At 61.9% G+C, this 57,671-nt stretch carries 50 protein-coding genes (1 of these 50 running past the window's edge); 15 read left to right on the forward strand and 35 right to left on the reverse strand.

Going from position 1 to position 57,671, the window contains the following annotated elements:
• Positions 1-12 precede the first annotated feature (12 nt).
• From ACLRGI_RS11860 to ACLRGI_RS11875, 4 genes are read right to left on the reverse strand one after another with little or no spacing between them, the layout of a single operon-like run.
• Positions 13-1,998, reverse strand: a complete 1,986-nt coding sequence (locus ACLRGI_RS11860; protein ID WP_419201848.1) for an ABC transporter ATP-binding protein/permease — start codon at positions 1,996-1,998, stop codon at positions 13-15.
• Complete coding sequence (locus ACLRGI_RS11865; RefSeq protein ID WP_419201849.1) at positions 1,995-3,173, reverse strand: peptidoglycan-binding protein; 1,179 nt, start codon at positions 3,171-3,173, stop codon at positions 1,995-1,997. The genes ACLRGI_RS11860 and ACLRGI_RS11865 overlap by 4 nt, the downstream gene beginning before the upstream one ends.
• Positions 3,160-4,038: a hypothetical protein gene (locus ACLRGI_RS11870; RefSeq protein ID WP_419201850.1), complete on the reverse strand. Its 879-nt coding sequence runs from the start codon at positions 4,036-4,038 to the stop codon at positions 3,160-3,162. The genes ACLRGI_RS11865 and ACLRGI_RS11870 overlap by 14 nt, the downstream gene beginning before the upstream one ends.
• Positions 4,039-4,073: 35 nt before the next feature.
• A complete protein-coding gene (locus ACLRGI_RS11875; protein WP_419201851.1) occupies positions 4,074-4,454 on the reverse strand; it encodes a hypothetical protein in 381 nt (126 codons plus the stop codon).
• Positions 4,455-4,669: 215 nt separating this feature from the next.
• On the opposite strand from ACLRGI_RS11875, the gene ACLRGI_RS11880 reads away from it, so the two are divergent.
• Positions 4,670-5,218 (forward strand): TOPRIM nucleotidyl transferase/hydrolase domain-containing protein, encoded by a 549-nt coding sequence (locus tag ACLRGI_RS11880; RefSeq protein WP_419201852.1) that lies wholly within the window; start codon positions 4,670-4,672, stop codon positions 5,216-5,218.
• A gap of 48 nt (positions 5,219-5,266) precedes the next feature.
• Here ACLRGI_RS11880 and ACLRGI_RS11885 read toward each other — a convergent pair whose 3' ends face one another.
• Entirely contained in the window at positions 5,267-6,229 is a 963-nt protein-coding gene (locus tag ACLRGI_RS11885) for a heme o synthase (protein WP_419201853.1), read from the reverse strand.
• Positions 6,230-6,658: 429 nt separating this feature from the next.
• Between ACLRGI_RS11885 and tkt the strand changes: the two genes are divergently transcribed.
• The 6 genes from tkt to pgl are packed head-to-tail and all read left to right on the forward strand — an operon-like array spanning position 6,659 to position 14,911.
• A complete protein-coding gene (tkt, locus tag ACLRGI_RS11890; protein WP_419201854.1) occupies positions 6,659-8,803 on the forward strand; it encodes a transketolase in 2,145 nt (714 codons plus the stop codon).
• Between the two features lie 33 nt (positions 8,804-8,836).
• Positions 8,837-9,955, forward strand: a complete 1,119-nt coding sequence (tal, locus tag ACLRGI_RS11895; protein WP_419201855.1) for a transaldolase — start codon at positions 8,837-8,839, stop codon at positions 9,953-9,955.
• 6 nt (positions 9,956-9,961) lie between these two features.
• Positions 9,962-11,593 (forward strand): glucose-6-phosphate isomerase, encoded by a 1,632-nt coding sequence (locus ACLRGI_RS11900; protein ID WP_419201856.1) that lies wholly within the window; start codon positions 9,962-9,964, stop codon positions 11,591-11,593.
• A 15-nt stretch (positions 11,594-11,608) separates the two neighbouring features.
• Positions 11,609-13,165, forward strand: coding sequence for a glucose-6-phosphate dehydrogenase (zwf, locus tag ACLRGI_RS11905; protein ID WP_419201857.1), 1,557 nt, complete (start codon positions 11,609-11,611; stop codon positions 13,163-13,165).
• A complete protein-coding gene (locus ACLRGI_RS11910) occupies positions 13,162-14,103 on the forward strand; it encodes a glucose-6-phosphate dehydrogenase assembly protein OpcA (RefSeq protein WP_419201858.1) in 942 nt (313 codons plus the stop codon). Before zwf ends, ACLRGI_RS11910 begins: the two co-directional genes overlap by 4 nt.
• Positions 14,093-14,911: a 6-phosphogluconolactonase gene (pgl, locus tag ACLRGI_RS11915; RefSeq protein ID WP_419201859.1), complete on the forward strand. Its 819-nt coding sequence runs from the start codon at positions 14,093-14,095 to the stop codon at positions 14,909-14,911. The genes ACLRGI_RS11910 and pgl overlap by 11 nt, the downstream gene beginning before the upstream one ends.
• Here pgl and ACLRGI_RS11920 read toward each other — a convergent pair.
• From ACLRGI_RS11920 to ACLRGI_RS11995, 16 genes are all read right to left on the reverse strand, one after another.
• On the reverse strand, positions 14,864-15,259 hold the full coding sequence (locus ACLRGI_RS11920; protein ID WP_419201860.1) for an RNA polymerase-binding protein RbpA: 396 nt from the start codon (positions 15,257-15,259) through the stop codon (positions 14,864-14,866). The genes pgl and ACLRGI_RS11920 overlap by 48 nt on opposite strands.
• A gap of 184 nt (positions 15,260-15,443) precedes the next feature.
• Positions 15,444-15,701 (reverse strand): preprotein translocase subunit SecG, encoded by a 258-nt coding sequence (gene secG, locus ACLRGI_RS11925; RefSeq protein WP_017198454.1) that lies wholly within the window; start codon positions 15,699-15,701, stop codon positions 15,444-15,446.
• 36 nt (positions 15,702-15,737) lie between these two features.
• Positions 15,738-16,553 carry a triose-phosphate isomerase gene (gene tpiA, locus ACLRGI_RS11930; RefSeq protein WP_419201861.1) on the reverse strand — a complete coding sequence of 272 codons (816 nt, stop codon included), beginning with the start codon at positions 16,551-16,553 and terminating at the stop codon, positions 15,738-15,740.
• Positions 16,554-16,627: 74 nt separating this feature from the next.
• Entirely contained in the window at positions 16,628-17,854 is a 1,227-nt protein-coding gene (locus ACLRGI_RS11935; protein ID WP_419201862.1) for a phosphoglycerate kinase, read from the reverse strand.
• Positions 17,855-17,863: 9 nt separating this feature from the next.
• On the reverse strand, positions 17,864-18,874 hold the full coding sequence (gene gap / locus ACLRGI_RS11940; protein WP_419201863.1) for a type I glyceraldehyde-3-phosphate dehydrogenase: 1,011 nt from the start codon (positions 18,872-18,874) through the stop codon (positions 17,864-17,866).
• A 271-nt stretch (positions 18,875-19,145) separates the two neighbouring features.
• On the reverse strand, positions 19,146-19,769 hold the full coding sequence (locus tag ACLRGI_RS11945) for a superoxide dismutase (RefSeq protein ID WP_419201864.1): 624 nt from the start codon (positions 19,767-19,769) through the stop codon (positions 19,146-19,148).
• A 174-nt stretch (positions 19,770-19,943) separates the two neighbouring features.
• Complete coding sequence (gene whiA / locus ACLRGI_RS11950) at positions 19,944-20,924, reverse strand: DNA-binding protein WhiA (protein ID WP_017198459.1); 981 nt, start codon at positions 20,922-20,924, stop codon at positions 19,944-19,946.
• A gap of 9 nt (positions 20,925-20,933) precedes the next feature.
• Positions 20,934-21,950 (reverse strand): gluconeogenesis factor YvcK family protein, encoded by a 1,017-nt coding sequence (locus ACLRGI_RS11955; RefSeq protein ID WP_419201865.1) that lies wholly within the window; start codon positions 21,948-21,950, stop codon positions 20,934-20,936.
• Positions 21,950-22,873 carry an RNase adapter RapZ gene (rapZ, locus tag ACLRGI_RS11960; protein ID WP_024821013.1) on the reverse strand — a complete coding sequence of 308 codons (924 nt, stop codon included), beginning with the start codon at positions 22,871-22,873 and terminating at the stop codon, positions 21,950-21,952. The genes ACLRGI_RS11955 and rapZ overlap by 1 nt, the downstream gene beginning before the upstream one ends.
• Positions 22,874-23,004: 131 nt before the next feature.
• Entirely contained in the window at positions 23,005-25,035 is a 2,031-nt protein-coding gene (gene uvrC / locus ACLRGI_RS11965) for an excinuclease ABC subunit UvrC (RefSeq protein WP_419201866.1), read from the reverse strand.
• Positions 25,036-25,094: 59 nt separating this feature from the next.
• Positions 25,095-25,763 (reverse strand): lysophospholipid acyltransferase family protein, encoded by a 669-nt coding sequence (locus ACLRGI_RS11970; RefSeq protein ID WP_419201867.1) that lies wholly within the window; start codon positions 25,761-25,763, stop codon positions 25,095-25,097.
• Positions 25,750-26,466: an HAD hydrolase-like protein gene (locus ACLRGI_RS11975; RefSeq protein WP_419201868.1), complete on the reverse strand. Its 717-nt coding sequence runs from the start codon at positions 26,464-26,466 to the stop codon at positions 25,750-25,752. Before ACLRGI_RS11975 ends, ACLRGI_RS11970 begins: the two co-directional genes overlap by 14 nt.
• A gap of 112 nt (positions 26,467-26,578) precedes the next feature.
• On the reverse strand, positions 26,579-29,506 hold the full coding sequence (gene uvrA, locus ACLRGI_RS11980; RefSeq protein WP_419201869.1) for an excinuclease ABC subunit UvrA: 2,928 nt from the start codon (positions 29,504-29,506) through the stop codon (positions 26,579-26,581).
• 65 nt (positions 29,507-29,571) lie between these two features.
• Positions 29,572-29,952 (reverse strand): GntR family transcriptional regulator, encoded by a 381-nt coding sequence (locus ACLRGI_RS11985; protein ID WP_419201870.1) that lies wholly within the window; start codon positions 29,950-29,952, stop codon positions 29,572-29,574.
• The gene (locus ACLRGI_RS11990; protein WP_419201871.1) at positions 29,949-30,125 is read right to left on the reverse strand and encodes a hypothetical protein; all 177 of its coding nucleotides are present in this window, start codon (positions 30,123-30,125) and stop codon (positions 29,949-29,951) included. Before ACLRGI_RS11990 ends, ACLRGI_RS11985 begins: the two co-directional genes overlap by 4 nt.
• Positions 30,122-30,916, reverse strand: a complete 795-nt coding sequence (locus tag ACLRGI_RS11995) for a trans-aconitate 2-methyltransferase (protein ID WP_419201872.1) — start codon at positions 30,914-30,916, stop codon at positions 30,122-30,124. Before ACLRGI_RS11995 ends, ACLRGI_RS11990 begins: the two co-directional genes overlap by 4 nt.
• Positions 30,917-30,986: 70 nt before the next feature.
• Between ACLRGI_RS11995 and ACLRGI_RS12000 the strand changes: the two genes are divergently transcribed.
• The 3 genes from ACLRGI_RS12000 (at position 30,987) to ACLRGI_RS12010 (ending at position 35,861) form a co-directional block, all read left to right on the forward strand.
• A complete protein-coding gene (locus ACLRGI_RS12000) occupies positions 30,987-33,521 on the forward strand; it encodes a DEAD/DEAH box helicase (RefSeq protein WP_419201873.1) in 2,535 nt (844 codons plus the stop codon).
• A gap of 491 nt (positions 33,522-34,012) precedes the next feature.
• Positions 34,013-34,525 carry a GNAT family N-acetyltransferase gene (locus tag ACLRGI_RS12005; protein WP_419201913.1) on the forward strand — a complete coding sequence of 171 codons (513 nt, stop codon included), beginning with the start codon at positions 34,013-34,015 and terminating at the stop codon, positions 34,523-34,525.
• A complete protein-coding gene (locus tag ACLRGI_RS12010; RefSeq protein ID WP_419201874.1) occupies positions 34,518-35,861 on the forward strand; it encodes an alpha/beta fold hydrolase in 1,344 nt (447 codons plus the stop codon). The genes ACLRGI_RS12005 and ACLRGI_RS12010 overlap by 8 nt, the downstream gene beginning before the upstream one ends.
• On the opposite strand, the gene ACLRGI_RS12015 is transcribed toward ACLRGI_RS12010, so the two are convergent.
• The 4 genes from ACLRGI_RS12015 to coaE all read right to left on the reverse strand — a co-directional run bounded on the left by ACLRGI_RS12015 (position 35,858) and on the right by coaE (position 41,805).
• Positions 35,858-37,210: an MFS transporter gene (locus ACLRGI_RS12015; RefSeq protein ID WP_419201875.1), complete on the reverse strand. Its 1,353-nt coding sequence runs from the start codon at positions 37,208-37,210 to the stop codon at positions 35,858-35,860. The two genes, ACLRGI_RS12010 and ACLRGI_RS12015, sit on opposite strands and share 4 nt — an antisense overlap.
• A gap of 30 nt (positions 37,211-37,240) precedes the next feature.
• The gene (locus ACLRGI_RS12020) at positions 37,241-38,269 is read right to left on the reverse strand and encodes a TerC family protein (RefSeq protein WP_419201876.1); all 1,029 of its coding nucleotides are present in this window, start codon (positions 38,267-38,269) and stop codon (positions 37,241-37,243) included.
• Between the two features lie 168 nt (positions 38,270-38,437).
• Positions 38,438-40,537, reverse strand: coding sequence for an excinuclease ABC subunit UvrB (uvrB, locus tag ACLRGI_RS12025; RefSeq protein ID WP_419201877.1), 2,100 nt, complete (start codon positions 40,535-40,537; stop codon positions 38,438-38,440).
• Between the two features lie 29 nt (positions 40,538-40,566).
• Positions 40,567-41,805 carry a dephospho-CoA kinase gene (gene coaE / locus ACLRGI_RS12030; RefSeq protein ID WP_419201878.1) on the reverse strand — a complete coding sequence of 413 codons (1,239 nt, stop codon included), beginning with the start codon at positions 41,803-41,805 and terminating at the stop codon, positions 40,567-40,569.
• Between the two features lie 22 nt (positions 41,806-41,827).
• Here coaE and ACLRGI_RS12035 point away from each other — a divergent pair, with 22 nt between their 5' ends.
• On the forward strand, positions 41,828-42,517 hold the full coding sequence (locus ACLRGI_RS12035; protein WP_419201879.1) for an IMPACT family protein: 690 nt from the start codon (positions 41,828-41,830) through the stop codon (positions 42,515-42,517).
• Between the two features lie 96 nt (positions 42,518-42,613).
• Here the strand turns inward: ACLRGI_RS12035 and rpsA are convergent, their stop codons facing one another.
• From rpsA to polA, 4 genes are all read right to left on the reverse strand, one after another.
• Positions 42,614-44,089: a 30S ribosomal protein S1 gene (rpsA, locus tag ACLRGI_RS12040; RefSeq protein WP_011774756.1), complete on the reverse strand. Its 1,476-nt coding sequence runs from the start codon at positions 44,087-44,089 to the stop codon at positions 42,614-42,616.
• Positions 44,090-44,273: 184 nt separating this feature from the next.
• The gene (locus tag ACLRGI_RS12045) at positions 44,274-45,086 is read right to left on the reverse strand and encodes a polysaccharide deacetylase family protein (RefSeq protein ID WP_419201880.1); all 813 of its coding nucleotides are present in this window, start codon (positions 45,084-45,086) and stop codon (positions 44,274-44,276) included.
• Positions 45,087-45,324: 238 nt separating this feature from the next.
• A complete protein-coding gene (locus ACLRGI_RS12050; protein ID WP_419201881.1) occupies positions 45,325-46,638 on the reverse strand; it encodes a GNAT family N-acetyltransferase in 1,314 nt (437 codons plus the stop codon).
• A gap of 85 nt (positions 46,639-46,723) precedes the next feature.
• On the reverse strand, positions 46,724-49,366 hold the full coding sequence (gene polA / locus ACLRGI_RS12055) for a DNA polymerase I (RefSeq protein ID WP_419201914.1): 2,643 nt from the start codon (positions 49,364-49,366) through the stop codon (positions 46,724-46,726).
• A gap of 160 nt (positions 49,367-49,526) precedes the next feature.
• On the opposite strand from polA, the gene ACLRGI_RS12060 reads away from it, so the two are divergent.
• Positions 49,527-49,991 (forward strand): hotdog fold thioesterase, encoded by a 465-nt coding sequence (locus ACLRGI_RS12060; RefSeq protein WP_419201882.1) that lies wholly within the window; start codon positions 49,527-49,529, stop codon positions 49,989-49,991.
• Positions 49,992-50,002: 11 nt separating this feature from the next.
• Here ACLRGI_RS12060 and ACLRGI_RS12065 read toward each other — a convergent pair whose 3' ends face one another.
• From ACLRGI_RS12065 to ACLRGI_RS12085, 5 genes are all read right to left on the reverse strand, one after another.
• Positions 50,003-50,554 (reverse strand): dihydrofolate reductase family protein, encoded by a 552-nt coding sequence (locus ACLRGI_RS12065; protein ID WP_419201883.1) that lies wholly within the window; start codon positions 50,552-50,554, stop codon positions 50,003-50,005.
• Between the two features lie 27 nt (positions 50,555-50,581).
• On the reverse strand, positions 50,582-51,754 hold the full coding sequence (locus ACLRGI_RS12070) for a hypothetical protein (protein ID WP_419201884.1): 1,173 nt from the start codon (positions 51,752-51,754) through the stop codon (positions 50,582-50,584).
• A gap of 96 nt (positions 51,755-51,850) precedes the next feature.
• Positions 51,851-52,072, reverse strand: a complete 222-nt coding sequence (locus ACLRGI_RS12075) for a hypothetical protein (protein ID WP_419201885.1) — start codon at positions 52,070-52,072, stop codon at positions 51,851-51,853.
• On the reverse strand, positions 52,069-53,271 hold the full coding sequence (locus ACLRGI_RS12080) for an inorganic phosphate transporter (protein ID WP_419201886.1): 1,203 nt from the start codon (positions 53,269-53,271) through the stop codon (positions 52,069-52,071). Before ACLRGI_RS12080 ends, ACLRGI_RS12075 begins: the two co-directional genes overlap by 4 nt.
• Positions 53,272-53,451: 180 nt before the next feature.
• A complete protein-coding gene (locus tag ACLRGI_RS12085; RefSeq protein ID WP_419201887.1) occupies positions 53,452-53,970 on the reverse strand; it encodes an HAD domain-containing protein in 519 nt (172 codons plus the stop codon).
• Between the two features lie 139 nt (positions 53,971-54,109).
• On the opposite strand from ACLRGI_RS12085, the gene kynA reads away from it, so the two are divergent.
• The 3 genes from kynA to ACLRGI_RS12100 are packed head-to-tail and all read left to right on the forward strand — an operon-like array spanning position 54,110 to position 57,121.
• A complete protein-coding gene (gene kynA, locus ACLRGI_RS12090) occupies positions 54,110-54,979 on the forward strand; it encodes a tryptophan 2,3-dioxygenase (protein WP_419201888.1) in 870 nt (289 codons plus the stop codon).
• Between the two features lie 44 nt (positions 54,980-55,023).
• Positions 55,024-56,262 (forward strand): kynureninase, encoded by a 1,239-nt coding sequence (locus ACLRGI_RS12095; RefSeq protein ID WP_419201889.1) that lies wholly within the window; start codon positions 55,024-55,026, stop codon positions 56,260-56,262.
• A gap of 7 nt (positions 56,263-56,269) precedes the next feature.
• Positions 56,270-57,121, forward strand: coding sequence for a PaaX family transcriptional regulator (locus ACLRGI_RS12100; protein ID WP_419201890.1), 852 nt, complete (start codon positions 56,270-56,272; stop codon positions 57,119-57,121).
• 52 nt (positions 57,122-57,173) lie between these two features.
• Here ACLRGI_RS12100 and ACLRGI_RS12105 read toward each other — a convergent pair whose 3' ends face one another.
• A protein-coding gene (locus ACLRGI_RS12105) for an MFS transporter (protein WP_419201891.1) crosses the window boundary here: on the reverse strand, positions 57,174-57,671 show its 3' portion. It continues 873 nt past the right edge of the window; the window shows 498 of its 1,371 coding nt (coding positions 874-1,371); its start codon lies beyond the right edge, outside the window; its stop codon occupies positions 57,174-57,176.

Genomic DNA, 57,671 nt, shown 5'->3' on the forward strand with positions numbered 1-57,671 from the left:
GGACTTAATCATCTAGGCCCGGATTAGTTGCGCCGGGTTGGAACGCATGGCCAGCAGGGCCGGATAAACAGCCGACAACGTGCCGCTGGCAAGTCCCGCCCCAATGCCCCACAGCGACGCGTACCAGGGGAGCACAGCGGCCCAACCTTCACTGGATGCGTAGGCCAGCACAGCACCCATGCCCACAGCTGCGCCTGCAGCACCGCCCAATACGCCCACCACGGCGCCTTCAGTAAGGAACATCGAGACCAGCACCCCTCGCCGCATGCCCAAGGCAAGCCGCAGTGCAATCTCACTGGAGCGCGCCAACACGCCCAGATACATGGTGGTTCCGGCGCTGAGGCAGGCCATGGCGAGCAGGATACTGGAGACAATGGCTACCAGCCTGCCGAGGTCCGTGTTGATCCCTTGTTTGAGCTCCCGAAGGTCTGCGACCGTCTGCACCTCTACGGTCCCCGGTTCAGCAGGGTTCAGGGCTTTCGGCAGCGCCTCGGCAATGGCTGCAGGCATCCCCGGATGCGTTTGAAGGACCAGGCTGGCAGCCACTTTGCCGGTCAAGGAGTAGGACCCGACTCCCACCATCACCGCTGACGGCAGCACCGGGTCACGGCCCGGCTCATCAATCATCCCCACCACCGGAACCGGCTGGCCATACAGCCACACAACGACGCCGGGACCTGGCTTTGCGATGCCCAGCTCCTTGGCGGCATCCCGGCCCAGGATAGCGACGGGCCCTCCGAAGGAGTGGTCGAGCAAGGCTGCATCACCGTAGGACACAACTGCCCCTTGGATTCGAAGGTAGGCGGAGTCCACGATCCGGACGGCCCCGTTGAACGACGGTTGGCCAGGAAAGGTTGCTGGCCGAAAGGTGGATGGCTGCACCACTGACGATGAGATTTCGGCGATGACTCCGGCGTCGTGCACTCCGGAGAGCCTCATGGATGCTTGGAGATCACGGTTGACAGCTTCCCACGAGGCATATCCATCTTCGCGCGTCACCCGGACTTCGTCGTTCGCGGCCGCGTCGATCCGGGCAGACACCTTGACAGAGGCGCTCTCGCTCAGCCCGATTGCCGCAACCAACCCTCCGCTGCCAAGGAGAAAAGCGAGGATCAGGAGGAGTGCCTTAGCCGGACGAACGGTCAGCCCGGAGAACGCGTCGGCAACAGCATCTGCGGCCCCATGACGCAGGCTCGGAGCGAAGGCACGGTTGCTTTCGCGAACTTGAGTTGTTGTTGCTGGAATGCCGGCCTCGGCCCTGCTATCGTCGGCGAGGCCCCTGCTGTATCCGGTGTCCTCGATGATGGCTCCATCGCGCATCGTGATGATGCGGTCAGCGGCTCCCGCAACCTCGGGGTCGTGGGTCACCATGGCCACAGTGGTTCCGGCATCACTGAGCTCGCGGAGATGTTGGATGACGATCTTGCCGTTCGCGGTGTCCAGGCTGCCTGTGGGTTCGTCTGCGAGGACAACCGTCGGCGCTCCCATCACTGCCCTTGCGATAGCCAGACGTTGACGCTCTCCCCCGGACAACAGCGACGCCGGGGTTGCTGCCCGATGCCCGAGTCCGAACCTTTTCAGTGCAGGCATGACGAGTTGCTTCTGGTCCTTCATCCCTATACCCCGTACACGCAGCCCCAGCACGGCGTTGCGTGCCGCGGCGTCCCGGCCCACCATATGTGATTCCTGGAAGACGAACCCGAAAACATCGGCCCGCAGGGCTGCCCTCTGTCTCTCGCCGAGATCTGCGACTCTCACTCCCCTGATGGAATAGGAGCCCCCGGTTGGTGTGTCCAAGAGGCCGAGGACGTTGAGCAGCGTGGACTTTCCCGAACCGGAGGGGCCCACAATGGCAACGAACTCCCCTTCGTGGATATCAAGGTCCACGTCCACCAGCGCCTTCATCCCGGGAAAGCCGCGGTTAACGCCCCGCAGGCTGAGGAGGGGCAGGCGCTGCGCGTATCCGGACGATTCCCGGGATGGCAGGAGCGCCTTCATTGGAGTTTCACTTGATCCCCAACAGCCAGACCGTCCACGTCCGCGATCGCCGCCCACCCATCCACCTGCGCGGTGACCTTCACCTCCAAGCGGCGGGGCCCGCTGTTCCGTTCGATGAGCTCGCTGTTCCCTTCGATGAGTAGGTACGGTATCCCGCCGTCCTGGCGAATCGCTATGAGTGGGACTGCCAGTGACTCCGCAACTGCGCTGCCTGCGGTCATGGTGACTGATTGGCCTGCCGCAAATCCCTGGGTGCCCGGCGGTAAAGCTACGGTGATGTCCTTTCCAGGGATTTCGTTCTTGCTTTGGTCACCCTCCAGGAAGGCGCTGACCTGTACCACCGTGGTGTCCAGGACCGTTGAACCGGCTCTCACCGTTACGGGCGCACCCACCACGAAACTCTCGGATTGGACAACGTCTGCACGGGCGATAAAGGTGTCATCAGCCACCCTGACCCGGGCCACGATCCCGTCTTCGGCCAAGATGGAACCGGCGCCCGCGATGGAAGCTACAGTCCCGGTGTCACCAGGGATCTGGACAAATTCCCGCCAGCGAAACATGGCGTCCGGTGAGTTCTTTGGTGCTGTATTGGCAGTTGTCTCCTGAGGGAGTGGAGCGGGGGCTTTGAACCCCGAGGCTTTGTACCACGATGCCAGTGCCTGCTGAGTGGCCGGGTCAAAGGTACCTGTTGTGGTGCAGGCATAACCGAAGGACGCCAAGACCCCTTGGAGGGCTTTGACATCCGGACCCGAGTCGCTGGGGTTGATGTCACGATACAACGGCACGCTGCTGGGCAACACCAGCAGTGGCCTGCCTGAGACGACCGCCAGCAATTCACCGGGAACCACGGGACTCCCAACCTCTTTTGCCGCCTCGGTCACCACGAGTCTGTCGACACCTGCGGCGGGGCTCGCCCGAAGTGCAGACTCGGCACCTGGAACAACTTTCCCGGAAAGAACCACCTGTTTGACCACCGCACGGCGCTCCACCGCTGCCGAAACAGGAACCGCAACGGCAAGGGACGGAACGGGCGCCGTCCCCGCCGCGGTGGACGCACCCACCCAGTAGGCTCCGCCCAAAGCTGCCAGCACAGCGAGCGATGCGGCCGGAAGCAGCCACCACCGCGGGACGCGCCTCATGCCCCGCCGAATCAGCTGCGACTCAGAGTCTTGCATCAGCCACGCCATGGTCCCGAAGTATTTGTTTGGCTCGTTCGACGGCGGCTGACTTCTCTTCTGCCAAGGAGTTGAGCTCAGCCTGATGGTCCTTCATCTGCGCGGCCTGGTACTCGGCGAGAATGTCATAAGGTTTCCTGGCACCACCGCTTGCGTCCTTGCAGTCAACGTCCAGTAGGGCAACCCGAATCTCGTCTTCCTTGGAGCCGCCCGACGTCAGATTCCACGAATCCGGCTCAGCGACCTTGAGGCCTTTGCCGGACACGCAATCCTCCCAAGCCTGCCGGAAAGCCAAGTACTCGGAATCGCGTTCGGTCAGTGCCACTGCGTTACGCGTGATTTGGTTCTGGATGGAAGTGTCACCGAGCAGGCCCTCCAGAAGTTCAGGCAAGCCGGCCCTCCCCACGGAGTTGGTGCACTTCGTTTCCGCCGCCTGATGCTCAGCGCTGAGGACGGGGCGCTCGGGTTGTTCGTCCATCACACCAGGAATTTTCCGGATTTCGGGCATGGCGCCGTTCTTCGCAGCCAACTTCCGCGACCATTGTCCATATCTACCGTCCTGCAGGGCCCTGCCTCCGCCTCCCCAAGGAGCCACCTCAAAGCCGGCCTTCTTTACGCAGTCAAATATGAGGGACGCGACTGCCGAATTGACCAGGACGTTTTCCCGGTCGGAGTACCAATAGGCACTCATGGGCAGGACCACCTCGCCGGTGATTTCATTGAGGGACGCCCGGGCATTCGCGCCGGCGCTCCGATCAATGGCAGGCACGCTGAGACCGGGAGCAGGCCCGTCTGGCCGGTCAGGAGCACTGGAGCACGCCGTGCCGACGATCGTCGCGAGGATCGCGAGCACGGCCAGTGCCACTGAGTGCAGCTTTTTAGTCTTGAACGACAAGAGAATTAGCCCCAGACGCTCGTGATTTCATCGTCCCAGTTCCGGGTAGGCGACATGTAAATGCCCCGCAGATCGTTTGACGCATTGCCGGCCCGAAAGATCACACTGTTACCAACGAAATTGTTGTCAACATAGAGGTAGACATACGGCGAAGCTGGATCTGAGGCCGGTCCGACTACTAAGGAGCTCCCCTTGTCATTGGCGTCGACACCCACGTTGTAGGTGACCCAACCGAAGGACCTGGAGGTGCCGGTGAACCAGTAATTGTCGTAAAGGCATACTCGTGCGGTGGAGCAGGCAGGCGCCGCCTCGGCTGCAGTGACTCCCCCCAAAACCGAAGCTGAAGCAACTGCCAGCACTCCGGCGGTGCGCAAGATGTTTTTCATGGATATCCCCTAGGTTCGTGCAGGCGGAACAGCTCTGTTCCATCACGAACCCTAGGGGTTTGAGGCCTACACCTAGACGAGTTTTCACGAATTAGGTGGCGTTCCGGCAAGAATTAGGTGCCCGAAACCTCCAAACTAGGTGCTGCTGGGTGGCTTCTAGGTGCAGACTCGAGGGGGCCCAATGCCGCGCCACTCTCGTCAGCCAAACTGGTCATGTGCAGAAAACGGCGGTGTTCGTGGAAGGCGAGAGCGACCATCTAGCGGTGAAAGCGATGGCCCGGCGCCTTGGTCATGACCTGCAAAAGCAACGCGTTTCGGTCGTTCCGATGGGCGGGGCCACCAACATTGTCCATTTCCTTGACCGCTACGGTCCGACAGGGGAAAACCACCGTTTGCCGGGCCTCTGCGATTCCGGAGAGTTCTGGGTCACCGCCCGCGCCTTCAGTAGGGCCTGTATCGGCTCTGCTTCGTTGAACGACCTGGGGTTCCAGGTCTGTGACACTGATTTGGAGGGCGAACTTGTGCGTTGCCTGGGCGTTGATGTGGTGATCGAAATGATCGCCAATCAAGGGGAGCTTGCCTCATTTGAGCTTCTCCAGCGCCAGCCCTCGTTGCGGGACCTACCTGTTGAAACGCAGCTGCGGCGATTCTTCGGTGGCCGGAGCGGCAACAAGATCCGTTACGCGCCCTTGCTGGTCTCTGCACTACTGTCCGGCAATGCTGCTCCCCCGCTGGCTCGACTGGTTGCATCTTTTGGTAGGTGAGCGAGCGTTGGGATTATGCCCGACGGAGGTGAGCGAGCGTTGGGACTGCTAGGCGCCGACGATCGCTGAACCGATGAACGGGTCAACCGCCAAGGCGATGAACAGTAAGGTCAGGTAGCTGATAGAGCCGTGGAACACCTTCATGGCGCCCTTGTTGGAGACATCGCCACCTTGTGCGCGCTTGTACAAGGCGTGACTCTCGTAGAGGAACCAAGCTCCGGCAGCAACAGCGACGATCGTGTAAACCCAGCCCGCCCCGCCCACCGGGACCATCAGCAGCGAGCAGGCAACCATGGCCCAGGCGTAGAGGACCACCTGCACGGAAACCACCTTTGCACCGGCAATGGCGCCGAGCATGGGCACCTTGGCGTTGCGGTAGTCCTCGCCGTAACGCATGGAAAGCGGCCAGTAGTGAGGAGGCGTCCAGAGGAAAATCACCATGAAGAGGACGATAGCGGGCCACTCAACAGTGTTGGTCACAGCAGCCCATGCGATCAGCACTGGGAAGCATCCGGCAGCGCCACCCCAAACGATGTTCTGGGCGGTGCGGCGCTTCAGGATCATGGTGTAGATAACTACGTAGAAGACGATCGCGCCGAGGCCCAGCCAAGCGGAAAGCGGGTTGGCGCCGAACCACAGGATGGCGATGGAGGCAGCGCCCAGGATCCACGCAAAGATCAGGGCCTCGCGCGGGGTGACCTCGCCGGTAACCAGTGGACGCTTCTCTGTGCGGTGCATCAGTTTGTCGATGTCGCGATCGATGTAGCAGTTGAATACGCCTGCGCTGCCGGCCGCGAACGCGCCGCCAACGAGGGTTGCCAGGATCAGGCCTATGGACGGAAAGCCGCGCTGGGCAAAGATCATGGTGGGAAGCGTGCTGACCAGGAGCAGCTCGATGACGCGGGGTTTCGTCAGAGCCAGATACGCCTTGAACTTACGGGATATTCCGATGCTTCCCCGGGCCGGGGACGCGTTAAGGGGCGTATCAGTTGTGCTCACGGCGGCAGTCACTCTGTTCTATGCTCTGGGTTTCTCGCAGCGGTTGCCGCCCCGGTTGTCGAATAGCGAACACGGGCGCACGAACCGCTGCTGGCCTCCAAATATCATACCGTGGCCGAAAGAGGCCCGATGTCCGCAAAATACGTCATTGTTTCCGAATCTTCACCTCTCCGCCGTGCCATCGTGATTCATATAAGGGAATTTCTGTCCAGTTAGTGGGATTCCCTGAGTTCCATGACACGTTTAGGGCTAAGCTGTTGAGCAGATCAGCACACGTTGACCGTCCGGGAAACCGTATTCTCGGATATCCGTGCGTCTGGATGAGAGATCAACGTTTCAATGGTGAACGGCTGGTAGACACATTGCAGCGGGCGCCATCCTGTGCTTCCTGCGTGCCGTGTCCATACGCCTGCCGTCAGCACAGAGAGGGGCTCGGTTTTCGTGCCACATTTGGAAGAGCAAGAACTGTCATGGACCGATCTGGACAAGAAGGCTGTTGACACTGTTCGCGTGTTGGCCGCTGACGCCGTGGAGAAGGTCGGTAACGGCCACCCTGGTACGGCGATGAGCCTGGCACCGGCAGCGTACCTGCTGTTCCAGAAGCTGATGCGCCATGACCCGAAGAACCCGGACTGGATCGGCCGCGACCGGTTTGTCCTGTCTCCCGGTCACACGTCGCTGACCCTTTACATCCAGTTGTTCCTCTCCGGGTACGGCCTGGAGCTGAAGGACCTTGAGGCACTGCGTACGTGGGGTTCGTTGACCCCGGGCCACCCCGAGTACAAGCACACCGCCGGTGTGGAAATCACCACCGGCCCGCTGGGCCAAGGGCTGGCTTCTGCTGTTGGTTTCGCTTACTCCCAGCGTCGCCAACGCGGATTGTTCGACGCCGATGCTCCCGCCGGCGAATCGCCGTTCGACCACACCATCTGGGTGATCGCCTCCGACGGCGACCTTCAGGAAGGTGTCACGTCCGAGGCTTCCTCGCTCGCCGGACACCAGGAACTGGGCAACCTCGTAGTGATCTACGACGAGAACCACATCTCCATCGAAGACGACACCGACGTGGCGTTCACCGAGGACGTCCTGAAGCGTTACGAGGCCTACGGCTGGCACACCCAGCGCGTTGACTGGACCCGCCCCAGCGAAGACAATCCGACCGGCGACTACGTCGAAGACGTTCAGGAACTCTACGCAGCCCTGCTCGCTGCGAAGGCTGAGACGAACAAGCCGTCCATTATCTCGCTGCGTACCATCATCGGTTACCCTGCCCCGAAGAAGCAGAACACCGGCAAGATCCACGGCTCCGCCCTGGGCGCCGAGGAAGTCGCTGCACTGAAGAGCGTGCTCGGGTTCGATCCGGCCAAGTCCTTCGATGTTGACGAAGACGTTCTGGCACATGCCCGCAAGGTTTTGGACCGCGGTGCCGAGTCCCGCACTGCCTGGCAGAGCTCGTTCGAGGCATGGCAGTCCGCCAACCCCGACGCCGCTGCCCTGCTGGAACGCGTTGAAGCCAAGAAACTGCCCGTGGGCATCGATGCCGCACTGCCGGTGTTCGAGGCCGGCAAGGACGTTTCCACCCGCGCGGCTTCGGGCAAGGTCCTGAACGCAATCGGCCCGGTCCTTCCTGAGCTTTGGGGCGGTTCTGCCGACCTCGCGGAGTCCAACAACACCACTATTGAGGGTTCGCCGTCGTTCATCCCGACGTCGCGTTCCACGGATGCCTGGAAGGGCAACCCGTATGGTCGTGTGCTGCACTTCGGTATCCGTGAGCACGCTGCCGCGTCGATCGTGAACGGCATTTCCCTGCACGGCCGCACCCGTGCTTTCTCGGGCACGTTCCTGATCTTCTCCGACTACCAACGCCCGGCGATCCGCCTCGGCGCGCTGATGGGTGTCCCGTCGCTGTACGTCTGGACGCACGACTCCATCGGCCTGGGCGAAGACGGACCCACCCACCAGCCGGTGGAGCAGCTCGCCTCGCTGCGCGCCATCCCGGGCCTGGACGTTGTCCGCCCCGGCGACGCGAACGAGGTCTCCGCTGCATGGAAGGCCATGCTGGAGAACCATGAGAACCCGGCAGGCATTGTCCTGACCCGTCAGAACATCCCCACCTACGCCCGCGGCGAAGGCGAAGCAAACGGCGACACGTTCGGTTCCACCGCAGGTGTTGCCAAGGGCGGCTACGTGCTGGCCGAAGCCTCCAAGAACGGCGAAACCGTGGACGCGCAGGTCATCCTGATCGGCACCGGCTCCGAGGTCCAGCTTGCCGTGCAGGCCCGCGAAGCCCTCCAGGCTGAAGGCATCGCTGCACGTGTTGTGTCCATGCCGTGTGTTGAGTGGTTCAACAAGCAGGACGAGGCCTACCGCGAGTCGGTACTCCCGGCCTCCGTGAAGGCCCGCGTTTCGGTTGAGGCCGGCTTGGCACTGGGCTGGCGCGAATTCGTCGGCGACGCCGGTCGTTCCATCTCCCTGGAGCACTTCGGCGCCTCGGCTGACTACAAGCGGCTCTTCAACGAATTCGGCATTACTGCCGAAGCCGTTGCCGCCGCCGCCAAAGACTCCCTCGCAGACTCCAACGCATAACAGTCTGCTTCCCTCTCACAAGGAGAAAAACACATGTCTACAACTCCCACACAGCAGCTCTCCGACGCCGGCGTCTCCATCTGGCTTGATGACCTTTCCCGCAACCGCTTGGAGACGGGCACCCTGCAGAAGCTCATCGACGAGAAGAACGTGGTTGGTGTGACCACCAACCCGTCGATCTTCCACGCCGCCATCACTGCCGGCACGGATTACGACGCCACCATCGCAGCCCAGGCCGCGGCCGGTGCCAGCGTCGAAGAGACCATCTTCGAAATCACCACCACGGACGTTGCTGACGCCTGCGATCTCTTCGCGCCGATCGCCGCCGCCACCAACGGTGTGGACGGCCGCGTCTCCATCGAGGTGGACCCCCGCCTCGCGTGGGACACCGCAGGCACCATCGCCGAGGCAAAGCACCTCTACGCCAAGGTCAACAAGGACAACGTCCACATCAAGATCCCGGCAACCCTTGAAGGCCTCGAAGCCATCACGGCAACTCTGGCCGAGGGCATCAGCGTCAACGTGACCCTGATCTTCTCCCTGGAGCGCTACCGCGCGGTCATCAACGCTTTCCAGTCCGGCCTTGAGCAGGCCAAGGACAACGGCCACGACCTTTCCAAGATCCACTCCGTAGCATCGTTCTTCGTCTCCCGCGTGGACTCTGAGATCGACAAGCGCCTTGACGCCATCGGGACCGATGAGGCCAAGGCACTCAAGGGCAAAGCGGGTGTCGCGAACGCACGCCTGGCCTACCAGGTCTACGAAGAGCTCTTCTCCACCGAGCGCTGGGCAGTGCTGGCCAAAGCCGGCGCCCTCCCCCAGCGTCCCCTGTGGGCCTCCACCGGCGTCAAGGATCCTGCCTACCCGGACACCCTCTACGTGACCGAACTCGTGGCTGCAGGCGTGGTCAACACCATGCCGGAGAAGACGCTCGACGCTACGTTCGACCACGGCGTAGTCACCGGTGACACCATCACCGGTACCTACGACGAAGCAAACGAGACGCTCAACGCCCTCGAAGCCCTCGGCGTCTCCTACAACGACGTCGTGACCCTCCTTGAAACCGAAGGCCTTGAGAAGTTCGTGGGCTCCTGGAAGGAACTCCTCGCCGACGTCGAAGGCGCACTCGCCACTGCACGAAAGGCTTCCTAACCCACCATGAGCACAATCAGCTACGACGCCAGCGGCGCCGCGCAAGAGGCAATCGCCCGGCACATTGACAGCCTGGTAGAGGATAAGATCGCAACCCGGATTTTTGCCAAGGACCACACCTTGTGGGGTCCGCAAGCGGAGTCCGAGTCGGCGATCCGTCTCGGGTGGGTAGACGCTGCCACCGTGTCTCAGGCCTTGGTTGGGGACATTCTGGAACTTCGTGATGCCCTACGCGCCGAAGGAGTGTCCCGCATTGCCCTGTGTGGCATGGGTGGATCTTCGTTGGCTCCCGAGGTCATTGCCGGCACCGCCGGCGTCGAGCTGACTGTGCTGGACAGCACTGATCCTGAGCAGGTCGGTGCTGCCTTGGCGGACCGGCTGGCGGAGACGGCTATCGTCGTTTCCTCCAAGTCGGGCTCCACCGTTGAGACCGACTCCCAGCGTCGCGTGTTCGAGAAGGCGTTCAATGACGCCGGCATCGACGCCAAGAGCAGGATTATCATCGTCACGGACCCGGGTTCGCCCCTGGACAAGGCTTCCCGCGAGGCCGGCTACCGCGCCGTGTTCAACGCCGACCCCAACGTCGGTGGCCGTTTCTCGGCACTGACCGCTTTTGGCCTGGTGCCCAGTGGACTGGCCGGCGTAGACATCCAGGCGTTCCTGGACGAGGCAGAGGAAGCTGCTGAGGTCCTCAACGACGACTCGGCAGGCAACATCGGCCTGGCCCTGGGCATTGCGCTGGGTGGTACCAGCCCGCTGCGCAACAAGATCGTCATCGCCGAGGACGGATCAGGAATTGTCGGTTTCGCCGACTGGGCCGAACAACTCATCGCGGAATCCACGGGCAAGCTGGGCACGGGTGTCCTGCCGGTTGTCGCCGGCCCGGATTCCCCGGAAGCGCTGAACGGTGCCGAGGACGTCCTGGTGGTTCGACTGGTGGACGCAGATGCCGATGTCGAGCTTCGGGACAACGAGGTCGCCATTGCAGGTGGTCTGCCTTCCCAAATGTTCGTCTGGGAGTTCGCCACCGCGGTGGCTGGACGCCTATTGGGCATCAACCCGTTCGACCAGCCCGACGTCGAGGCGGCCAAGGTTGCGGCCCGGGGTTTGCTGGACGCACGTCCGGAACCCACCCCCGCAGCCTTCACCGACGGTGCTGTGGAAGTTCGCGGCGGCGACTGGCTGGGCTCCGCGTCCTCCGTGTCGGAAGCTGTGCAGGCACTCCTTGCCCAGCTCGGCACGGATGGGTACTTGAGTGTTCAGGCCTACCTTGACCGTATTTCGCACGCACCCCTTGAAGGCATCCGCGATGAACTCGCAGCCGTCAGTGGTCGTCCCGTGACGTTCGGTTGGGGTCCCCGCTTCCTCCACTCCACGGGCCAGTTCCACAAGGGCGGACCGGCCATCGGTGTCTTCCTGCAGGTCACTGCCGCGTCATCCACCGATCTCGATATCCCGGAGCGTCCCTTCACCTTCGGTCAGCTCATTGCTGCCCAGGCCTCGGGTGACGCCCAGGTACTGGAAGGCCATGGCCGGCCCGTGTTGCGTCTGCACCTCACCGAGCGCGCTGCCGGTGTGGCCCAACTCCAGGAAGTCGTCGCTGCGCTGGCCACCCAAGCCAGTGCACTCGAAAGCTAAGGCACAGAACCAAACATGCCAGAAACTGAAAACGGCAGGAAGAACGCCGGTCTCCGGAACCCTTTGCGGGATCCGCGGGACCGGCGCCTGAACCGCATCGCCGGGCCGTCGTCGTTGGTGTTCTTCGGAGTCACCGGCGACCTCGCCCGTAAGAAGCTCATGCCGGCGGTCTATGACCTCGCCAACCGCGGCCTTTTGCCTCCCAGTTTTGCGTTGGTGGGCTTCGGCCGCCGCGAGTGGGACAACGCCGACTTCGCCGCTGAGGTCAAGGAAAACGTCAAGGCTTATGCCCGGACCAAATTCGATGAAGCGGTATGGGAGCAGCTCGCTTCCGGTATCCGTTTTGTCCAGGGCGAATTCGACGACGACGACGCTTTCGAGCGCCTCGGCGACGTCCTGGATGAACTGGACGAGACCCGCGGCACGCGCGGTAACCATGGCTTCTACTTGTCCATTCCGCCCAAGGCCTTTGAACAGGTTTGCCGCCAGCTCTCCAAGCATGGTTTGGCGCAGGCCAAGCCGGGGCAGTGGCGGCGTGTGGTGATCGAGAAGCCGTTCGGGCACGACCTCGAGTCCGCCCGGCAGCTGAACGACATTGTGGAGTCGGTGTTCCCCCCGGATGCGGTGTTCAGGATCGACCATTACCTGGGGAAGGAGACGGTGCAGAACATCCTGGCGTTGCGTTTCGCGAACCAGTTGTTCGAACCGCTCTGGAATGCCAACTACGTGGACCACGTCCAGATCACCATGGCCGAGGACATCGGCACCGGTGGGCGTGCAGGCTACTACGACGGCGTCGGTGCGGCCCGTGACGTCATCCAGAACCACTTGCTGCAGCTGCTCGCGTTGACGGCGATGGAAGAGCCGATCTCCTTCAACGCCGATGACCTGCGGGCTGAGAAGGAAAAAGTCCTCGCGGCGGTCAAATTGCCCGACGACCTTTCCACCCACTCGGCGCGTGGTCAGTTCACCGGTGGTTGGCAGGGTGGGGAGGAAGTCCTGGGATACCTGGACGAGGACGGCATCCCCGCTGACTCGAAGACCGAGACATACGCCGCGATCCGGGTGGACATCAACACCCGCCGCTGGAACGGTGTGCCGTTCTACCTGCGCGCAGGCAAGCGACTGGGCCGCCGCGTGACCGAAATCGCCGTGGTGTTCAAGCGGGCCCCCAACCTGCTGTTCCGTGACCACGGTGAGGACGACTTCGGCCAGAACGCAGTGGTCATCCGGGTGCAGCCCGACGAAGGTGCCACGATCCGTTTCGGTTCCAAGGTTCCGGGCACGCAGATGGAAGTCCGCGATGTCACCATGGACTTCGGCTACGGCCACTCCTTTACCGAATCCAGCCCCGAAGCATACGAGCGGCTCATCCTCGACGTGCTCTTGGGTGAACCTCCCCTCTTCCCGCGACACCAGGAAGTCGAGCTGTCCTGGAAGATCCTTGACCCGTTCGAGGAATACTGGGCCGGCTTGGATGAACAACCGCAACCCTATGCACCGGGCAGTTGGGGACCGGCCTCGGCCGACGCCCTGCTGGCCCGTGACGGACGAACCTGGAGAAGGCCATGATCGTAGATCTTCCCGACACCACCACCTCCAAGATCTCCAAGAAGATCATGTCCCTGCGCGAGCAAGGCGGCGTTATCGCCTTGGGCCGTGTCCTGACCCTGGTGGTGGTGACCAAGTCCGGGCAGGAAGAAGAGGCCATCGAGGCAGCCAATGAAGCCAGCCGGGAACACCCTTGCCGGATCATTGTCCTGGCTGATGCCGGCGTAGAGGGCCCGGACCGGCTCGATGCCCAGATCCGTGTGGGTGGCGACGCCGGAGCCTCCGAGGTCATTGTCTTGCGCGGACACGGGCACATGGCCCACGAGAGTGAATCCCTCGTAGCGGCCCTGCTGCTCCCGGACGCTCCGATCGTGGCCTGGTGGCCCCACGGCGCTCCGGAAAGCGCCTGTGAGACCTCCATCGGCCGGATTGCCCACCGGCGCATCACGGACTCGGCCAACGAACCGGACCCGCGCCTCGCTTTGGAGAACATCCGCGCCACCTACAAAGCCGGCGACACCGACCTCGCGTGGACCCGCCTGACGAACTGGCGCATGCAACTCGCCGCCGTTTTCGATCAAGTGGACGGCGACCCGGTCTCAGCAGTGGCCGTGGAGGGCGCCTCGGACTCCCCGAGTACGCTCCTGCTGGCTGCCTGGCTCAGCATGGCCCTCCAGGCCCCTGTCACGATCGTTGCCGATCCGGCGGGGACAGGTATCCGCAGGGTACGCCTCACGCGCGCCAGCGGCGACGTCCAGCTCTTCCGTCCGGGCTTGTCCGTGGCCGAGCTCACCCAACCGGGCCAGCCGGCGCAGCGCATCACCCTCCCCCGTAGAAGCCTCAAGGATTGCCTCGCTGAGGAACTCCGACGGCTGGATCCGGACGAAGTATTCGGAGAAGTGATTACGATGGGACTTCCACTTACCAGCCAGAGGAGAGTCCAGACCAGTGCACGCTGAGCCAAGAGTAAGCATCCACCCCGACTCCAAAGTGTTGATGGCCGCCATCGCCGCGCGGCTCATCACCAAGCTTGTGGATGTCCAGGACAAGCATGGCGAAGCCACGGTGGTCCTCACCGGCGGGACCGTTGGCATTGGAACCCTGAAGGCTGTGGCAGACTCCGCTGCGGCACCTGCCGTCGACTGGTCAAGGGTGAATTTCTGGTGGGGCGACGAGCGGTTTGTCGCCTCAGACAGCGATGACAGGAACACCCGTCAAGCACACCAGGCTTTGCTTTCCCACTTGGCCGTAGATCCGGTCCGGGTTCACGAACCCGGCTCCGCCGATCAGTATGCCACCGCGGACGAGGCAGCAGCAGCATACGCTGATGAGCTCAAGGCGGCCGCCGAGGCCGAGCACGCAGCTGACACGTCGGACAACAGGCCTGAGAGGCCCGGGATCCTGCCGCGCTTTGACATCCTGCTCCTCGGTGTCGGACCCGATGCGCATGTTGCATCGCTCTTCCCCGAGCAGGCCGGAATCCGTGAGAAGTCACGCACGGTAGTGGGCGTCGAGAACTCACCCAAACCGCCGTCGTCGCGTATTTCCTTGACACTTCCGGCCATCAACACCGCCCAGGAAATCTGGATGGTTGTTGCCGGCGAAGACAAGGCCGGTGCCGTGGGCTTGGCCTTGGCCGGCGCCAACCCCGTCCAGGTCCCGGCAGCGGGACCGGTGGGTCGGGCGAGGACACTGTGGCTTATTGACGAGAACGCGGCGTCACGAGTCCCCCAGCAGTTGGTCCGGAAGGACCCTGCGGGCGCGTAACCTATCGAGCGCTCCAGCCAGGACCCCTTCGGCTTCCTGGCTGGAGCGTCTTTCTTTAACGTAGTCCAGGTGCGATTTGAAGATTTCGTCTTCAGGTCTTGGTGGGGCCGGATGGGTGGGATCCCGTGTAGCGGGCGAACCACACTTGGGACAATCCCATGTTCTGGGAATCTGCTCGTCGGGCAGCTTAAGAAAGACAAGCCGCGTCTCATGCCCTTTGGCGCACCAAAAGGGGACACGAATACGAGGCAGCTGTTCTCCGGCGCCGTGGTCGCTCTGATGTTGTGGAGCTGAACCTTGGGGTACACCTACGCGGGTGCCGCGATAACCAGACGTGCCATGAACCATTTTCGAACCCCTCGCGACTCGGTGGCGGGCCGTCACGGCCAACAGGAGTCAGTCTAGTGCGAAGGGCTCGACGGCGGCAGTACCGTTGGGTGCCACGGGCAAAGAAAAACTCGGGCAAAGAAAAAGGGGAAGCTCCGTCATGGAACCTCCCCTTTTTCGGGAACAACTATTTTTCCGGGAACACCTAGGAATCGCCACCCGAAGTAAATCGCATGATCAGGCCCAGGCCGATGATCACGACGCCCCAGGTGATGCCAAGAATGATGGTGAAGCGGTTCAGGTTACGCTCGGCTACGCCGGACGAACTTAATCCGGAGCTCATTCCGCCACCGAACATGTCGGACAAACCGCCGCCACGTCCCTTGTGCAAGAGGATGAGCAGCGTCAGCAGAAGGCTGGTGATGCCCAGCAGGATCTGCAGAATGACTTGAAGAACGTCCACGACGGCCTTTCGAAGAAGCGGATAACGGGAGCCGGACTAGTCTGTGACGAGGTGGCTCTCGAACCTGACAATGTTAGCAAACTCGGCGGGGTCCAGGCTGGCGCCACCCACAAGCAACCCGTCAACGTCGCTTTCAGCCATGATGGCGGCGGCATTGTTGGCCTTTACGGAGCCTCCGTAAAGAAGGCGTGTCTTCGCTGCAACTGTCTCGTCGAAGAGTTCTGCAAGCTCGGCACGGATTGCTGCACACATTTCCTGTGCGTCTTCCGGGCCGGCTACTTCGCCGGTGCCGATGGCCCAAACGGGCTCGTACGCCACAACCAGTTCAGCAGCCTGCTCGGCGGTGAGTCCTCCGACACCGGCGCGCAACTGTGCCAGGGTGTGGTCCACGTGAGTACCGGCCTGACGGATTTCCAGGCCCTCGCCTACGCAGAGTACGGGAGTGACTCCGTGCCGGAAGGCAGCCTTGACCTTGGCGTTCAAAACGTCATCGGACTCGTTGTGAATGGTGCGGCGTTCACTATGGCCTACCAGCACGTAGGCGCAGCCCAGCTTGCTGAGGAACTGGCCTGAGATGTCGCCGGTGTAGGCGCCGGAGTCGAACTGGGAAAGGTCCTGGCCGCCGTAGACAACTTCCAGTTCGTCCCCCTGAACCAGGGTCTGGACACCGCGAAGGTCGGTAAAGGGCGGAAACACTGCCACCTCGGCGCGGCTGTAGTCGTGCTTGGCATCGGACAATGTCCAAGCCAGCTTCTGCAGCAGGGTGATGCCTTGGACGTGGTCCATGTTCATCTTCCAGTTGCCGGCGATGAAGGGTTTGCGGACGAAGTTGCCGTTGGCAGAGGTAGTCACATGAACTCCAAAGAATGCGTTGAGATATGGAACGACCGGCAGGGCGGGGTAACGCCCTGCCGGTCGGTTGATGCTTAGCGGTCCAGAACGCTCAGACCGGGAAGTTCCTTGCCTTCAAGGTATTCCAAGCTGGCGCCGCCACCGGTGGAGATGTGGCCGAACTGCGAATCCTTGAAGCCGAGGGTACGAACGGCTGCGGCTGAATCGCCACCACCGACAACGGTGAACGCAACCGTATCCGTCAGTGCCTGTGCAATGGCGCGGGTGCCACTGGAGAAGGCCTCGAATTCGAAGACACCCATCGGGCCGTTCCAGAACACGGTCTTAGCTCCCTCGATCTGGGCCGCAAATGCCGATGCCGATTCCGGGCCGATGTCCAGGCCAATGCCGGAAGCGCCGAAAGTGCTCTCCTCAATGGCGTCAGCCTTGACGACCTCATGCTCAGCATCCGCTGCGAAACGGCTGGCAACCACGACGTCTGTGGGGATCACGAACGAGGTTCCGGCATCGGATGCGCGCTTGAGGTAGTCCTGGACGACCGGAATCTGGTCTTCCTCAAGGAGGCTGCCCGCAACCTTGTGCCCGGCTGCTGCCAGGAAGGTGAAGAGCATGCCGCCGCCTACAAGGATGGTGTCAGCCTTGCCCAACAGGTTGTCAATGACTGCCAGCTTGTCTGAGACCTTGGAGCCGCCTAGAACCACGACGTAGGGACGCTGCGTATCCGTTGTGAGCTTCCGAAGAACCTCTACTTCGGTGTGTACCAGGTCCCCCAAATAGGACGGCAGGCGTGTGGCGACATCGAAGACACTGGCGTGCTTCCGGTGGACAGCGCCGAAGGCGTCATCCACGAATGCCCCGTTGTTACCCGTGAGGGCAACCAGCTCGTCAGCGAAAGCCCCGCGCTCGGCGTCGTCCTTGCTGGTCTCCCGCGCATCGAAGCGAACATTTTCCAAGACGAGGACTTCGCCATCCCCGAGTCCGGCTGAGAGCTCCTTGGCGGAGTCCCCCACAGTGTCCTTGGCCAACTGGACCTTGAAGTCCGCGAGCTCCGCCAGGCGGGCCGCAGCAGGCTTCAGCGAGTACTTGTCCTCGGGGGTGCCTTTGGGGCGTCCGAGGTGGGCGGTTACGAGCACACGGGCACCGGCGTCCGAGAGCTTCTTGAGGACCGGAAGAGAGGCCTTGATGCGGCCGTCGTCGGTCACTGCAGAGCCGTCGAGCGGCACATTCAGGTCACTTCTGACCAGAATGTACCGCCCGCGGACACCTTCAGCGATGAGTTCGTTGAGGGTGTGAGATGTCATGTGTCTACCCTAGCCCAGCTTGGATGCGACAAGCTCCGTGAGGTCTACGAGGCGGTTGGAGTAACCCCACTCGTTGTCATACCAGGAAACAACCTTGACCTGGTTGCCGATGACCTTGGTAAGGCCGGAATCGAAGATGGAGGACGCAGGGTCTCCTACGATGTCCGAGGAAACGATGGGAGCATCCGTGTAGCTAAGGATTCCGGCGAACTGCTCGGATTCAGCGGCAGCCTTGACGGCAGCGTTGACTTCCTCGACCGTGACCTCGCGGGAAACAGTAACGGTGAGGTCCGTGGCGGAACCTGTGGGGACGGGAACGCGGATGGCGTAACCATCCAGCTTGCCCTTCAGTTCCGGGAGGACCAGGCCGATTGCCTTGGCAGCACCGGTGGACGTGGGGACCATGTTGATGGCAGCAGCACGGGCACGGCGGAGGTCGCCGTGGGGACCATCCTGCAGGTTCTGGTCGGCGGTGTAGGCGTGGACCGTGGTCATCAGGCCACGCTCGATGCCGAAAGCGTCATTGACAACCTTGGCCAGCGGGCCGAGGCAGTTGGTGGTGCAGGACGCGTTGGAGATGATGTTGTGTGCTGCGGGATCGTAGAGATCCTGGTTGACGCCCATGACGATGGTGATGTCTTCATCGCTGGCAGGTGCCGAAATGAGGACCTTCTTGGCGCCGGCATCAATGTGCTTCTGAGCCGCTGCTGCCTTGGTGAAGAAACCTGTGGACTCGATAACGATGTCCACGCCCAGCTCGCCCCAGGGGAGGTTGGCGGGATCGCGCTCGGCCAGAACGGTGATGGACTTGCCATCGACTACCAGGTTGCCATCCACAACCTCCACCGACTGGGTGAGGCGGCCACCGACGGAGTCGTACTTCAGGAGGTGGGCGAGGGTCTCAGGGCTGGTGAGGTCGTTGACTGCCACGATCTCAAGGTCTGCGCCCTGGGCCAGTGCTGCGCGGAAGTAGTTACGGCCGATGCGGCCGAAGCCGTTGATACCAATACGGGTGGTCACTATGTGTCAATCTCCTTGGTGCTCTTGCAAGCACGCCTAGTGAGTCGGATCAAATATTTCCAACTAACAGACCCCGCACGTCTTTGGGCAGAGGTGATTATCAGATCGGAGGGCGACCAGCCACGTTGCTGAAGGCTAACCGCCTTCCGTGATCCATCTTACGTTTAACTAAGCCTGCCCCCGCAACTGCGGAGGCAGGCTTTCCAGCATTTGGCCCCAATTCACGCCAAAAGTGACTTTTGTTACACCGGCGTGAACCAGGGCTCACCAGCTAGAGGACGATGAGGCCCGTCGCGTTGGCGCGGGCAGCTTCGAAGCGCTTGGCGACATCTGCCCAGTTGACGATGTTCCAGAACGCCTTGACGTAGTCAGCCTTGACGTTGACGTAGTCCAGGTAGAAGGCGTGCTCCCACATGTCCAGCATCAGCAAAGGCGTGGTACCCACTGCAACGTTGCCCTGCTGATCGTAGAGCTGCTCGATGAGGAGGTTTCCACCGATGGGCTCGTAGGCCAGGAAAGCCCAACCGGAACCCTGCAAGGCCAACGCGGCGGCGCTGAACTGGGCGCGGAAAGCATCAAAGGAACCGAAAGCGTCATCGATGGCAGCAGCCAGTTCGCCTTCGGGCTTGTCGCCACCGTCCGGGGAGATGTTGTTCCAGAACACGGAGTGGTTGATGTGCCCGCCGGTGTGGAACGCGAGGTCCTTGGAGAGGCGGTTGATGTTGGCGAAATCATTCTTCTCGCGCGCTTCGGCCAGCTGGGAGAGGGCGTTGTTGGCGCCTGCAACATATGCCGCGTGGTGCTTGCTGTGGTGCAGCTCCATGATCTTTGCCGAAATGTGCGGCTCGAGTGCTGCGTAGTCGTAGCCGAGCTCGGGCAGAACGTACTCTGTCACGAAATCCTCCAATGTAATGGACTCACGTCCGGGTTGGTAACTCTCGTTATTTCATCCGGCCAGCGGACCGGCCGGAAATCCTTGGCGAAGAAGACTGCTCTTGCCTCCACCGGGAACAACCCGCGGTGGCGTCGCAGTATTTCCTCCACACTTTCTCGATTCTATGGGTGTGCGCTACTCGTCCATCATTTCCGGAGTCACATTTGCCTCAGTCCCCGGGATGCCCAGATCCAAGGCACGTTTGTCCGCCATGGCCAGGAGCCGGCGGATACGGCCGGCTATGGCGTCCTTGGTCATCGGCGGATCGGCAAGTCGGCCAAGCTCATCCAGGCTTGCCTGCTTGTGCGCCACCCGGAGCTCTCCGGCGTACTTCAGGTGGTCCGGGACGTCGTCTCCCAGGATCTCCAACGCACGGTCCACCCTGGCGCCAGCTGCTACTGCAGCTTGGGCTGAGCGACGAAGGTTGGCGTCGTCAAAATTGGCAAGCCTGTTGGCGGTGGCCCGGACTTCCTTTCGCATGCGCCGTTCTTCCCACACCATCAGGGCGTCATGTGCGCCCATACGGGTCAGGAGGGCAGCGATGGTGTCCCCGTCCCGGATTACCACGCGGTCTACGCCGCGGACTTCCCGCGCCTTGGCCTGGATGCCGAGGCGGCGGGCTGCACCGACCAAGGCCAAGGCAGATTCAGGACCGGGGCAGGTCACCTCAAGGGAAGACGATCGGCCTGGTTCAGTCAATGAGCCATGGGCGAGGAAGGCGCCCCTCCACACTGCCTCGGCATCGGCAGCCGAACCGTTGACGACGGCGGACGGAAGACCCCTGACAGGACGTCCACGGCCGTCCAGCAAGCCTGTTTGACGCGCCAGCGCCTCCCCGTCCCGCACGACGCGGACAACATAGCGGCTCCCCCGGCGCAGACCGCCTCCGGAAACCACAATGATTTCGCTTTGGTGGCCGTAAACCTCGGCGATCGCCGCGCGGAGACGACGGGCCGTGGAAGCGAGGTCAACTTCAGCCTCAATGACAATCCGTCCGGAGATAATGTGCAAGCCGCCTGCAAAACGCAGCATTGCCGAAACCTCCGCCTTGCGGACCGAAGATTTCTTGATGTCCAGCCGGGACAGTTCGTCCTTGACCGACGCAGTAAGTGCCATCGCGTATTCCTAACTGTTCCCGAAAATATCGTGGTACGCCGCTGCCAACAGCAGTGGATCATGGACGGGGCGGCGCCTCGACGCCCCTACTCTACCCAACACCACTTCGGCGCCGATCATCGCGGCCGCCTTCTCAAAGGCCTTGAGATCCTGCACGGCTGCGGGATCCGCGAGGACGACGTCGACGGTGAACTCAGGTGCGTAGCGGCGCAGGACATCCAAATGGTCTGCTGCCGTCATGCCGGACGTTTCCTTTGTTTCCACGTCCAGGTTCATTGTGAGGCAACGCTTCGCAGCGGTATCGCCGAGGGCGCGCCGCAACTCGGGCAGCAGCAGGTGGGGCAGAACCGAGGTGTACCAGGAGCCGGGACCCAGAATGACCCAATCAGCAAGCTCAATCGCGGTGAGTGCCTCGGTGCAGGCAGGAGCGGCTTCGGGCAGGAGCGTGACTTCTTCCAGCTTTCCAGCCACCGCACATTTCGCCTGCCCCCGGACTGTCCTGAGCTCATGCCCGCCATCGGGCAACTCCACGCGTGCCTTGCCCTCGATGGTGAGGGGAACGCTGGACATGGGGAGCACCTGTCCCCGGGCGCCCAGCAATGCTCCAGCCCACTTCAAGCCGGCCACCGTGTCTCCCAAGAGCTCCCAAAGCGTGACGATGAGCAGGTTCCCCATGGCATGGTTGTCCAGTGAGCCGCCCTTCGCGGAACCGGCTTCGAAGCGATGCTGCATGACGTCGCGCCAGGTACGGCCCCAGTCAGTGTCGTCACAAAGGGCGCTCAGGGCCATCCGCAGGTCCCCGGGCGGGAGGACGCCGTACTCGTCGCGCAGACGCCCGGAGCTGCCGCCGTCGTCCGCTACCGTGACGATTGCCGTGAGCTCGGAAGTGAGCAGACGCAGCGCGGACAGCGATGCAGCCAGACCATGGCCACCTCCCAGGGCGACCACCGAGGGACTCTTCTTCTGCTGGCTGCCGGCAACTCCTTTGGGCGGAATAAGGGGCAGCGGGCCAGTCAGGACTCCCACTACTCGCGTCCCAGGTCGCGGTGGGTGGTGGTTACAGTGACGCGTGGGTACTGGGCCAGGCGCTTGGAAAGTTCCATGGTGACTGCTACGGAACGGTGCTTACCGCCGGTGCAACCCACCGCCAGTGTGGCGTAGTGCTTGTTTTCCTGGCGGTAGCCATCCAAGACAGGTTCCAAGGCCCGCACATAGCGATCCACGAATTCCTGCACACCCTCCGCGCCGAGGACGTAGTCGCTGACGTCCTGGTCCAAGCCGGTGTGGGGCCGAAGCTGGGGTACCCAGTGCGGGTTGGGGATGAAGCGGGCGTCGGCCACGAAGTTCGCGTCCACGGGAAGCCCGTATTTGAACCCGAAGCTCATGACGTTCAGGCGAAGTGTCACCGGCCCGGTATCGCTGAACAGTTCCGTGATGGCCGTTGCCAGGCCATGGACATTGAAATCGGACGTGTCCAGAACGACGTCGGCATGCTCGCGCAGCTCACGAAGGACCTCGCGTTCGATGCCGATACCGTCAAGGATCCTTCCGCCGCCCTGCAAGGGATGCGGGCGGCGACCCTGCTCGAAACGGCGGACCAAAACGTCGTCGTTAGCGTCCAGGAAGAGAACGCGGAAGGTGATGCCGCTCGCGCTCAGCGCACCCAAGGCTGTCTGGATGTCAGTGAAGAGGTCCTTGCTGCGAACGTCCACCACCACGGCCAGCTTGGGAATGGACTTCGGCGCATGGGACACAATCTCCGCCAAGGTGCCCAGCATTTGGGGAGGAAGGTTGTCCACCACGTACCAGCCGTGATCCTCCAAGGCATCGGAGGCGGTGCTGCGTCCGGCACCCGACATGCCGGTAACCACCAACAGCTCTGCCTCAGGCGGCTTCACGGGCGTCAGGCCGTCCTGCTCCGTGCCGGACCCTGCCGTAGCCTCATCCATCAATTGTCCCCGTTTCGTAGGAAGTGGTCATTCAAAAGCTCGTGGTTGCCGCCTGGGACGACGTGGCACACGTGGCCGGAGTCAGGCGCCCGGCAGCGCACTTATGCGGACCGGACAAGTTCTTACCCTAGCTAAGATTCAAGGATTTCGCCGGTGGTCATGTTTACCGCCGGCGCCGCTTCACCGGTGTCTGCCGCGGAACCAAGGTGTTGGACCACGGCCGCAGCCAGTGCCGGGCCGATCCCCTTGGCGGAGGTGAGCTCCTCTACGGATGCCGCCTTGATCTTCTTGAGCGAGCCAAAATGTGCCACGAGCGCCTTGCGTTTCGCTTCACCCAGGCCGGGCACTCCGTCCAGCACGGAAACCGTCATGGCCTTGCCACGCTTCTGCCGATGGAAGGTGATGGCAAAACGGTGAGCCTCGTCACGGATTCGCTGCAGTAGGTACAGCCCCTGGGAGGTCCTCGGCAGGATCACGGGGAAGTCGCTGTCGGGCAGCCAAACCTCCTCGAGCCGCTTAGCGAGGCCTACCACGTAAACGTCATCGATGCCGAGATCCGAGAGGGCGCGGGCCGCCGCATTGACTTGCGGTTGCCCACCGTCAACAACCACCAGGTTGGGCGGGTAGGCGAACTTGGCCTTGGGAGCGGGAACCTCGGGGTACGACGGCGGCACCTCCGCGCCGCCCACTTGACTCTTGGCCTGGGCGCCGGCCCGCGTCGGGTTGACGATCTCGCCGGAAACGATGGGGACCTGGGCAGCTTTGTCCGTCAGGTAATGCCTGAACCGACGCGTCAGGACGTCGTGCATGGCGGCAGTATCGTCCGCTGCGGCCGCGCCCGTAATGGAGAATTTCCGGTAGTCGGACTTCTTGGGCAGCCCGTCTTCTACCACCACCATGGAAGCGACCACGTTTGTCCCTTGTACGTGGGAAATATCGAAGCACTCGATCCGTAGCAGGGGAACCGGAATGTCCAGGGCCTCCTGCAGTTCCTGGAGGGCCAGGGACCTGACCGTAATGTCACCTGCACGGCGCGTCTTGTGGAGCTTCAGCGCTTGCTCGGCATTCTCGCGCACGGTGGACATCAGGGCCGCTTTGTCACCGCGCTGTGGCACGCGGATTTCCACCCGGGCTCCGCGCAAGCCTCCCAGCCATTCGGATAGCTCAGCATGGTTGCTGGGGTTCTCCGGCACCAGGACTTCGCGTGGGATTCGGCCCTGAACTTCGCTGTCCTCCCCATAGACCTGCTGCAACAAGTGTTCGATGAGTTCCGGCGTCGTAGCATCCTCCACCTTCTCCACCACCCAGCCACGCTGGCCACGGACGCGGCCGCCGCGCACGTGGAACACCTGGACGGAGGCTTCGAGTTCGTCCTCGTGGAGAGCGAAGACGTCCGCGTCGGTGTCCTCGGCCAGGACTACGGCGTTGCGTTCAAAGACCTTCCGGAGCGCAATGATGTCGTCCCGCAGTCCTGCCGCGCGCTCGTAGTCCAGTTCTGCGACAGCGGCAGCCATCTCCTTTTCCAGTCGGCTGATGAAACGCTTGGCCTCGCCGCCCATGAAGGAACAGAAGTCTTCTGCAAGGCCACGATGCTCCTCCGGAGTGACGCGTCCCACGCAGGGTGCCGAGCACTTGTCGATATACCCCAGGAGACAGGGGCGTCCGCTTGATTCAGCACGCTTGAAGACGCCTGCGCTGCAACTCCGGACGGGGAATACCCGCAGGAGTGTGTCCATGGTTTCCCTGATGGCGCCGGCGGTGTAAGGACCGAAGTACCGGGTGCCTTTGCGGCGTTCACCACGCATGACCTGGACCCTGGGGTACTTCTCGCCCATGGTGACGGCGAGGTAGGGATAGGTCTTGTCGTCCCGGAACACGACGTTGAACCGCGGCTTGAATTCCTTGATCCACGTGTATTCCAACTGAAGCGATTCCAGCTCGCTGCCTACCACGGTCCATTCAACGCTGCTGGCCGCATGGACCATTGCATGGGTCTTGGGGAGGAGGCCTGCGGGGTTGACGAAGTAGGAATTCAGTCGGGAACGGAGGTTCTTGGCCTTGCCAACATAAATGACCCGGCCATGGGGGTCACGGAAACGATAGACGCCCGGCGTGGTGGGAATTTCACCCGTTTGGGGCCGGTAACTTGCTGGATCTGCCACGTTTCCAGTCTAGTGAACCGGAACGACACTCATTGCCACGGTGCAGCAGCACAGAGGCTTCAGTCGACTGATTTGCTTTGGTTATAGCTGGTGGACCGCTCCTGGCCGCTAAGCAGGGCAATGGCATCCATGATCTTATCTGTGACTTCGCGGCGGGCAGGCAGGGAATGGTCAGGACCTGTCTTGTCAAAGTAGAGGGGTTCGCCCACCTTCATGGTGAAGTGCTGCGGGCGGACGGCGTTTTTGTCCGCAGGCTGCAACTGCCCCGTGCCGATCAGTCCTACCGGGATCACAGGAGCACCCGTGGTCAAAGCGAGCCATCCCACGCCGGTCCTGCCGCGGTACAGAATGCCGTCCCGTGACCGGGTGCCTTCAGGGTAAATGCCGATGCCCTTACCGGATTCCAGGATGTCCAGCAGGGTCTTGAGCGCCTGGACGCTGGCCGCCTGTTCACCACGCTCCACCGGAATTGAACCCACTGCCTCGAAGAATGACTTCATCACGGCACCTTTTACGCCTTTGGTGGTGAAGTATTCCGCTTTGGCAAAAAAGGCGACAGGGCGGGGCATGAGTGCTTGGACAATGACGCTGTCCAGGAAGGAGAGGTGGTTGGGGGCCACGATGAACGGCCCATCCTTGGGAACGTTCTCCAAGCCAATGACCGTGGGACGGCACGTGGAGGAAATCAGGCCACGGGTTGTCCATCGGATCGCATCAAAGACTGCCATCGTTTTGTACCTCGCTCAGGGCTGCCGTGCGGACAGCGTCAAGTTCTTCAATCTTTGTGCGCAGCTCGGCGGCAGTGTTTACGACGGCGACGGCTCCGGCTTGCTCAAGTTCACCTTCCGGCGCGAAGCCCCAGCTGACGCCGATGCAATCCAATCCGTTGGCAAGCGCACCCATGACATCCTGGTGCCTGTCCCCCACCATGACGGCCGATTGCGAGTGGAGGTCGGCCAGTGCCGCGCCAACGATCTCAACCTTGCCGGGTGCCGTATTGGCTCCCAGGGACTCGTCGTCGGCAGCACCGCGGATCGAGACAAAGAAGTGGGCAATTTTATGGTGCTCAAGCACGAGTCGCGCAATTGACTGCGGCTTCTGCGTGGCTACCGCCACGGGCCGGCCGGTCTCAGCGAAGAATTCGAGGAGATCGAAGATCCCGGGGTACAACTTGCTTTGGCCAATACCGGTTTCTTTGTAGTGCCGCCGGTACCGCTCAATGGTTTCATCCACCAATCCGGTGGGGACACCGGCCAAATGCAGCAAGGAATCGCTGAGTTTGGGCCCCACCATGGAATTCAGCACAGCTTGTTCGGGAACAGGAAGCTCCATTTCCCGGAGGGCGGCAGAGATGCCTCCCGTGATACCACCGGCAGGATCGACAAGGGTGCCGTCCAGATCGAATATTACGGGCACCTTTGTTTGAGTCACCGGGTTAGTTTCTCACGAGTAGCGGCATGCCTGAAACTCGCATGCCGCTACTGGAATACTTCCAAGGCCTTGGAGATATTCCTCTGGCGGCCTCGTGGCCGCCCGTGAGCAACTAGCCGAGAATCTCGGCCAGGAATGTTGCTGTGTGGCTATCCGTGGATTTTGCCACCTGTTCCGGCGTACCTGTGGCAACAATCTTTCCTCCACCTGAACCACCATTGGGACCGAGATCCACAATCCAGTCCGCGGACTTGATGACATCCAGGTTGTGCTCAATGGTGATCACGGTGTTGCCCTTGTCCACCAAGCCCTGAAGAACCATGAGCAGTTTGCGGATGTCCTCAAAGTGCAGGCCCGTGGTGGGCTCGTCAAGGACATAGATGCTGCGACCGTTGGAACGCTTTTGCAGTTCGGCAGCCAGCTTTACGCGCTGGGCCTCACCGCCGGAAAGAGTGGTTGCCGGCTGGCCGAGCCGGACATAGCCAAGGCCCACATCCACCAAGGTGTTCAAATGCCGTGCGATCGGGGTGAAGGCAGCGAAGAACTCCGCACCTTCCTCGATGGGCATGTTGAGGACGTCGGCAATGGTCTTGCCCTTGTAGTGAACTTCCAGGGTCTCCCGGTTGTACCTGGCGCCGTGGCACACTTCGCAAGGAACATAGACATCCGGCAGGAAGTTCATCTCGATCTTCAACGTACCGTCGCCTGAACAAGCCTCGCAGCGACCGCCCTTGACGTTGAACGAGAACCGTCCCGGCTGGTATCCACGAACCTTGGCTTCGGTGGTCTCAGCGAAGAGCTTGCGGATGTTGTCAAAGACACCGGTGTACGTAGCCGGGTTGGACCGGGGTGTGCGGCCGATGGGGCTTTGGTCAACGTGGACCACCTTGTCCAGGTGCTCCAGGCCGGCCACCGCGCGGTGGCGTCCTGCGACCTGCTTGGCGCCGTTGAGCTTGTTGGCAAGGACCTTGTACAGGATCTCGTTCACGAGCGTGGACTTGCCGGACCCGCTAACGCCAGTAACCGCCGTGAAGAGTCCCAAAGGGAAGGTTGCGTCAACGTTGTTGAGGTTGTTCTCCCTTGCACCGACTACCTTGAGTTCACGCTTTTTGTCGTACTTGCGTCGTTTGGTGGGGACATCAATCTTGCGGCGTCCGGACAAGTAGTCACCCGTCAGCGAGTCTGTATTCGCGAGGAGTTCCTTGTACGTTCCTGAGTGAACAACCTGGCCGCCGTGTTCGCCGGCGCCCGGTCCGATGTCAACCACCCAGTCGGCTTCGTGGATGGTGTCTTCATCATGCTCCACCACGATCAGGGTGTTACCGAGGTCGCGGAGGCGGGTGAGCGTTTCGATCAGCCTCCGGTTGTCACGCTGGTGCAAGCCAATGGATGGCTCATCCAGAACGTACAGGACGCCCACCAGGCCGGAGCCGATCTGGGTGGCCAGCCGGATGCGTTGTGCCTCACCGCCGGACAAGGTTCCGGAGGGACGCTCAAGGTTGAGATACTCCAGGCCAACATCCAGGAGGAAGGTCAGGCGGGCCTGGATTTCCTTCAGTACTTGATTGGCGATCTGGGCTTCCCTGTTGGTCAGCGTAAGGCTGCCCAGGAATTCCGCGCACTCACGCATCGGCAGGGCAGCGACCTCGGCGATGGACTTGCCGTTGATGAGCACGGACAGTGACGCCGGGTTGAGACGCGCACCGTTGCACTCGGGGCAGGGAATTTGGCGCATGTACTCTTCGTACCGGTCACGTGCCCAGTCGGAATCAGTTTCCCCGTGCTTACGGTGGACGTACTGGATGGCACCTTCAAAGCCAGTGCTGTACTTACGTTCGCGACCAAAACGGTTCTTGTACTGCACAACAACCTTGTGGTCCTTGCCGTGCAGCACAGTATTGCGCACGTCCTTGGGCAGTTTCTCCCACGAGGTCTTCATGGAGAAACCAAGTTCGTGCGCCAGGCCCTCAAGGAGCCGGTTCCAATACTCGGTCGTCGCTGTGCCGAGAGCCCATGGCGCAATGGCGCCCTCACCGAGGGAGAGTTCCGGATTAGGAACGATCAACTCTTCATCCACCTCCAAACGGGTGCCGATGCCACTGCAAGCAGAGCAGGCGCCGAAGGGGTTGTTGAACGAGAAGGATCGCGGTTCAATCTCATCGATGGCCAGGGGGTGCTCGTTGGGGCACGCCAGGTTTTCCGAGAAAGCACGGATGCGCTCGGGATCTTCGGCGTCCAGGTCGACAAACTCCACCAGCACGCGGCCTTCGGCGAGGCCAAGGGCCGTCTCCACGGAATCAGTGAGGCGCTGGCTGATTTCTTCTTTGACCACCAAGCGGTCCACCACAACCTCGATGGTGTGCTTGAACTGCTTGCCGAGCTTGGGGGGATCACTGAGTTGAACCAGTTCCCCGTCTACGCGGGCCCGGGAATAGCCCTTCGCGGTCAGTTCCTTGAAGAGATCGACAAACTCGCCCTTGCGGCCACGGACGACCGGGGCCAGAACCTGGAAGCGCGTACCGGGGTCCAACTCCAGCAGCTGATCCACAATCTGTTGCGGCGTCTGCCGGGCGATGGGCTCGCCGCAGACGGGACAGTGCGGACGGCCTACGCGCGCCCACAGCAAACGCATGTAGTCGTAAATTTCGGTGATGGTGCCCACCGTTGAACGTGGGTTCTTGCTGGTGGACTTCTGGTCGATGGATACGGCAGGCGAGAGGCCCTCGATGAAATCGACGTCGGGCTTGTCCACCTGGCCCAGGAATTGGCGCGCGTAAGCCGACAACGACTCTACGTAGCGACGCTGGCCTTCAGCGAAGATGGTGTCAAAAGCCAAGGATGACTTGCCGGAACCGGAGAGTCCCGTGAACACGATCATGGCGTCACGCGGGAGATCCAGGTCCACGTTGCGCAAATTGTGTTCCCGGGCACCTTTGACCACCAAACGGGACAGATCCGGCTTGACGGGTTTGGTATCGGGAAGGACGGAGACGCCGTTCAAGGCATCCATGGCGGTATCTTCAGCTAAGGCTTTGGGCACCTACCAATGCTAATCGAAAACTTCTTCGAATTTCCATGTCGTGCCTCACATGCTACTGATCGGTATCAGTCGGCGTCGTAGGCCGCAGCGAGAAGTTGCACTGCCTCGGCAAATGAGGCTCCCTGGGCCTTCGCAGCCGCCGCATATTGTGAGGCAACATCCGCCAACGCTCCCCAGCGATCATCACGTGCACAGACCACGGTTCCGTTGCGCCCCCGTGTTGCCACGACGCCGGCCGCTTCCAATTCTTTATACGCACGGGCAACGGTGTGAGGAGCGACATCCAGTACGCCGGCCAAATTGCGAACGGGAGGAAGTTTGGCTCCGACGGCGAGGACACCGGCATCCACGAGTTCAATGATGCGCAACCTCAATTGCTCAAAGAGCGCCACGGCACTGCTGGTGTTCGGGCGCCAGCTGCCCGGAAAATCTCCTGTGGGCGTCACGAGGAACTCCGGCCGGGTGCCGGTTCCACGCGGGGTATGTCTTGTTCGAAGCGTCCTTGGTCCATGCCGAGAATTAGACCAGCGACGTCGGCAAGGAACAAGCCGTTAGGGTCCGGGAAGTCATGGTGCAGGGTAACTGAATGCTCGTGCAGGGAAGCGTCCTGCCCGGTCATGGGCGCTTTTGGGCTACGGCGAAGATGCGACGGAACGGGAAGACCGTTCCGTGGCTCGTTGAAGGGTAGGCCTCGCGCAGCAAGGCCGAGTACTCCCCTTCGAAGTCAGCTGCCTCCTCCGCGGACAGAGCTGCCAACACCGGACGAAGTGCTGTCCCGCGAACCCACTCCAGTACCGGGTCCTCCCCCTGCAGCACCTGTTGGTAGGTGGTCTCCCAAGCGTCTGCCGCACATCCGGCGTCGAGCATGATGCCCAGGTAGTCAGCAGGGCTGCCCACCGCGCCATCGTGTCGAAGCACGCCCTCCAGCCGGGCGGACCACGCAGGAGACCCCGCCAGTTGACGCATGAGCGTATGGGAGGGTGACGTGAAATTCCCCGGTACCTGCATGGCGAACCATGCGCCGGGCTTGAGGGCGTGAAGCCAGCGTGCCAGCATCTCCTGATGCCCGGAAACCCATTGGAGCGCGGCATTGGTGACCACGACGTCGGTATCGGCATCGGGAACCCACTCCGCGATATCGCCCAGCTCAAAGGTCAGACGGCTGGACTGCTGCCAGGGGGAATGGTGCCGGAGGGACTCCGCTTTGCGGAGCATGTCCTCAGACGAGTCGACACCCACCACCCGGGCCTCCGGCCAGCGGTCACTGAGTGTAGCGGTGAGGTTCCCGGGACCGCAGCCGAGATCAATGACCTTGCTTGGGTGGTTGGCCCGGACCCTCCCGACGAGGTCATGGAAGGGCCGGTCCCGGTGGTTGCCGAACTCCACATATTTGGACGGATCCCACTTCACAAAAAGCCTCCTCGCTGTTGGCATGCTGCTGGGCCGAGCCTAAACCGTCCGGGCACTAAGCTGGAAACCAATGAAACTTCTTGAGCAGCTCCCCGGTTCCACGGCCACCGGTCCTTTGGACCCGGACGAAATCTACACACGGTTCGTGGAGTGGACCGAGAGCCGTGGGTTGCAGCTTTACCCGGCGCAGGACGAAGCGATCATGGAGCTTGCCTCCGGCGCCAACGTCATCCTGGCCACACCCACGGGCTCCGGTAAATCCCTGGTAGCAATTGCAGCCCACTTCGAAGCCATGGCACGCGGCCAGCGGAGTTACTACACAGCTCCAATCAAGGCTCTGGTCTCTGAAAAGTTCTTCGCGCTTTGCGAGATCTTCGGTGCTGAAAACGTTGGCATGATCACCGGTGATTCCGGGGTGAACCAGGATGCACCCATCATTTGCTGCACGGCGGAAATCCTGGCCAACATCGCCCTGCGCGAAGGCTCCTCGGCGGCACTGGGCTCGGTGATCATGGATGAGTTCCACTTCTACTCCGATCCGCAGCGGGGGTGGGCATGGCAGGTGCCGCTCCTGGAACTCCCGCAGGCCCAGTTCCTCCTGATGTCCGCTACTTTGGGCGACGTCTCCCGATTCGAAACCGGTCTGACTGAACTCACCGGACGGACCACCACAACTGTGAGTTCAGCGGAACGTCCCATTCCGTTGCATTACTACTACCACTTGACGCCCGTTCACGAGACGCTGGAAGAACTGCTCTCCACAAAGCAGGTACCTGTTTATGTGGTGCACTTCAGCCAGGCGGAAGCGATTGAGCGTGCTCAGAACCTTATGAGCATCAACATGTGCAGCCGTGCCGAAAAGGACCGTATCGCCGAACTGATTGCAGGGTTCAGGTTCGCCGCCGGGTTCGGAAAAACACTCAACAGGCTGGTTCGGCATGGCATCGGGGTCCACCATGCCGGCATGCTGCCCAAGTACCGCCGACTGGTGGAGCAGCTCGCCCAGGCCGGGCTCCTCAAAGTCATTTGTGGAACCGACACGTTGGGGGTGGGTATCAACGTACCCATCAGGACTGTGCTGTTGACGGCTTTGAGCAAGTACGACGGCGTACGCACCAGATCGCTTAACTCCCGTGAGTTCCACCAGATTGCCGGCCGTGCAGGCCGCGCCGGTTACGACACCGCCGGCACCGTGGTGGTTCAGGCTCCGGACCATGTAGTGGAAAATACCAAAGCCATGGCCAAAGCCACTGCCAAGTTTGGCGATGACCAGAAGAAACTGCGCCAGGTGGTTAAGAAAAAGCCTCCCGAAGGTTTTGTCTCCTGGGGAGAGCCCACGTTCAAGCGACTCGTTGAATCAGTGCCCGAGCCCTTGACTTCAAGCTTCACGGTCACCCACGCGATGCTGTTGAACCTGATGGAACGCCCGGGCGACCCCTTCCAGGCAACCCGCCGCCTCCTGAGTGAGAACCATGAAAGCCGCCCGGCGCAGCTCAGGCTGATGAAGAAGGCCTTGGGGATCTACCGGGAACTGCTGGCCGCAGGTGTGGTTGAACGCATTCCTGAAGAGGAACAGGAAGCGGAAGGCCGTTCGGTCCGGCTCACCGTTCACCTGCAAGCCAATTTTGCCCTCAACCAGCCGCTGTCCCCCTTCGCGCTTGCTGCGTTGGAACTCCTTGATCCCGAATCCCCCTCCTACGCCTTGGATGTTGTCTCGGTCATTGAGTCAACGCTGGAGAAACCACGCCAGATCCTCTCGGCCCAGCAGAAGAAGGCAAGAGGCGAAGCCGTCGCTGCCATGAAGGCCGACGGCATCGAGTACGACCAGCGCATGGCCATGCTGGACGAAGTTACTTATCCCATGCCCCTGGCAGAAATTCTTGGCGAGGCCTTCGAGGTCTACCGCAAGGCCGCCCCCTGGGTGGGCGACTTCGAGCTTGCTCCGAAATCGATCATCCGGGACATGTATGAGCGTGCCATGAACTTCGGTGAGTTTGTGCAGTTTTACGGTTTGGCCCGTTCGGAGGGCATCGTCCTGCGCTATCTGGCGGACGGCTTCCGTGCGCTGAGGCAGACTGTGCCCCAGGATTTGCTTCGTGAGGACCTTGAAGATCTCATTGCGTGGTTGGGTGAGCTGGTACGCCAAGTGGATTCCAGCCTGTTGGACGAGTGGGAAGAGCTCACATCGGGCCTGGCACCAACACCCCATGACGCTCCCCCGCCCCCGCCACCGCTGCTGACGGCTAACATCCGGGCCTTCCGGGTCATGGTTCGGAACGAGATGTTCCGCAGGGTGGAACTCTTCGCGGACGAGGACTCTGCGGCCTTGGGCGAGCTCGACGCCGATGCCGGCTGGGACGCAGAGCGGTGGGAAGAAGTCCTGGACGATTACTTCGACGAACATGACGACATCGGCACAGGTCCGGATGCGCGGGGACCCGGGCTGCTCATCATCACGGAGGAACCGGGTACGTGGAAGGTTCGGCAAATCTTCGATGACCCTGCCGGCAACCACGATTGGGGAATATCTGCCGACGTGGACCTGGCAGCGTCCGATGAGACCGGCACGGCAGTAGTCCGCGTGACAGACGCCAACAGGCTCTAGGTATAAAGGCAATGAACCCCGGTGCAGTGAAGTCCGGCGCCATGGACTCCATTCCGGACTTGACCGTCGGCCTGCGGGAGGTGGAAGCACTACGCAAGGAACAGCCTGCGACCTGCATCGGTTCGCGTCGATGGTGGGGTGGTGCCTTGGACGTCGAAGGGCTGGCACATCCGCCTGGTGACGGCCACCTTGACCGCTTGGGGCACTGGCGGGCCGTGGCAGGGAAGACGGGGTTTGACAGTCTCGTCCAAGCGGCCTGCGGAATCGCGGTGGACTATGGAGAGCATCTCGACGACGGATGGAAACCTGGAGCGCTTTCCGGTCCAGGTCCTGGACGACGCCACAGGATGCGCGGTGGTGGCGGCGGTGCTGGCTTTGCCCGCCGAGCGATTCGGGGCTGGAGCAGGGGGTCAGCGAAGCTCTCTTTGGCACGTACAGCCGAGGAACTTTTGAAGGTAGGAAGCCGGAGAGGGCCTAGTAAGCTCGAAGACATGAGTGTAATCCGCCCCGCCACTGTTGAAGACGTCCCTGCCATCCTTCGTATGATCCACGATCTCGCTATCTACGAAAAAGAACCGGACGCGGTTAAGAACACCCCTGCCATGCTCACGAATGTACTCTTTGGCGAGAACCCCGGGGTGTACGCCACCATTGCGGAAAACAGCGCCGGAACAGTTCAGGGTTTCGCGCTCTGGTTCCTGAACTACTCCACGTGGGAAGGCGTCCACGGCATCTACCTTGAGGACCTCTACGTGGTTCCGGATGCGCGGGGCGAGGGCCACGGCAAAGCGTTGCTGCAGTATCTGGCGACCACCGCCGTCGAACGCGGTTACGCCCGGGTGGAGTGGAGCGTCCTGAACTGGAACGAGCCCTCCATCAACTTCTACAAAAACCTCGGCGCCTATCCCATGGAGGAATGGTCAACGTTCAGGCTTACAGGCGATGCACTCCAGGCTTTCGGAGCGAATGTCGGTGAGGCGAAAGAAGCGCTGACCCATGGCTGAACCCTCGGTAAATGGCGGGCTGCCCTCGGCCGGCAGGCACTTCGTCCAAGCCCGCCACGAATTCCGTGGACTCCGGACGGCGGAGCACTACTTCACCGTTCCCTTGGTGCACCAGGCAGAGGTCCCCGGCGAAACGATCACCATCTTCGCCCGGGAATACTCCTCCACCGACCATTCGGCAGAGGAGACAGCCAAGTTGCCATGGCTCCTGTTCCTACAGGGTGGGCCAGGCGGCCGGGGTAACCGGGTCACCTCGTTGTCGGGCTGGATGAAGGCTGCGGCGAGAGACTTTCGCATCCTGATGCTGGACCAACGCGGCACCGGGTTGTCCACCCCTATTGAGCTGCGGTCCTTGGAGCATCGGGGCGACGCCGCGGCGCAGGCAGAATACCTGACCCACTTCCGCGCTGATTCCATCGTGGCGGACGCCGAATACATCCGGGGTGTCCTGGGCTTGGGACCGTGGTCAGTGCTGGGACAAAGCTTCGGTGGGTTTTGTGCCCTGACATACTTGTCCTTCGCCCCGGAAGGGCTGCGCGAAGTGCTGATCACGGGCGGCTTGGCCCCTCTCCATGGCCCAGCGGACCGCGTGTACCAAGCAACGTTCCGCCGGGTTGCAGAAAGGAACGCCGAGTATTTCTCGTGGTATCCGGAGGACAGGGAAAAGGGCACACGCATTGCCCGCCATCTGGACCAGCACGCCGAATACCTTGCCAGTGGCGAACGCTTGACCCCGGAGCGTTTCCAAATGGTGGGGTCTTTCCTGGGCGGAAACACCAGGGTTGATGCGCTTCACTACCTTTTGGAGGATGCGTTTATCGCTACGCCTTCCGGCGAGCAGTTGTCCGAATCGTTCCTCGAACAAGTACGGGGACTGGTGAGCCGGGCGGCGAATCCGCTCTACGCCGTCCTGCACGAATCCATCTATGGACAGGGAGAAGCGACCAACTGGGCGGCTTGGCGTGTTCTGGAGGACCACCCGGAGTTCAAGCCCGGGGCCGAAGAGCTCCTGCTTACTGGTGAAATGGTGTACCCGTGGTACTTCGAGCAGGACCCGGCACTGGTTCCCCTACGTGACGTGGCCGAACAACTGGCCGTGCGGAAAGACTGGAAACCCCTGTACGACCCCACCCGGTTGGCGTCCAATACAGTTCCCGTTGCCGCCGCCGTGTACAAAGACGACATCTACGTGGATCACGATCTTTCTTTGGAGACTGCTGCCGCCGTTCGCGGTCTTCAGACCTGGGTCACTTCGGACTTCCACCATGACGGCATCGGCGAGGACGGTGAGGGCATCTTTGGGAGGCTCTTCGGCATGGTGCGCGGCAACCGCTAGATGGATGTTTCCTTCGGCTCCCCGTCCACCGAGGCTGGCGACCGCTTGCGGGTTGCCGCAACGGCCGTCAGGGCCAACACGGCTGCGGCGAGCACGCTGGAAGCAATATTGAGCCCTTGATACCCGATCCAGGCAAGGAGCAATCCGGAGGTTGCCCCACCCAGCGCTCCGGCGGCACCCATCAGGGTATCCGAGACGCCCTGCACGGTGACTCGTTGCTCGGATGCGACGCTCTCGGCCAGCAGAGTTGATCCGGCAATGGTTGCCGCGGACCATCCCAAACCCAGAAGGATCAACCCAGCCGTCACCAACCCGGGTTCATGCTGGCCGAAACCCGCAATGAATACCGCCACCAGCAGGAGCCCGTGGCCCATGGCGATGGTCTGAAGGCGGCCGGCCTTGTCCGTAAGCCACCCCCAGAGGGGCGATAGGGCGAACATTCCAGCAATATGGAGGGAAATCGTGAGCCCGATAAGCACCAACGCATCCGTACTGTCGGTGCTTGCACCATGGTGGCCTTCCTGGGATCCGACCACGAGCTGTTGAAGATGCAGTGGTGTCATGGACATGACCGCCACCATGACGCCGTGGGCAGCTACGACCGCCGCCAAGGCCAGCATCGCCCGCGGTGACGAGCGGACGGCACGAATTCCGGACCGGATAGTTCCCCGGACAGGCGGCGCCCCTGTTTCACCGCTGACAGCTGTCTGACGGGCCAGCCTGCGGGACAGCAGCAGAGGATCCGGCCGCAGGCCGGCGAACAGCAGTCCGGCTGCCAGGAACAGTCCCACTGCGGAGAACACGAAAGGGCCCGCGATTGGCGGCAGGCCAAGCGCCGCGCCTACTGCGGCTCCCGGCTGAATCAGGTTGGGTCCTGCCACGGCCCCGATGGTGATGGCCCAGACCACTGTGGACAACGATCGTCCGCGGTGCTCCGGTTCTGCGAGGTCGACGGCGGCGAACCTCGCCTGCAGGTTCGCAGCCGTACCCAGGCCGAGGAAGGCTGCGCCCAGGAGGAGCAGGGCGAATGACTGGGACACTACTGCTGCGATGATGAGCAGCGCACCGACCATCGCAGCTACCAGGCCGGTGACCAGTCCTACGCGCCGGCCGCCTGCCTCAGCCAACCGCGCCAGCGGCAGTGCTGCGATTGCTGCGGCCAGTGTCAGGACAGTAGTAATGGAGCCGGCCCAGGCTTGGGAACCCGACAAGTCCACAGCCAGCAGGGAGCCGATGGAAAGCGTTGCCCCGTTGCCCACCCCGCTGAGCAGCTGAGCGGAACTGAGCAGGAAAACAGTACGGCGCTGAACCCTTTGCGGGTCCAGCGCCGCAGGTGAAGTGGTAGTCACTTCACGAGACTACAACCTTTTGAAGGGCAGCTACTCTGCCTCGCTCATGCTCTTTTTGGCGTCTGCCTCCAGCCGGGCATCCAGCTTGGCCTGCCGTGCCTGCGGGCTCATCAAGCTTGCTACGACAGCAACGATGATGGTTCCCACAATGACCGCCAACGACACATACGTGGGGATCTCCGGAGCCCATTCGATGTTCTGGCCGCCGTTGATAAACGGAAGCTCATTGACGTGCATTGCGTGCAGTACAAGCTTGACGCCGATGAAGGCCAGGATCACGGACAGGGCGTGCTTCAGGTACACCAGGCGCGTCATGAGTCCACCCAGGAGGAAGTACAGCTGACGCAGGCCCATCAAGGCGAAAATGTTCGCAGTGAAGACGATGAAGGCGCTTTGGGTCAGGCCGAAAATCGCGGGGATGGAGTCCACGGCGAACAGGAGGTCGGTCAGGCCGATCGTGATGAAGACGATCAGCATGGGAGTGAAGACCTTCTTGCCGTCCACCACGGTGCGGATCTTGTTGCCGTCGAACTTTTCGGACATCGGCAGGACCTTGCGAAGGCGTGCGATCAGCGGGTTCTCGGCGCCTTCTTCTTCGTCCTCGCCGGAATCCCGCGCCTGCTTCCAAGCAGTCCAGAGGAGGAAGGCGCCGAAGATGTAGAAGACCCAGCTGAACTGCTCGATGACCACGGCGCCCAGTGCGATGAAGATACCGCGAAGGATCAGCGCGATGATGATGCCCACCATCAGCACTTCCTGCTGGTACTTACGCGGCACCGAGAAGCGGGCCATGATGATGATGAACACAAAGAGGTTGTCGATACTCAGGCTGTACTCAGTGACCCAGCCTGCGACGAATTGGCCACCATATTCGGGGCCCGCAAAGAAGAACATTGCTACTGCAAAGAGCAGGGCAAGTGCGACGTAGAAACCGACCCATAGGCCGGCTTCCTTCATGGAGGGTTCGTGGGGACGCTTGACGACCAACAGGAGGTCAATCAGCAAGATGATTCCGAGAACGACAAAGGAGCCGATCTCAAACCAGACGGGAAGCTGCATTAAAGGTGCCTTTCGCAGGGTACGGGAAAGCGGTGTAAGTCTCTCCGGCCTGCCAGGGTGCGGTGAATGCAGATTTTGGCGGCCCGCTAGATCCGGCGAGGCATCTGTGCCTTGCGTGCTGACGGACGTAGCGCTTGGGATACTCCCCTACGTGAAAACAACCTTACCTTAGGCGTGCCCGGCAGACTGCATCTGGCGTAATTCGCGCTTCAACTCCTTGACTTCATCACGGATACGGGCGGCGACCTCGAACTGCAGTTCAGCAGCCGCCCCGTGCATCTGTTCGGTCAATTGCTCAATGAGGCCCACAAGGTCTTCGGCGGGAGCGGCGGCAAGGCCATCCTGGCGAACCGTGGCGGCACCCTTCGCAGCTGACTTGCCGCGCTTGCCACCCTTGGCCAGGCGGTTGTTGTTGAGCAGTTCCTGGGTGTCTGCGTCTTCCTTGGCCAGCTGGTCGGTGATGTCGGCAATCTTCTTGCGCAAGGGCTGGGGGTCTATGCCATGGTCTGTGTTGTACTGCACCTGGATGGCTCGACGTCGGTTTGTCTCCTCAATGGCGTGGGCCATGGAGTCCGTGATCCTGTCCGCATACATATGTACCTGGCCCGACACGTTGCGGGCGGCACGGCCGATGGTCTGGATCAGTGAGGTGGAGGAACGCAGGAAGCCTTCCTTGTCAGCGTCCAGAATGCTGACGAGGGAAACTTCGGGAAGGTCCAAGCCCTCGCGGAGCAGGTTGATGCCCACGAGGACATCGAAGACGCCCATACGCAGTTCGCGGAGCAGTTCCACGCGCCGCAGGGTGTCGACGTCGGAGTGCAAATACTCCACCTTGACGCCATGACCCACCAGGTAGTCGGTGAGGTCCTCCGCCATGCGCTTGGTCAACGTGGTGACAAGAACGCGTTCATTCTTTTCCGTGCGGGTCCTGATCTCACCAAGCAGGTCATCGATCTGTCCCTTGGTGGGCTTGACCACTACCTCGGGATCGATGAGTCCGGTGGGACGAATGATCTGCTGTACATAGCCATCGGCCTTGCCAAGCTCGTACTTGCCCGGCGTTGCGGACAGGTACACGGTCTGGCCGATGCGTTCCAGGAACTCGTCCCACTTCAGGGGCCGGTTGTCCATGGCCGAGGGCAGGCGGAAGCCGAAGTCCACGAGGTTCCGTTTGCGCGACATATCGCCCTCGTACATGGCACCGATCTGGGGAATCGTGACGTGCGATTCATCAACCACCAGCAGGAAGTCATCCGGGAAGTAGTCGATCAGGCAGTGAGGCGCCGTTCCGGGCTCGCGGCCATCAATGTGGACGGAGTAGTTCTCGATGCCGTTGCAGAAGCCCATCTGCTGCATCATTTCGAGGTCATACGTCGTCCGCATCCGGAGCCGCTGGGCTTCCACAAGCTTGTTCTGGCCTTCGAGGACCTTCAGGCGGTCAGCGAGTTCATCCTCAATCCGCTTGATGGCGCGGGCCATCCGCTCAGGGCCGGCCACATAGTGCGAGGCCGGGAAAACGTACATCTCTTCCTCGTCCCGCAACACCTCTCCGGTCAGCGGATGGAGTGTCTGGATGTTCTCGATCTCATCTCCGAAAAACTCGATCCGAATGGCAAGTTCCTCATACATCGGAATGATCTCAACGGTGTCGCCACGGACCCGGAAGGTGCCCCTGTGGAAGTCCATGTCATTGCGGGCGTACTGCATGGAGACGAACTTGCGAAGGAGATGGTCGCGATTCATCTCCGCGCCTTTGCGAAGCGTCACCATACCTGCGATGTACTCTTCCGGCGTACCCAGGCCGTAGATGCACGACACAGTGGCCACAACGATGACATCGCGGCGGGTCAGCAGCGCGTTGGTGGCCGAGTGCCTGAGCCTCTCGACTTCCTCGTTGATGGAGGAGTCCTTCTCGATGAAAGTGTCCGTTTGCGCTACGTACGCCTCGGGCTGGTAGTAGTCGTAGTAGGAGACGAAGTATTCCACCGCATTGTTGGGCAACAGCTCCCGGAATTCATTCGCCAACTGAGCGGCCAGGGTCTTGTTCTGGACCATTACCAACGTGGGGCGCTGGACCTGCTCGATGAGCCACGCCGTGGTGGCACTCTTACCCGTACCAGTGGCGCCGAGGAGGACAACGTCTTTTTCACCGTTGTTGATTCGTTCGGTCAGTTCTGCAATGGCGGTCGGCTGATCACCGGCAGGCTTAAACTCACTGATGACTTCGAAGGGTGCGACGACACGGTTGATCTCCTGGGCAAGGCTCATAAATCCAATGTACCCCTGCCCCAGGACAGCTACTGTCCGCGTTTGCCTTCAGCAGAAGACATATACGACGGCGGCATCCAGCCTGTGCGCCCGGCCCAAGCTTCCATGAGCGGCCAGGCCACGTCGGTGAACCACGGCTCCTTGGCCTCGGCGTACGGTGCGGTGTCGCGATCGTGCGCATGCGCGGCCGCGATCTCGCGTTTATGCGCCTCATACATCCTCAGGGCAGCCGGTTCGGACCGTAGCCAGTCCCGGAAGAGCAACGCGTAACGCCACCCGGGCGATCCTGCCACCCGCACGTGTACGTTCACCAGCTGCCCAGGGTCTGCGTTGGCGTGGAACCGCTTCTGCCACTGCGCGGGGTCGGGTTGGGCAGGTTTGGGGGTGTCCTGGTTGGCGCCCGGCACTGCGGGGAAACCGGCGCCGGCGAGATGGACCGCAATGCGATCCGCCGCACCAAGATCGGCTACGGCCACCTGCAGGTCTATGACGTCCTTTGCCGCCAGCCCTGGTACGGAGGTGGAGCCAACATGGTCCACTGACAGGATGTCGTGGGGAACCGCCGTGATGATGCGGGCAGCGAGCCTCTCGGCCTGGGCCGGCCACTCTCCCCGCGGCTGGCTCACGACGTGACCAGCGTCCCGGGCGGCACAGGTACCCCGGCTGAGGTTCTCCGCGAAGGGCGCCACTCGGTTCTCCCACAAGGCATCCACAGTGGCGAGCAGTTCTTGCCGGCTCCCGGAGTTGTCCAGGACAACGTCGGCAGCGGCATTACGTTCCGCACGAGTGGCCTGCGACGCGATGCGTGCGTGAGCGTCATCGTGTGACATCCGGCGGAACCGGACCATCCGACGGATACGGACCTCGTCAGGAGCATCCACCACCACTACCAGGTGGAAGTTGCTGCCCTGCCCGGTCTCGACAAGGAGCGGGATATCCTGGACCACGATGTCACCACGGCCGGCAGCTGACACTATCGCCGCAGCAGCCTTGCGGACCAGCGGATGGATGATGCCGTTGAGCACCTCGCGTTGAGCAGGATCCCGAAAAACAATGGACCCGAGCTTGGGCCGGTCAAGCCTCCCCTGTGCGTCCAGGATTCCAGGACCGAAGGCGTCCACAACGAGGGCCAGTCCCGGCGTGCCCGGCTCAACTACTTCCCGCGCTATGAGGTCCGCGTCCACAAGGATCGCGCCCAATTCCTGCAATCTGGACGCCACCAGTGATTTCCCCGAGGCGATGCCGCCCGTCAGCCCGATCTTCAACACCCTCCAACACTAGACTGAAGCGGTGGAAAATGAGGATGACAGCCGCGCGACAACCTACACGACACTCGGCGCGGGTTCGGATTTCCGCCACGAACTGGAGATCCGGCGGTCCCGCTTTATTACGGTTCTTCGGCGCTCCCCTGATGAGGAAACGGCGCGCTCACTGGTCAGTGACCTTCGGCGTGAATTCCACGACGCCCGCCACCATTGTTCGGCATTCGTCATAGGTCCCGATCGGATGATTCAACGCTCCAGCGACGACGGAGAACCTTCGGGTACGGCGGGCATCCCCATGCTGGAGGCCCTCGTCAAACGTGAGACCACACCCGGGGTGACAGACCTCAGTGACGTAAGTGCCGTCGTCGTGCGCTATTTCGGCGGGGTTCTCCTGGGAGCGGGCGGTCTGGTCCGCGCATACTCTGAGTCAGTCTCTGCCGCCCTGGATTCCGCTTCCCTGGTGCAGCGGCGAAGGCTGCGCCTGTGCGCCATCGAGGTCCCCCACGCTGAGGCCGGCCGCTTGGAAAATGAACTTCGCAGTGCCGGGTATGTCATGGCGGAGACGGGATACGAAGCCCGGCACACCATACTTCGCGTGGCGTTGCCGGATGACGAAGCGGCCATCTCCGAGGCCCATTCACGGTTGGCGTCGCTGACGGCCGGGACCTTGGAGCTGCGGCTCCAGGGAACCGATTGGGTTGACGTCCCCCGTTAGACAATCAACGGTTTCGCGGCTTAAAGCAGAAGGACCCCTGCCCGGAGGCAGGGGTCCTTCTTTGGCTATTCAGCACATCCCGTGAGGGAGGCGGAATTAGTTGCCGGTCAGCTTCTCACGCAGTGCGGCGAGTGCTTCGTCGGACGCCAGGGTACCGGCGTTGGACTCAGCAGCAGCCGGCTCCGAGGAGTAGCTCGTGGTGCCGGAATCGCTCTCACCGGACGTTGCGGCAGCAGCGTCGTCAGCAGCGTGCTGGGCAACCTGCTTCTTGTGGGCTTCCCAGCGGGTCTGGGCGTCAGCGTACTGCTGCTCCCAAGCGGCGCGCTGGGTCTCGTAGCCTTCGAGCCATTCGTTCGACTCGGGGTCGAAGCCCTCGGGGTACTTGTAGTTGCCCTCTTCGTCGTACTCAGCGGCCATGCCGTACAGAGCGGGATCGAACTCGGTGCTGTCAGCGTCAACGCCCTCGTTGGCCTGCTTGAGGGAGAGGGAGATACGACGACGCTCGAGGTCGATGTCGATGACCTTGACGAACAGTTCGTCGCCAACGGAGACAACCTGCTCGGCGAGCTCCACGTGGCGGACAGCCAGTTCGGAGATGTGCACGAGGCCTTCGATGCCGTCTTCGACGCGAACGAACGCACCGAACGGAACCAGCTTGGTGACCTTACCCGGAACAACCTGGCCGAGGGCGTGGGTGCGGGCGAAGGTCTGCCACGGGTCTTCCTGCGTAGCCTTGAGCGACAGGGAGACACGCTCGCGGTCCAGATCCACTTCGAGGACCTCGACGGTGACTTCCTGGCCAACTTCGACAACCTCGGACGGGTGGTCGATGTGCTTCCAGGACAGCTCGGAAACGTGGACGAGGCCGTCTACGCCGCCCAGGTCAACGAAGGCACCGAAGTTGACGATGGAGGAAACAACGCCCGGACGAACCTGGCCCTTTTCCAGCTTGTTGAGGAACGTGGAGCGAACCTCGGACTGGGTCTGCTCGAGCCATGCACGGCGGGACAGCACAACGTTGTTGCGGTTCTTGTCCAGCTCGATGATCTTGGCTTCGATCTGCTGACCGATGTACGGAGCGAGGTCGCGGACACGACGCATCTCCACGAGCGATGCGGGCAGGAAGCCGCGCAGGCCGATGTCCAGGATGAGGCCACCCTTGACAACCTCGATGACGGTACCGGTAACGACACCGTCTTCTTCCTTGACCTTCTCGATGTCGCCCCAGGCGCGCTCGTACTGAGCACGCTTCTTGGAGAGGATCAGACGGCCTTCTTTGTCTTCCTTGGTGAGAACCAAAGCTTCGACCTGATCGCCAACGGCGACGACGTCACCGGGGTCAACATCGTGCTTGATGGAAAGCTCGCGGGAAGGGATGACACCTTCGGTCTTGTAACCGATGTCGAGCAGAACTTCGTCGCGGTCGACCTTGACGACGGTACCTTCGACGAGGTCTCCGTCGTTGAAGTACTTGATGGTGGCGTCGACAGCTGCGAGGAAGTCCTCAGCGGTACCGATGTCGTTAATGGCGACTACGGGGGTACCGGGCTTCTCGGTGGAGGTGATGGTCATGTAGTAGGGGCTCCGTTGTGGATAGTTAGTCGGTCAGGCAAACCGCTGCCGCCCGGGTCCGGACGGCAGAACACGGCAAAATACCGGGTCATCCTGATTTGTGGATTAGTACAAAATGGATGCATGCACGTAGTACACGCCCGTTTATTCTAGTCGCATAGGCAAAGCAGGGTCAAAAGGAGTGTTACAGGGTCAGGACGTCTCCCAGGCGGGCAAACGTAACCCCCTTGTCCAACAGCTGCGGCAAAGCCCGCGCATAGCCATCCGCAGTACCTGCAGCCGGTCTGTTGAAGTGCGAAATGACGATGTCTCCGGCCGCTGCACGCCCCACTTCGGCCGCGACGGTGGCCGCGGAAAACGTCGCACCGCCGTCGCCGTTAAGCGTGAAGTTCACCGGCAGCATACCGAGCCTTCGAGTCATCCCTACTGCGACGTCGTCGTAGAACGCAGTCCCCGGACGGAAAAACTGCGGCAGCTTCCCGTTAAGCCCGCGCATGATGGCCTGGTTGCCCATCAGCTCGTCATAGGCGGCACCAACCGTGGCGGTCCCCTGGATGCCATACGCCGTCCTGCCGTTCACCGACAACGGGAGGTGGGCGGTGCCGTGATTGGCGAGTTCGAACAGCGGGTCAGCGGCCAAGTCCTTAGAGAGTGCCGGATTGGCGTGAATCCATCGGCTGTTGATGAACAGCGTTGCAGGGACTTTGAGCCGACGAAGGGTTTGCAGCAGGGCGTGGTCGCACCCCGTGCCTCCGGGTCCACCGCAGGCGTCGAACGTCAGTGCTACGTGACGGGATGGGGAATTATTCACGACCCCCGTCACGTGGAGCCCCCATTCCTTGGGGTGTCTTCCGGCGAACTCGGCCACGATCTGCTGCTTGTCCGGCGTCGCCGGCGTCTGTGGCGGCGCTGCAGGGGCAAGGGCAGCAGCTGCCTGCTCGCTGGACCTGGAGGCTATTGACGGTGGCGGTACGGCCGGACCCGTTCGCGGGGTCATTGGAGCGGTATGGCTTGTACTTGAGGCAGCAGGACCGGACGCGCCCCCGTTGTCCGCGCAGGCAGTCAGGGCAGCGGACGCAAGGCCCGCCATTCCAAGCAGCACTGATCGCCGGCCGGCCAACGGCCGCCGCTTGGAATCCCCCATGGATGTCCCTATCTGATGGTGAGTATGTGATTGTGATGGTGCGCCTGTCATGAGCGCGCTGGTGATGAATACGCCTGTGAAGGCGGTCTTGCTAGAAGTGCGTCAGGCAGTGCGCGGATCGTTCTACTGCGAACAGTTGCTGGGCCAGGAAGGCAGCACCCGGAGTCTTCTCGCTGATCCGGCCGGCGGCGGCCAAGGTTACCGGCGACACGGCACCAAGGTAGATGGATGCGAGGTCCGTGACGTCCAGGATGAGGTCCGCCACCTCGCCCGACGCCTCATACACGACGGCGGCAGCACCGCCGTCGGACTCGAGAACCCAGGTGCCACCAGCCAAACCCAAGGAGTCACTCACCTCCAGTACCAGTTTTCCGACCGCCGGAAAACTCCGGGCTCGCAGGGCTGCGGGAGTATCGAGGATCCTGAGCCACAGCATGTCGCGGATTTCCGAGGCATCGATGCACCTCGGATCCTCAAGTGCCCAGGCCAAGGGATCATCCACGGGCGCTTCGGCCCACGTGACTTCGTCGATGAGGTCGATGCTGCCCAGGAAGCGCCACAAGTCAAGATATGCGGCGTTGCTTGACGCGACGAGATCCACAACTTCCATGGTGTAGGGCTTGTGGTCCCAGCCTTTGAAGCGATAGGACACGTAGCCGTCCAGCGAACCGGACAGGTCATAGTGCAGAGCGCAGCGGACGGAGGTGTCAGGCTTGCCGTCATGGCCAATGGAACCGGAGGCTAGCAGCCGGTAATACTCCTGTCGGTCAACCGAACCCGGCGAGAGCCGCTGGACACGTTTAAAGACCTGCGGCGCCACGTCCAGCAACACGGAAGGGTGGGCCACTTCGACTGTTCCTTCAGGCACGCCCCTGAGCCGGAATCGTGGGCCCGTATCAACCTTGATGGTCCGCTCGAAAGTGGCCACGCCAAAGCCAAAGCGGCCGTATATGGAAGCCTCGGACGCCGTGAGGGCGGCCATTGCGAGGCCGTCATCCTTGGCAGCTTCCAGGTCGGCAGTGATCATGCCGCGCAGGATCCCGTTCCGCCGATGGGTACCGCGTACTGTCACTGCGGTGACCAAGTTGGATTCCAACTGGCGTCCGAAGCCAACGTTCAAGGCCTTGCGCAGGGTGGCGTACGTTGCCACAGGAACGTCGGCGCCCAGCGCGTGGTCCGGCACGGTGCCATTGACATAGACGCCCGTGAGCACGCGGTTGTCTGCCTGGTAGGCCGCCAGGGTCTTGGCCAGGTATTCGTCATCACGCCGCTGTTGGTGGAATCCGTGCGAGACAGCCTGCACCCACGTGGTGCAGCGGCCATAGCAGGCGTCTTCCGGATCGGATACGGCGGGGAAGCGTTGGACGGTGTATTTTCCGGAGTTGTTTTCGTTGGGATCGGCCACGCCTTCGAGCCTAGCCAGACGCCGGAGGGCGCGCCACCATCTCGGCGGCGCGCCCTCCGGCGTTCCTTTGAATGCCTTGCGGGGTCTAGTGTCCGGCCTCGTACCAGCTGGAGCCGACACCAATTTGGACGTCCAGCGGGACTGACAAGTCAGCAGCCGAGCCCATTTGATCGATGACCAGCTTCTCCACGGCCTCGCGTTCTCCCGGGGCAACTTCCAGGACAAGTTCGTCATGGACCTGCAACAGCATGCGCGACTTCAGGTTCTGGCTGGCCAGCTCTGCCGCGACGCCCAGCATGGCCCGTTTGATAAGGTCCGCCGCCGAACCCTGGATGGGTGAGTTCAGGGCGATGCGCTCAGCTGCCTCACGTGCCTGCCGGTTAGTACTCGTCAGGTCCGGCAGGTAGCGGCGGCGGCCTTCGATGGTGGCTGTGTAGCCGTCCGTCCTGGCCTGATCCACCACTCCACGCAGGTAATCACGCACCCCGCCGAACCGGTCGAAGTAGTCCTTCATGAGAGTCCGCGCTTCATCTACCGATATCTCCAGTTGCTTGGACAAGCCGAAGGAGGTCAGGCCGTAGGCCAAACCGTACGACATTGCCTTTACCTTGGAGCGCATGGCACTGGTCACTTGGTCCGGTTCCACGTTGAAGATCCGCGATCCAACGAACCGGTGCAGGTCCTCGCCGTCACGGTATGCCTGGATCAGCGCTTCGTCGCCCGAAAGGTGGGCCATGATGCGCATCTCGATCTGCGAGTAGTCGGCCGACAACAAGCACTCGTAGCCTTCACTGACTACGAAAATACCTCGGACACGGCGCCCTTCCTCACTTCGGACGGGGATGTTCTGCAGATTGGGGTTGTTGGAGGAGATGCGGCCCGTAGCTGCAATGTTCTGGGCGTACGTGGTGTGGATACGAGCATCATCCGCCACGGACTTCTTGAGCGTCTCCACCATCTGGGCAAGCTTGGAGGACTCCCGGTGCGCCATGAGCTGAACCAGGAACTCGTGGCCCGTTTTCTCCAGAAGCCCCTTCAAGGATGCGGCATCCGTGGTGTAGCCGGACTTGATCTTCTTGGTCTTGGGGAGGCCGAGTTCCTCGAAAAGCACCGTTTGGAGCTGCTTGGGCGAACCAAGGTTGACCTCGTGCCCAATCGCCGCGAATGCCTGCTCCTGGGCGCTCTCGATCACCTTGGTGAGGTCGGCGAGCTGCTCATCCATCCGGTCGGTGGACACGAATATGCCGGTGAGCTCCATCTGGGCCAGCACGCGTGCCACCGGGAGTTCGAGAGTTGTCAGAAGGGCGTCGGCCTTGCGTTCGGCGAGCTCCTTCTCGAAGTGCTTGCTAAGGGCATGCACGACGGCGGCATGCTGGACGAGCGCTGAGGCGGCAGCTTGGTCTGTCTCACCGGAGAGGTCCAGTTCCAGCTGGCCGGACTGGGCCGTTGCCGTGGCAAGGGAGATCTTCAAGTGCACTTGCGCGAGCTCGGAGAGGTCGTAGCTACGCCGGTCCGGCTGGATCAGGTAGCCGGAGATGGAGGTGTCATCCACTACTCCTTCCAATCCGAGGCCACGGTTGTGCAGGGCTTTAAGCGCGGACTTGAACTCATGCAGGACTTTGGCTTCCTCGGGGTCCTTGAGCCATCGGGCAAGGACGGCCTCAGCGGCGGCGTCCAGGGCGGTCGGTTCGATGTAGGCAGCGCCGTTGTTCCTGACGACTGCCAAGGCACTCGCGTCTTCACCGATACGTCCGGGGACCAGCTGCACTGCCAGCGCCGACCGCACGCCGGAGCCGGCGGCGAAGAACGACTCAAGCCCTGCGGCATCCGTAAGGACGGAAAATTCGGGGGCTTCGATGGTGTCCGGGGCGTCTCCAACGGTGTCGTCGCCGTAGAGATCGAAAAGGCGGGTTCGGAGGGTTCGGAACTCGAGCTCCTCGAAAAGCTCCTCGATGGCCTGGCGATCCGGACGTGGCTCGTGCAGGTCCTCCAACGTGATGGGCAACTCAAGATCGGTCAGCAACTGGTTCAGCCGGCGGTTGCGTTTGACGTTCTCCAGGTTCTCCTTGAGGGCCCCTCCAACCTTGCCGCCGATGGCGTCAAGGTTCTCCAGGATGCCTTCGAGTCCACCGTAGAGGTTGATCCACTTTGCAGCAGTCTTGGGGCCAACGCCCGGAACGCCGGGAAGGTTGTCAGCGGATTCGCCCACCAGTGCGGCGAGGTCCGAGTACAGGCTTGGTTTGACGAAGTACTTCTCTTCGATGGCTGCGGCGTCCAGCTTGGGGATGTTGCTCACGCCTTGCTTGGGGTACAAGACAAAGACGTTGTCATTGATCAGCTGGAACGAGTCCCTGTCCCCGGACACGAGGAGGACTTCGAAGCCGGCGGCGTCGCCCTGGGCCGCCAGAGTGGCCAGGACGTCATCGGCTTCATAGCCGGGCATGGCAATGGTCCTGATGCCCCAGGCCTCCATGACCTTGGCAATAAGGCCGATCTGGCCGGCAAACTCGGCAGGCGTGGCGTTGCGGCCACCCTTGTATTCGCTGTACTCAGCCTTGCGGAAGGTGGTGTCGTCGGAGACATCGAAGGCCACAGCGACGTGGGTGGGCTTCTGGTCCTTGATCAGGTTGATCAGCATGGACGTAAACCCGTGCACGGCATTGGTGTACTGCCCCCTGGCCGTGGAGAAGTTCTCCGCAGGAAGCGCATAGAAAGCCCGGAATGCCATGGAGTGGCCGTCCAGGACCAGCAACCTTGGCCGGCCCTCCCCCGTGACGCTGGCGGATGCGGTGGCAGAGGGGGTGGGTGCTGTAGCGATGGCAGCAGCTTGGGCCGTTGGAACCTGGTCCGGTTTGGTTGTTTCACTCACAGGTGCCAGCCTAGTTGGCATGATGGACAATTTCACGCCGAACAGGTTTGTCGACGAGCTCAATGAGGCAGGTGTTCCCGAAGAGTTCCACGAATGGCTCTCAGCGCATGGTGTTGGCGCCCTCGTTGTGAAACTGGGCATCCGTTTTACGGAGATGGGCGCAGAGCGCATGGTGGCCACCATGCCGGTGGAAGGAAACACGCAGGTGGCCGGCATCCTCCACGGCGGCGCTCATGTGGTTCTCGCCGAGACGTTGGGGTCCTTTGCCGCATCGCTTCATGCCGGCAGGGGCCGCCATGCCGTGGGCATCGAGGTAGGGGCGACCCATCACCGTTCCGTTGCCAGCGGCACAGTCACAGGCACGTGTACAGCCATCCACCTCGGCGGGACGTTGGCCACCCACGAGATCGTCATCACTGACGACAAGGGGCGCAGGCTATCGACTGCCCGGATCACCAACATGATCCGGGATAACCGTCACTGATCTTTCCGGACCTATGCCGGCTGCTGAGGCAACCGGTAATGCAGTTCGGCTGCGGCCCCGCCCAGGATCTTTGACGAAAGCAACTCGAGTGGCGCCGTCGGGCCATTGAGCGGCAACAGCCGTTTTCCTGCGCCCAGCACCACCGGAATGATGGTCACGATCATCTCGTGAAGCAGGCCCGCATTGGCGAATTGGGCCACGAGTTCGCCACCGCCTACCAGCCACACGTTCTTCTCTCCGGCGTCTTTGAGTAAATCCGGGGCGAACTCGCGGACGTCACCCCGGACAAAAGTGATGTCCGAACCGGACGGCGCAGAGTATTCGTGATGGGTAAAGACCCAGCAGGGTGTGTCCGGGTACGGCCATTTGCCGGGCTCATGCTCCATGAGCCAGCGGTAGGTATCGCCGCCCATGGCGATACAGCCGACGTCCGCCATGAAGGACTCGATGCTCTCATTCACGCCCTCGACCTGATCGAATTGCAGGAGCCAGCCAAGGTCGTCGTCAGGTGAAGCGATGAAGCCGTCAATGGTTGAAGCCACGTAATACTGGAAAATCGACATGGCCCCAGACTAAGACATCACCGCGGACTATTCAGTGGCCGGCTTATCGGGCAGCCCGGACCCCGGTGCCATTCCTGCGGTCTTCGGCGGACGATGGGTATTGGCGGAATTACTGGAATTGCTGGAATTGGCGGAATTGGCGGGATCGTCGTAGAAAAAAGTCACCGTTCCCGCGACATCCACTGTGTCCGTGATGGAAATACGGATGGTGTCCCTGCCTTGGGACGGCGGCATCCGCAGATACAGCGTCTGGTACTCCCCTCCTCCGGCCACGATATCCGGGAGTACGGGAACGCCGTCGAACAAGACCTGTCCCACCCGCACGTAGTAGCCATCCAAGCGGACGATTGTCCCACCTGTCCCGGGGCCTGAAGCACGGGTCATGCCGGTGACGGGGCGCAGATCCTCGTCTACCACGGTCAGTCCGCGCAATTGCCTGGGACACGCCTCCCCTGGCCCCGGCTCCGCCTTGAAGGTACCTGCCGGGTTACTCCGGTACTGCGCCACCACAGATGCGGACGTGGCGGCCACCCTGAACTCAAGACACTGCCTTTGCGGTATCCGCGGAGTCATGGCCACGGCGATGGATGCCCGCTGCCAGTCCTCTTGGCTTCCGGTCTGGAGTGCGCGGCAGACTGCTGCGCCCGCCTGCCAGACCGCAGCGTCCACTGCGCCCTCCACGCTTTGGGCCAAGGCGTCGCATTGGAATTGCTGAAGCAGCAGGTACCGCTGGCCCGGGGCGGGATCATTTGGGCCGATGGGCCCTGTGGGCACCCAACTCACTACCGTGGGCTCTTGCGGCGACGCCTTGGGGCCTTGACTCTCCTGCAATTGCTCGGCGGTGTCGGGATCTGCGCCCGGGGCGACGGCTGTCGGTTGCGGTTCCGTAGTGGCCGCTGGTGCAGGGGTGCCTGCCGTGGGTGTTGCAGCAACGCCCGGTGAAGCGTTCCCCGGTGGCGTGTTGCCCGGCGCCATGTCCGTTTGCCCGGGCTTGGTTTGTGCTGGAGCAGTATGCGGCGGTTCGTCCGGTGTCTCGTCCGGTTGCGTGGTGGCCGGCGGCGTGGTGGCTGCCGATGGCGGGGCGGAGCTTGAACCAGGCGGGAGGCCGTCTGCTTCCGGAGGAAGGCATGCCGAAAGTCCCAGCATCAAGACTGGAACCAATGCCAGTCCGATGAGATGCTCCCGGGATCGGCATGTCATCACAGCCCCGCATCTGCCGGATCAAAATAACGCAGCTATGTGCATAACTACACTGCTGATTATTCTCCCGAACGGACCTGACGGCTAGGAAAGCAGCTACTTTCCGAAGTAGGGCACGATCAAATAGATGCCGAACAGGACGGCCAGGGCGCAGAAACCAAAGCAAATGTAGGCAAGGGAGCGCGCCACAACGGGCGACTTCCGCCGGGCGTCGCCAGCGATGGCCGTGAGGCGTACGCCCAACGAGTAGAGCACCACCAACGTAACGGCGGCCACGAGGGTGACTCCGCCCACCTGCAGCAATTCCAACCATTTCATCGCTGCACATCCTCGCTGGTGGTGGTCTTTCGGGACTTCTTCTTGCGGAACCGCACCGCGTGCCCGGCTTCCTCAACCTCGACGGCGTTGTGGTGGCCGACGTGCGACTTGCGGGACACGACAAACATCAACAGGACAGCGGCGGTTCCCACTACCGCGGCGATGACGACGCCCACGACGCCGATGCTCACCAGGAGCGCTGTCAGCGCGCCGACGATGGCCGAGGCCGGGAGGGTAAACAACCATCCCAGGGCGATCTTTCCTGCGGTACCCCAGCGGACGGAGGTGCCCTTGCGGCCGAGGCCTGAACCGATAACCGAGCCGGAAGCAACCTGCGTGGTGGAAAGAGCGAAGCCCAGGTGGGACGAGGCCAGGATGGCGGAGGCGGTGCTGGTTTCAGCGGAGAAACCCTGTGCCGGCTTTACTTCGGTGAGGCCTGAGCCCATGGTGCGGATGATGCGCCAGCCACCTGCGTAGGTACCGATAGCGATGGCGAAAGCACACGCAGCGATGACCCAGAACTGAGGGCCGCTGCCCGGAGCCTGCGTGCCTCCTGCGATGAGGACCAGGGTGATGATGCCCATGGTCTTCTGGGCGTCGTTGGTACCGTGCGCGAGGGCCACCAGGCTTGAAGTGAAAATCTGTCCGGTGCGGAAACCGCCACGTTTCTGCGTGAGTTTGTCACCGGTTTCGGGGTCATGCCGCGAGGTCAGGGCGTATGCAAGTCGGGTGCAAATGTACGCCACCAGGCCTGCAATGAGCGGCGCGAAGATGGCGGGAAGGATCACCTTCTGCAGCACCGTCTCGAAGTTGATGGAATGCAATCCGATGCCTACGACTGCTGCGCCGATAAGGCCGCCGAACAGGGCGTGCGAAGAACTCGACGGCAGGCCCTTGAGCCAGGTGATCATGTTCCAGAGAACAGCCCCCATGAGGCCGGCAAAGATGATCTCCGGCGTGATGTGGATACCTTCGGACCCTTCCCGGATGAGTCCACCGGAAATGGTCTTGGCCACTTCCGTGGAGAGGAACGCGCCTACGAGGTTGAGCACGGCGGCCAGGGCGACGGCCGTTTTGGGCTTGATCGCCCCCGTAGCGATAGGCGTAGCCATCGCATTGGCAGTGTCGTGAAACCCGTTGGTGAAGTCAAAGAAAAGGGCCAACGCTATTACAAGCGCGACCATGAAGGTGATATCCACCTGTTGCCCAATCTGCAGAGTCGTCGACGTTCAGCAGTTTCACTTCCCCATACCTGCCATCCACAGCATAGTTCAGCAATTGTTCAACTGACTCGGCTTGCGGAGTTCACTCTGGCGGGCTTGAAACCTTAAGAATCCTACGTGGCATCCGGTGAGCGGACAAACGTGCAGATACTCGGTTCAGCCCAGATACGCCCGTACTGCCGCAAGGTCGCGACGGGACAGACCCTTGCGGGGATCCGGTGAGATGCAGAGCACACGGCCCTGCTGGCATTCGGCCCAAGACCTGGCATCGGACTCCTGGCCGAGCTGGTCGTCAAGCCAGATGAACCGCTCACTGCCGACGGCGGCCAGATCCTTTTGCAGGGCCGTCAGTTTCCACCACTCCGGGCCCTCGTCCCACCCTTGACTGGACAGCACGGGCCAGGCGTGTCCATTCAAGCCGATGGCAGGGCACAAAAACTCCGGGGCCAGCCGTTCCCAGGTGGTCAGCCACACAAAGCGCGCAGCTGGATGTTCTGACAAATCATTCAGTTCGTCAACAACTTCCGGGGCATAGGCAACATCAAGGATCCCGGCATCTGCGATGGCCCACTCGCCGCCCCAATCAGTGGCCCCTATGGGACTAAAGGGGTTCACCACGCCGTCGACATCCAGATATACGGACACCGGCGCGCCGGCACCCTGCTTGGAATCCATGGACGCTCCCCTTCCGACGGTTGAACCTCAGCCTACGGGAGAGGCCCGCTCCAAGACTTGCATGCTTTATTGTCCACCGCGCCGAATATGCATAAAATCAATCCCTTGACGTTCGTCATGGAAGTGATAATCTCGAGGTATGGAAAAGCCTACAGACCATTCCGCCCACAGCGTCCGTGATATCGAGGACACTGTCCGCACGGACTTCCGGCATGCGATGTCCTACGGCGGATATCTGGATCTTGACCAACTGCTCAGCTCCCAGCACCCGCTCAGCGAACCCGAACACCATGATGAGCTGCTGTTCATCATCCAACACCAGACCAGCGAGCTCTGGCTGAAGCTGGTCCTGCACGAATTGCTGGAAGCCCGGCGGCTATTCGACGCCGACAACCTGGGCAAGGCGCTCAAGTGCATCGCCCGCGTAAAGGCCATCCAGCGCACCATGACCGAGCAATGGTCCGTTCTCGGAACTCTTACACCCCGCGAGTACGCCCAGTTCCGCAATTTCCTGGGGAGCTCGTCGGGCTTCCAGTCCTACCAATACCGCGGCGTTGAATTCCTGCTGGGCAATAAGAACCGGGGAATGCTCCGCGTGTTCGAAAGCGAACCCGAGGCACATGCCTTGCTCAGCAAGCTCCTGGAAGAGCCCACGTTGTATGACGCCTTCCTCAGGGTCCTTGCACGCGCCGGTTACGACATCCCTGCCGATATTCTCGACCGGGACACCAGCGAGCCGTGGACGTTCCGCAAAGACCTGGTTCCGATCTTCCGGAAGATCTACGAAACGGACGATACCCCTTGGGGCCTCTACGAAGCCTGTGAGGACCTGGTGGATATCGAGGACAACTTCCAGGCATGGCGCTTCCGCCACCTCCGGACGGTCCAGCGCACCATCGGCTTCAAGGTAGGTACCGGCGGTTCGTCAGGCGTGGACTTCCTGAAGCGCGCCTTGGACCTCACATTCTTCCCCGAGCTCTATGCCGTACGCACCGAGATCGGCAACTAACACTTCTCCCGGCCACTGCCGCCATAACTTCCGCAGGAGGAAGCATGACCACAGCACAGCAAACCCAAAAACCGACATCGGCCGAGCTGGACGCCGCTGATCCCCTTACCGCCCAGCGTGATGCTTTCTACACGCCCGACGCCGATCAGCTCGTTTCATACCTGGACGGCAACTCACTGGGACGCCCGCTGAAGGTCACCTCCGCCAATCTGGCTGCCTTCGTTCATGATGCCTGGGGCAGCCGCCTTATCCGCGGCTGGGACGAGCAATGGATGGACGAACCTACGGTAGTGGGCGACCGCATTGGTGAAGTGGCGCTGGGTGCGGGTCCGGGACAGACCACAGTGGGTGATTCCACCTCGGTGATGCTCTACAAGATGATCCGCGCTGCAGTCGACGCGCAGCCTGGCCGCGACGAGATCATCATCGATCGTGACAACTTCCCCACGGACCGGTTCATCATCGAGGGAATCGCCAAGGAGCGCGGCGCCAGCATCAAATGGATCGCCGCAAACCCGGCCGGTGGCGTCCGTGCAGAGGACTTGGACGGGCTCCTTGGTGAGCGGACCGCCGTCGTTGTCCTCAGTCACGTGGCTTACCGCTCCGGGTTCCTGGCCGACGCCGAGGGCATCACTGCCAAGGTCCACCAAGCCGGCGCCCTGATGTTGTGGGACCTGTGCCACTCCGTTGGCTCCGTGCCCGTGAAGCTGGATGAGTGGGGCGTTGACCTGGCCGTCGGCTGCACCTACAAGTACCTTAACGGCGGACCCGGCTCACCGGCCTTCGCCTACGTCAACGCCTCGCAGCAGGATCGCTTGCAACAGCCCATCTGGGGTTGGATGGGGGCGGAGAACCCGTTCGGGATGACGGAGTCGTACAAGCCCGCACAGGGCATGCGCAGGTTCATCACCGGTACGCCACCGGTGCTGGCCATGCAGCCCCTCAAGGACATGGTGGAATTGATCGCTTCCGTGGGTATGGAAGCCGTTCGGGAGAAGTCGATCAAGCTCACCGAGTACGCGATTGCACTTTCCGAGGAACACCTGGTGCCGCTTGGTGCTGAGATCGTGAGTCCCCGAAATTCCGTCGAACGAGGCTCGCACATTACGGTTGACCACCCGCTCTTCGCCGATGTCACCGCCAGGCTGTGGGAGAAGGGCGTCATCCCCGATTTCCGTCCCCCTCACGGCCTGCGCATCGGCCTGTCACCCTTGAGCACAAGCTATGCAGAGGTTGAGCTGGGTGTGGCGGCCATCCGCGACGCCCTCTCGGAACTGCAGTGAGGCGCATATGAGTGCTGTCCTTGATGACATGGACTCCCGCCCCGGGAGTACGACGTCCCTGCTGCGCACTGTCGTCGGCCTGTATCTCCGTGACGCCGGGGGGTGGATGTCCGCCAAAGACATTGTGGCCCTCATGGAAGCTTTAGGTACGTCCGGAACAGTAACCCGGACGGCGCTGGGCCGACTCCGCAAGAAAGATGTGGTGTTGCAGGAGACCCGGGACGGCGTCCCCGGATTTACGCTGACCCAGGGCGCTGCAACCATGTTGGCACGAGGGGACCGCCGGATCTATAACCCGCGGAGCATGTCAGCGTCGGATCCGTGGTGCCTGATCTCCTTCTCCATTCCCGAGACGGAGCGTGAGAAACGGCATCAACTCCGGCGAAGGCTCCATTGGATTGGTTGTGGGACCGTGGCTGCGGGACTGTGGATCTGTCCCGATTCGCTGCGGGTGGAGGTCGAAGAAATCCTTGCCGACCTTGAGCTCCGGGACATGGCCACCATCTTCGTGACGGAAACTCCCCTGGTGGGCGGCACCCTGCGGGAGGCTGCGTCCAAATGGTGGGACCTGGAAGCGCTGGCCGAACTGCACAGGGACTTCATCAGCAACTGCGCACTGCCTGCCGGAGAATCGGTGGAACCAACTCCTCAGGCGTTTGCAACGTATGTCCAGTGCATCGACCGGTGGCGGATCATCCCGTACCTCGACCCCGGCTTGCCGTCGGCATTCCTGCCTGCGGACTGGCCCGGGGCCGAAGGTACTGCACTGTTCAACCGGATTGTTGCTGCCTACGCCGAACCAAGCGGGGAGTTCGTGCGCAGTACGTTGAGGGAAACGGCTGGGGCCGGGGTTTCCTGACGGTGACTTCCCCCAAGGCACTGGACTCAGTTACGGGTTTCGGTTACAGGACTCAGTTACGGTTTTCAGTTAGTGGGTGCCAGGCACCGTTCCTGCCTGCCACACCCTTCCAGTACGGCTCCCCCAGATCCTCAAGGGGCGTCTTGGCCGTCTCCCTGGAGAAGTAGGCGGCCACTCCGGCCACAGCCATGCACAGAACAGCGAAGCAGGCTACGGGCAGCCAGCCGTCATGGCCTTTTCCAAGCAGCAGGCCAGCGATCAACGGAGCGAAACCAGCCACCACCAACCCCAACTGGTTGCCCAGAGCCATTCCCGAATAGCGGACCGGGGCAGCAAAAAGCTCGGCAAAATAGGCTGGCCAGATCCCGTTGAAGCACGAGTAGAGCAAAGTCATGTTCATGAACGCTGCCGCAAAGACCAACAGGATGTTCCCGGTGGACAATGCCCAGAAGTAGGCGAAGATGGTCACCGAGCAACCGATGGATGCCGTGAGGAGCAGCGGCCGGCGGCCTACACGGTCCGAGAGCTTGGCGGTCAGTGGCATCACGAA

The sequence above is a fragment of the Paenarthrobacter sp. PPS72 genome, assembly GCF_048537125.1.
In the GTDB taxonomy this organism is placed as follows: Bacteria; Actinomycetota; Actinomycetes; order Actinomycetales; family Micrococcaceae; genus Arthrobacter; species Arthrobacter nitroguajacolicus_E.

Coding starts and splice junctions, on each gene's coding strand:
- ACLRGI_RS12085 (WP_419201887.1), bottom strand. CDS start 53,970: ATGGATTCCAAGCAGGGTGCCGGCGCGCCGGTGTCCGTATATCTGGAT.
- zwf (WP_419201857.1), top strand. CDS start 11,609: ATGCCAGAAACTGAAAACGGCAGGAAGAACGCCGGTCTCCGGAACCCT.
- ACLRGI_RS12010 (WP_419201874.1), top strand. CDS start 34,518: ATGGCTGAACCCTCGGTAAATGGCGGGCTGCCCTCGGCCGGCAGGCAC.
- ACLRGI_RS12065 (WP_419201883.1), bottom strand. CDS start 50,554: ATGTCGATTTTCCAGTATTACGTGGCTTCAACCATTGACGGCTTCATC.
- ACLRGI_RS12000 (WP_419201873.1), top strand. CDS start 30,987: ATGAAACTTCTTGAGCAGCTCCCCGGTTCCACGGCCACCGGTCCTTTG.
- whiA (WP_017198459.1), bottom strand. CDS start 20,924: ATGGCACTTACTGCGTCGGTCAAGGACGAACTGTCCCGGCTGGACATC.
- ACLRGI_RS11920 (WP_419201860.1), bottom strand. CDS start 15,259: ATGGTTCATGGCACGTCTGGTTATCGCGGCACCCGCGTAGGTGTACCC.
- kynA (WP_419201888.1), top strand. CDS start 54,110: ATGGAAAAGCCTACAGACCATTCCGCCCACAGCGTCCGTGATATCGAG.
- ACLRGI_RS12045 (WP_419201880.1), bottom strand. CDS start 45,086: ATGACCCCGCGAACGGGTCCGGCCGTACCGCCACCGTCAATAGCCTCC.
- rapZ (WP_024821013.1), bottom strand. CDS start 22,873: ATGGATGAGGCTACGGCAGGGTCCGGCACGGAGCAGGACGGCCTGACG.
- ACLRGI_RS11935 (WP_419201862.1), bottom strand. CDS start 17,854: ATGACATCTCACACCCTCAACGAACTCATCGCTGAAGGTGTCCGCGGG.
- ACLRGI_RS11865 (WP_419201849.1), bottom strand. CDS start 3,173: ATGCAAGACTCTGAGTCGCAGCTGATTCGGCGGGGCATGAGGCGCGTC.
- polA (WP_419201914.1), bottom strand. CDS start 49,366: ATGGCATTCCGGGCTTTCTATGCGCTTCCTGCGGAGAACTTCTCCACG.
- ACLRGI_RS11990 (WP_419201871.1), bottom strand. CDS start 30,125: ATGACCGGGCAGGACGCTTCCCTGCACGAGCATTCAGTTACCCTGCAC.
- ACLRGI_RS11875 (WP_419201851.1), bottom strand. CDS start 4,454: ATGAAAAACATCTTGCGCACCGCCGGAGTGCTGGCAGTTGCTTCAGCT.
- uvrB (WP_419201877.1), bottom strand. CDS start 40,537: ATGAGCCTTGCCCAGGAGATCAACCGTGTCGTCGCACCCTTCGAAGTC.
- tal (WP_419201855.1), top strand. CDS start 8,837: ATGTCTACAACTCCCACACAGCAGCTCTCCGACGCCGGCGTCTCCATC.
- ACLRGI_RS11970 (WP_419201867.1), bottom strand. CDS start 25,763: ATGGCAGTCTTTGATGCGATCCGATGGACAACCCGTGGCCTGATTTCC.
- rpsA (WP_011774756.1), bottom strand. CDS start 44,089: ATGACCATCACCTCCACCGAGAAGCCCGGTACCCCCGTAGTCGCCATT.
- ACLRGI_RS12070 (WP_419201884.1), bottom strand. CDS start 51,754: ATGACATGCCGATCCCGGGAGCATCTCATCGGACTGGCATTGGTTCCA.
- ACLRGI_RS11910 (WP_419201858.1), top strand. CDS start 13,162: ATGATCGTAGATCTTCCCGACACCACCACCTCCAAGATCTCCAAGAAG.
- ACLRGI_RS12095 (WP_419201889.1), top strand. CDS start 55,024: ATGACCACAGCACAGCAAACCCAAAAACCGACATCGGCCGAGCTGGAC.
- ACLRGI_RS12100 (WP_419201890.1), top strand. CDS start 56,270: ATGAGTGCTGTCCTTGATGACATGGACTCCCGCCCCGGGAGTACGACG.
- ACLRGI_RS12005 (WP_419201913.1), top strand. CDS start 34,013: ATGAGTGTAATCCGCCCCGCCACTGTTGAAGACGTCCCTGCCATCCTT.
- ACLRGI_RS12020 (WP_419201876.1), bottom strand. CDS start 38,269: ATGCAGCTTCCCGTCTGGTTTGAGATCGGCTCCTTTGTCGTTCTCGGA.
- ACLRGI_RS12060 (WP_419201882.1), top strand. CDS start 49,527: ATGATGGACAATTTCACGCCGAACAGGTTTGTCGACGAGCTCAATGAG.
- ACLRGI_RS11900 (WP_419201856.1), top strand. CDS start 9,962: ATGAGCACAATCAGCTACGACGCCAGCGGCGCCGCGCAAGAGGCAATC.
- ACLRGI_RS11860 (WP_419201848.1), bottom strand. CDS start 1,998: ATGAAGGCGCTCCTGCCATCCCGGGAATCGTCCGGATACGCGCAGCGC.
- ACLRGI_RS12075 (WP_419201885.1), bottom strand. CDS start 52,072: ATGAAATGGTTGGAATTGCTGCAGGTGGGCGGAGTCACCCTCGTGGCC.